The sequence below is a fragment of the Myroides sp. genome (assembly GCF_032073645.1).
Lineage (GTDB): Bacteria > Bacteroidota > Bacteroidia > Flavobacteriales > Flavobacteriaceae > Flavobacterium > Flavobacterium odoratimimum.
Map to the genome: position 1 here is coordinate 1 of NZ_DAMANB010000027.1, position 45,300 is coordinate 45,300.

At 34.5% G+C, this 45,300-nt stretch carries 47 protein-coding genes and 1 riboswitch; of the genes, 23 read left to right on the forward strand and 24 right to left on the reverse strand.

Annotated elements, in window-relative coordinates:
• Positions 1 to 11: 11 nt before the first annotated feature.
• From RT228_RS15935 to RT228_RS15970, 8 genes are all read right to left on the reverse strand, one after another.
• Positions 12 to 296, reverse strand: a complete 285-nt coding sequence (locus tag RT228_RS15935) for a hypothetical protein (RefSeq protein ID WP_313138767.1) — start codon at positions 294 to 296, stop codon at positions 12 to 14.
• Positions 297 to 370: 74 nt separating this feature from the next.
• Complete coding sequence (locus tag RT228_RS15940; RefSeq protein WP_016650062.1) at positions 371 to 1,177, reverse strand: DUF4465 domain-containing protein; 807 nt, start codon at positions 1,175 to 1,177, stop codon at positions 371 to 373.
• A gap of 53 nt (positions 1,178 to 1,230) precedes the next feature.
• Positions 1,231 to 2,328 carry a DUF4465 domain-containing protein gene (locus tag RT228_RS15945; RefSeq protein WP_313138768.1) on the reverse strand — a complete coding sequence of 366 codons (1,098 nt, stop codon included), beginning with the start codon at positions 2,326 to 2,328 and terminating at the stop codon, positions 1,231 to 1,233.
• A gap of 21 nt (positions 2,329 to 2,349) precedes the next feature.
• On the reverse strand, positions 2,350 to 3,315 hold the full coding sequence (locus tag RT228_RS15950) for a hypothetical protein (protein WP_016650064.1): 966 nt from the start codon (positions 3,313 to 3,315) through the stop codon (positions 2,350 to 2,352).
• A 14-nt stretch (positions 3,316 to 3,329) separates the two neighbouring features.
• Positions 3,330 to 4,466 carry a YncE family protein gene (locus RT228_RS15955; protein WP_313138769.1) on the reverse strand — a complete coding sequence of 379 codons (1,137 nt, stop codon included), beginning with the start codon at positions 4,464 to 4,466 and terminating at the stop codon, positions 3,330 to 3,332.
• A complete protein-coding gene (locus RT228_RS15960; RefSeq protein WP_313138770.1) occupies positions 4,463 to 6,532 on the reverse strand; it encodes a TonB-dependent receptor plug domain-containing protein in 2,070 nt (689 codons plus the stop codon). The genes RT228_RS15955 and RT228_RS15960 overlap by 4 nt, the downstream gene beginning before the upstream one ends.
• Positions 6,533 to 6,644: 112 nt before the next feature.
• Positions 6,645 to 6,826: riboswitch (cobalamin riboswitch) on the reverse strand.
• 57 nt (positions 6,827 to 6,883) lie between these two features.
• The gene (locus RT228_RS15965; RefSeq protein ID WP_006257584.1) at positions 6,884 to 7,324 is read right to left on the reverse strand and encodes a MepB family protein; all 441 of its coding nucleotides are present in this window, start codon (positions 7,322 to 7,324) and stop codon (positions 6,884 to 6,886) included.
• Between the two features lie 76 nt (positions 7,325 to 7,400).
• Positions 7,401 to 8,222, reverse strand: a complete 822-nt coding sequence (locus tag RT228_RS15970) for a hypothetical protein (protein ID WP_006257583.1) — start codon at positions 8,220 to 8,222, stop codon at positions 7,401 to 7,403.
• Positions 8,223 to 8,474: 252 nt separating this feature from the next.
• Here RT228_RS15970 and RT228_RS15975 point away from each other — a divergent pair, with 252 nt between their 5' ends.
• The 9 genes from RT228_RS15975 to RT228_RS16015 all read left to right on the forward strand — a co-directional run bounded on the left by RT228_RS15975 (position 8,475) and on the right by RT228_RS16015 (position 14,870).
• Positions 8,475 to 9,683, forward strand: coding sequence for an outer membrane beta-barrel protein (locus RT228_RS15975; protein ID WP_071307152.1), 1,209 nt, complete (start codon positions 8,475 to 8,477; stop codon positions 9,681 to 9,683).
• A 408-nt stretch (positions 9,684 to 10,091) separates the two neighbouring features.
• Entirely contained in the window at positions 10,092 to 10,517 is a 426-nt protein-coding gene (locus RT228_RS15980; RefSeq protein WP_071307153.1) for a hypothetical protein, read from the forward strand.
• Positions 10,514 to 10,882, forward strand: coding sequence for a BlaI/MecI/CopY family transcriptional regulator (locus RT228_RS15985; RefSeq protein ID WP_006257580.1), 369 nt, complete (start codon positions 10,514 to 10,516; stop codon positions 10,880 to 10,882). The genes RT228_RS15980 and RT228_RS15985 overlap by 4 nt, the downstream gene beginning before the upstream one ends.
• Before the next feature lie 2 nt (positions 10,883 to 10,884).
• On the forward strand, positions 10,885 to 12,087 hold the full coding sequence (locus RT228_RS15990; RefSeq protein ID WP_313138771.1) for a M56 family metallopeptidase: 1,203 nt from the start codon (positions 10,885 to 10,887) through the stop codon (positions 12,085 to 12,087).
• Positions 12,084 to 12,884 carry a hypothetical protein gene (locus tag RT228_RS15995; RefSeq protein ID WP_313138772.1) on the forward strand — a complete coding sequence of 267 codons (801 nt, stop codon included), beginning with the start codon at positions 12,084 to 12,086 and terminating at the stop codon, positions 12,882 to 12,884. Before RT228_RS15990 ends, RT228_RS15995 begins: the two co-directional genes overlap by 4 nt.
• Before the next feature lie 86 nt (positions 12,885 to 12,970).
• Positions 12,971 to 13,453: a hypothetical protein gene (locus tag RT228_RS16000; protein WP_313138773.1), complete on the forward strand. Its 483-nt coding sequence runs from the start codon at positions 12,971 to 12,973 to the stop codon at positions 13,451 to 13,453.
• A gap of 150 nt (positions 13,454 to 13,603) precedes the next feature.
• Entirely contained in the window at positions 13,604 to 13,861 is a 258-nt protein-coding gene (locus RT228_RS16005) for a hypothetical protein (RefSeq protein WP_313138774.1), read from the forward strand.
• Positions 13,862 to 14,008: 147 nt separating this feature from the next.
• Complete coding sequence (locus RT228_RS16010) at positions 14,009 to 14,323, forward strand: energy transducer TonB (protein ID WP_006266202.1); 315 nt, start codon at positions 14,009 to 14,011, stop codon at positions 14,321 to 14,323.
• 70 nt (positions 14,324 to 14,393) lie between these two features.
• Positions 14,394 to 14,870 carry a hypothetical protein gene (locus tag RT228_RS16015; RefSeq protein ID WP_006266203.1) on the forward strand — a complete coding sequence of 159 codons (477 nt, stop codon included), beginning with the start codon at positions 14,394 to 14,396 and terminating at the stop codon, positions 14,868 to 14,870.
• 154 nt (positions 14,871 to 15,024) lie between these two features.
• Here the strand turns inward: RT228_RS16015 and RT228_RS16020 are convergent, their stop codons facing one another.
• Genes RT228_RS16020 through ruvC form a run of 6 tightly spaced genes read right to left on the reverse strand, consistent with a single transcriptional unit; the run spans position 15,025 to position 18,797 of the window.
• The gene (locus RT228_RS16020; RefSeq protein ID WP_313138775.1) at positions 15,025 to 15,555 is read right to left on the reverse strand and encodes a GNAT family N-acetyltransferase; all 531 of its coding nucleotides are present in this window, start codon (positions 15,553 to 15,555) and stop codon (positions 15,025 to 15,027) included.
• Between the two features lie 36 nt (positions 15,556 to 15,591).
• Entirely contained in the window at positions 15,592 to 15,954 is a 363-nt protein-coding gene (locus RT228_RS16025; RefSeq protein ID WP_006266205.1) for an MmcQ/YjbR family DNA-binding protein, read from the reverse strand.
• Positions 15,955 to 15,956: 2 nt separating this feature from the next.
• The gene (locus tag RT228_RS16030; RefSeq protein ID WP_006266206.1) at positions 15,957 to 16,328 is read right to left on the reverse strand and encodes an MmcQ/YjbR family DNA-binding protein; all 372 of its coding nucleotides are present in this window, start codon (positions 16,326 to 16,328) and stop codon (positions 15,957 to 15,959) included.
• A 3-nt stretch (positions 16,329 to 16,331) separates the two neighbouring features.
• Positions 16,332 to 17,102: a cyclase family protein gene (locus tag RT228_RS16035; protein WP_313138776.1), complete on the reverse strand. Its 771-nt coding sequence runs from the start codon at positions 17,100 to 17,102 to the stop codon at positions 16,332 to 16,334.
• A 4-nt stretch (positions 17,103 to 17,106) separates the two neighbouring features.
• On the reverse strand, positions 17,107 to 18,240 hold the full coding sequence (gene hemW / locus RT228_RS16040) for a radical SAM family heme chaperone HemW (protein WP_313138777.1): 1,134 nt from the start codon (positions 18,238 to 18,240) through the stop codon (positions 17,107 to 17,109).
• A complete protein-coding gene (gene ruvC / locus RT228_RS16045) occupies positions 18,240 to 18,797 on the reverse strand; it encodes a crossover junction endodeoxyribonuclease RuvC (RefSeq protein WP_313138778.1) in 558 nt (185 codons plus the stop codon). The genes hemW and ruvC overlap by 1 nt, the downstream gene beginning before the upstream one ends.
• Positions 18,798 to 18,967: 170 nt before the next feature.
• Here ruvC and RT228_RS16050 point away from each other — a divergent pair, with 170 nt between their 5' ends.
• Positions 18,968 to 19,906, forward strand: a complete 939-nt coding sequence (locus RT228_RS16050) for a hypothetical protein (protein WP_313138779.1) — start codon at positions 18,968 to 18,970, stop codon at positions 19,904 to 19,906.
• A gap of 28 nt (positions 19,907 to 19,934) precedes the next feature.
• On the opposite strand, the gene RT228_RS16055 is transcribed toward RT228_RS16050, so the two are convergent.
• On the reverse strand, positions 19,935 to 20,414 hold the full coding sequence (locus RT228_RS16055) for a hypothetical protein (RefSeq protein ID WP_006257567.1): 480 nt from the start codon (positions 20,412 to 20,414) through the stop codon (positions 19,935 to 19,937).
• Between the two features lie 47 nt (positions 20,415 to 20,461).
• Between RT228_RS16055 and RT228_RS16060 the strand changes: the two genes are divergently transcribed.
• Positions 20,462 to 20,962, forward strand: a complete 501-nt coding sequence (locus RT228_RS16060) for a DUF456 domain-containing protein (protein ID WP_253114876.1) — start codon at positions 20,462 to 20,464, stop codon at positions 20,960 to 20,962.
• A 159-nt stretch (positions 20,963 to 21,121) separates the two neighbouring features.
• On the opposite strand, the gene RT228_RS16065 is transcribed toward RT228_RS16060, so the two are convergent.
• Positions 21,122 to 21,448 carry a hypothetical protein gene (locus RT228_RS16065; protein WP_313138780.1) on the reverse strand — a complete coding sequence of 109 codons (327 nt, stop codon included), beginning with the start codon at positions 21,446 to 21,448 and terminating at the stop codon, positions 21,122 to 21,124.
• Between the two features lie 67 nt (positions 21,449 to 21,515).
• Positions 21,516 to 22,388 carry a DMT family transporter gene (locus tag RT228_RS16070; RefSeq protein ID WP_313138781.1) on the reverse strand — a complete coding sequence of 291 codons (873 nt, stop codon included), beginning with the start codon at positions 22,386 to 22,388 and terminating at the stop codon, positions 21,516 to 21,518.
• A 194-nt stretch (positions 22,389 to 22,582) separates the two neighbouring features.
• Between RT228_RS16070 and RT228_RS16075 the strand changes: the two genes are divergently transcribed.
• Positions 22,583 to 23,851: a DUF1399 domain-containing protein gene (locus RT228_RS16075; protein WP_313138782.1), complete on the forward strand. Its 1,269-nt coding sequence runs from the start codon at positions 22,583 to 22,585 to the stop codon at positions 23,849 to 23,851.
• Positions 23,852 to 24,661: 810 nt separating this feature from the next.
• Here RT228_RS16075 and RT228_RS16080 read toward each other — a convergent pair.
• From RT228_RS16080 to RT228_RS16090, 3 genes are all read right to left on the reverse strand, one after another.
• Positions 24,662 to 25,291 (reverse strand): hypothetical protein, encoded by a 630-nt coding sequence (locus RT228_RS16080; RefSeq protein WP_313138783.1) that lies wholly within the window; start codon positions 25,289 to 25,291, stop codon positions 24,662 to 24,664.
• Positions 25,292 to 25,332: 41 nt separating this feature from the next.
• The gene (locus RT228_RS16085) at positions 25,333 to 25,824 is read right to left on the reverse strand and encodes a hypothetical protein (protein WP_313138785.1); all 492 of its coding nucleotides are present in this window, start codon (positions 25,822 to 25,824) and stop codon (positions 25,333 to 25,335) included.
• Between the two features lie 948 nt (positions 25,825 to 26,772).
• Entirely contained in the window at positions 26,773 to 27,159 is a 387-nt protein-coding gene (locus tag RT228_RS16090; protein WP_313138786.1) for a hypothetical protein, read from the reverse strand.
• A 196-nt stretch (positions 27,160 to 27,355) separates the two neighbouring features.
• Here RT228_RS16090 and RT228_RS16095 point away from each other — a divergent pair, with 196 nt between their 5' ends.
• The 3 genes from RT228_RS16095 to RT228_RS16105 all read left to right on the forward strand — a co-directional run bounded on the left by RT228_RS16095 (position 27,356) and on the right by RT228_RS16105 (position 33,546).
• Positions 27,356 to 27,793, forward strand: coding sequence for a hypothetical protein (locus RT228_RS16095; RefSeq protein ID WP_313138788.1), 438 nt, complete (start codon positions 27,356 to 27,358; stop codon positions 27,791 to 27,793).
• 668 nt (positions 27,794 to 28,461) lie between these two features.
• Positions 28,462 to 31,200, forward strand: a complete 2,739-nt coding sequence (locus RT228_RS16100; protein ID WP_313138790.1) for a P-loop NTPase fold protein — start codon at positions 28,462 to 28,464, stop codon at positions 31,198 to 31,200.
• A 12-nt stretch (positions 31,201 to 31,212) separates the two neighbouring features.
• A complete protein-coding gene (locus RT228_RS16105) occupies positions 31,213 to 33,546 on the forward strand; it encodes a hypothetical protein (RefSeq protein ID WP_313138792.1) in 2,334 nt (777 codons plus the stop codon).
• 204 nt (positions 33,547 to 33,750) lie between these two features.
• Here the strand turns inward: RT228_RS16105 and RT228_RS16110 are convergent, their stop codons facing one another.
• The gene (locus RT228_RS16110) at positions 33,751 to 35,325 is read right to left on the reverse strand and encodes a hypothetical protein (protein ID WP_313138794.1); all 1,575 of its coding nucleotides are present in this window, start codon (positions 35,323 to 35,325) and stop codon (positions 33,751 to 33,753) included.
• Positions 35,326 to 35,770: 445 nt separating this feature from the next.
• Here RT228_RS16110 and RT228_RS16115 point away from each other — a divergent pair, with 445 nt between their 5' ends.
• The 3 genes from RT228_RS16115 to RT228_RS16125 all read left to right on the forward strand — a co-directional run bounded on the left by RT228_RS16115 (position 35,771) and on the right by RT228_RS16125 (position 38,482).
• The gene (locus RT228_RS16115; protein ID WP_286399832.1) at positions 35,771 to 36,850 is read left to right on the forward strand and encodes a hypothetical protein; all 1,080 of its coding nucleotides are present in this window, start codon (positions 35,771 to 35,773) and stop codon (positions 36,848 to 36,850) included.
• A gap of 312 nt (positions 36,851 to 37,162) precedes the next feature.
• Complete coding sequence (locus RT228_RS16120) at positions 37,163 to 37,789, forward strand: DUF6266 family protein (protein WP_006257549.1); 627 nt, start codon at positions 37,163 to 37,165, stop codon at positions 37,787 to 37,789.
• Positions 37,790 to 38,014: 225 nt separating this feature from the next.
• Positions 38,015 to 38,482, forward strand: coding sequence for a hypothetical protein (locus RT228_RS16125; protein WP_006262686.1), 468 nt, complete (start codon positions 38,015 to 38,017; stop codon positions 38,480 to 38,482).
• Positions 38,483 to 38,531: 49 nt separating this feature from the next.
• Here the strand turns inward: RT228_RS16125 and RT228_RS16130 are convergent, their stop codons facing one another.
• Entirely contained in the window at positions 38,532 to 39,113 is a 582-nt protein-coding gene (locus RT228_RS16130; protein ID WP_006257547.1) for a tRNA-(ms[2]io[6]A)-hydroxylase, read from the reverse strand.
• A 238-nt stretch (positions 39,114 to 39,351) separates the two neighbouring features.
• Between RT228_RS16130 and RT228_RS16135 the strand changes: the two genes are divergently transcribed.
• Genes RT228_RS16135 through RT228_RS16150 form a run of 4 tightly spaced genes read left to right on the forward strand, consistent with a single transcriptional unit; the run spans position 39,352 to position 42,084 of the window.
• Positions 39,352 to 39,558, forward strand: a complete 207-nt coding sequence (locus tag RT228_RS16135; protein ID WP_006257546.1) for a type II toxin-antitoxin system Y4mF family antitoxin — start codon at positions 39,352 to 39,354, stop codon at positions 39,556 to 39,558.
• The gene (locus RT228_RS16140; RefSeq protein WP_025125596.1) at positions 39,555 to 39,890 is read left to right on the forward strand and encodes a HipA N-terminal domain-containing protein; all 336 of its coding nucleotides are present in this window, start codon (positions 39,555 to 39,557) and stop codon (positions 39,888 to 39,890) included. Before RT228_RS16135 ends, RT228_RS16140 begins: the two co-directional genes overlap by 4 nt.
• A complete protein-coding gene (locus RT228_RS16145; protein WP_313138801.1) occupies positions 39,883 to 40,830 on the forward strand; it encodes a HipA domain-containing protein in 948 nt (315 codons plus the stop codon). Before RT228_RS16140 ends, RT228_RS16145 begins: the two co-directional genes overlap by 8 nt.
• Positions 40,831 to 40,833: 3 nt before the next feature.
• Positions 40,834 to 42,084, forward strand: a complete 1,251-nt coding sequence (locus tag RT228_RS16150) for a glycosyltransferase family 4 protein (RefSeq protein WP_313138803.1) — start codon at positions 40,834 to 40,836, stop codon at positions 42,082 to 42,084.
• Between the two features lie 44 nt (positions 42,085 to 42,128).
• Here RT228_RS16150 and RT228_RS16155 read toward each other — a convergent pair whose 3' ends face one another.
• Positions 42,129 to 42,434, reverse strand: a complete 306-nt coding sequence (locus RT228_RS16155; protein ID WP_006257542.1) for a cupin domain-containing protein — start codon at positions 42,432 to 42,434, stop codon at positions 42,129 to 42,131.
• A 126-nt stretch (positions 42,435 to 42,560) separates the two neighbouring features.
• Here RT228_RS16155 and RT228_RS16160 point away from each other — a divergent pair, with 126 nt between their 5' ends.
• Complete coding sequence (locus RT228_RS16160; protein WP_313138806.1) at positions 42,561 to 43,484, forward strand: AraC family transcriptional regulator; 924 nt, start codon at positions 42,561 to 42,563, stop codon at positions 43,482 to 43,484.
• A 266-nt stretch (positions 43,485 to 43,750) separates the two neighbouring features.
• Here the strand turns inward: RT228_RS16160 and RT228_RS16165 are convergent, their stop codons facing one another.
• On the reverse strand, positions 43,751 to 45,139 hold the full coding sequence (locus tag RT228_RS16165) for a dipeptidase (protein ID WP_071307172.1): 1,389 nt from the start codon (positions 45,137 to 45,139) through the stop codon (positions 43,751 to 43,753).
• Between the last annotated feature and the right edge of the window lie 161 nt (positions 45,140 to 45,300).

Consider the following 45,300-nt stretch of genomic DNA (forward strand, 5'->3'; position numbering starts at 1 on the left):
GCACAAAGATATTATTTTACACTTTCCTCCCCAACTTTTAACGTTGATCCTAAATTAGTAATCTCACAAGTCGTATCAGTAAGTCTGTGCATGGCGATACAGCCTGCTAGTGTACCATTCACTTTAGCTATATATAGTAATGCTTCATTAGAGACGTTATCTGTACTTGAGTTAGAACTTATGCTGATGGAGTTGTCTAATGGCCTTAAATCTGCTTGTATAGCTCTATTGTATTCTGTAAGTAATTGTTCTATATCTGTAGTCATAGTTAGTGACTGTATTATCTGGATGTTCATTATTAGGTGTGTTAATCTAAAGGATAGAACAAGGTATAAAAAAGGACTATTGTACATAGTCCTTTTAATGATGTTTAATTGGTTTTATAAACTGTAAGATTTTTAGCTGTAAAGTATGCAGGTGTGTTAACTCCCCATTCTCCTTTATCAGATGAATCTATATAAAACACCAGGTATTTTATATTAGTTAGTTTTTCTAAATTTACTTTTTGCCAGTCCATATTTACTTTGTCAACTTCTTTTCTATAATCAATCAGGAAGTGTTCTATTGGTTCTGTAGCAATAGCTTTATTACTATCTAGTCCATAAACAAGTACTTTAAAGAAATCTCCTTTTACAAACTTCTTTGCAAAAGCATCTCCTCTTTGAGTTGAGTGATATGTGTATGGGCTTAATGCTAATTCTATTGATTCTGCAGAGTAGCTCTCTTTAAGAGTAACTACTGTTAATGCTTTATCAGTATCTATAATATCCCCTTTCTTTAGGTCTGATGGAACTCCTGAAGTGTTAGCAACTAAGAATGGTGTAGTGTTATCAGCCATTGTACCATACATGTAAGTAGGAAAGTTGTCATTATGATCCTCTTTATCTGTACTGTTGGATACAGTAAAGCCATTCCAATATTTAACACCACTAAAATCATTTACTTTATGACTGAATGTATAAGGAGAAACAACTAGAGGTGTGTTTTCAAATGTTTCTCTCCATATTTTGCCATCTTTTGTATCTAGCGTTAAAGGAACTGAAGAAAGATTTAATGATTCTCTTTCTCTTAATGGTATGCTATTATCATCACTAGAACAACTAGTAAATGTAGTAGCAGTAAGAAGTGTAAGCCCTAATATAAAAGAGGTGCTTAACCTTAAGAAATGTTTTTTCATAGTTTTTTATTTAAAGATTTAAAGAACTATTCTAGTAGTTGTTCTTTAGTTAATTATTTGTCTATTTTATCGACTGTTAGGTTGTCCATAGTAAAATATAATGCCGTATTAGCTCCCCACTGTCCTACATCAGTAGTTTCTAAGAAAAATACTAAGTACTTAACTTCTCCTAATGAAGATAGGTCTACTTTATTCCAATTTTTATTTATTTCATTTATACCTTCTCTAAAATCAACGAAATAATGAGTCACAGGTTTAGCAGTAGTAAGTTTTTTATCTTTACTAACTCCATAAATATGAATAGCGAAGTAGTCTCCTTTTTTAAATTTATTAGCATAATCATCCCCTTCTAAAATTCCATAGTATGGCCAAGGACTTATTGCGAAGTTAGCACTTATAGCTCTGTATGAATTGTTGTTATCTTCGATAGTTATCACAGATGAGAATCTATCAATAGCAAATGGTTTATTTGGATCTAGAAGAGTTGGGTGGGGTTTGTGATCAGCAAAAGATACCAAAAAAGGAGAGCATTTACCTGCGCTTCCTCCTTGAGGCATTGTTCCCCACTGATTATCTAACCAACCATCACCTTTGTATTGATTGCTATTATCTGTACTATTAGACACAGTGAACCCCATCCATGTGTTATAGTCAGTATATGCAATATGTTTAAAATTGAAAATATCACTTTTTAGTTCAGCATCTTCTGTATAAGTGTCTTTCCAGATTTTACCTCCTGTAGTAGCTTGACCATCAGCTAGATTGAAAGTAGAAAGGTCAAGTGTAACATAGTTATAATTATAACTTTTAGCTACATCAACTTTATAGGTATAATAACGATGAGAATTTCCTTGTTCTACTATTAAAACTAGATCTCTAGTTCCAGGTGTATTGTATGTGTACTTTAATACCTGTTCATTGGATAGAATAGTTCCTGAAGCGTTGTCTTTCCATCTGTAGACAGCATTAGCAATGTTCAGTTGTGGATCTATGGTAACTTCATCGAAAGTTACAGATTCAACTGTTCCATTAAACGTAGGTATTACATAAGGAGCATTATCATCATTAGAACAGCTCGTAAATGTAGATGCTGTTAGTAAAGTTAGTCCTAAAAATAGTATAGAACTTAACTTAGTAAAGTGTTTTTTCATAATTTGTAATGGTTAATTATTTTATCTAGTAGGAACGTTTAGTTTGGCTTTATGTAAGTCAATTACTCCTGCTACTTCTGTAGAAGTTTCGCCTAACCAACCAGCCTCTTGATCCATAGCAGTGTATACTTTAATGAAATCTACTCCAGGAAGCTTTACTTTGTTACCTTTTTTATCAACAGCCCAATTAATATCGATGGCTGCATCTATATGGCTATTAACTTGGTTGTCTACGTAACCATATTCATATTCTGGTAAAACCCAGTAAGTACCTTTTCCACTAGTGTCAGAAGCATTATTTGGTAGTCTAGATCCTTTGAGTGTAATCTTTTTATCGGTTATCCAAAGAGGATAGTAACTTTGGTCATGGAATTGGTTTTTAGGTTTATAACCTTTTTGACCTTGATTAGTTTCAAAGTAAATGTATTTGTCAAAATCTCCTTTTTTAGCATCTAACTCAGGAGAAGGTTTGTGAAATGTTATTTCATAATGTGGAATAGTGTTAGGGTTCTTATATTCACTACCAGCTATTTCATACCATTCATCTTCATCAGGTTTACCATTTTTATTTTTATCAAAAGCAACCATGATAATACCTGGCTCTGAACTGTTCTTAAAAGCATTACCTAATACAACAAAGTCTCTTCTGCCATCCTTATTAGGTATGGTATGGTCAAACCCCATTACAATATATCCTCCAAAACCTCCAAGTGATACCATAGATAGTTTGTCGCCAGAAATAGCTTTCAATGCTTTCTGATTCATTATTTCTTGAGTATCACCTACTTCATATTTAGGTAAGTCATTTACAAATTGACCTGGAGCAGGAAGAAAGTCTAATACCTTAGTTACGTCACTATAGTTATATGATATAGAGTCAACAAATTCTTCTTCTTGAGTGTTATCATCACTCGAACAGCTATAAAAAGTAATAGCTGATAAGCATAGAGTAGCTATTAGGCTTAGTTTTAATCTTTTTGTTTTCATATTTAGTTATTGGTTTATTTTTTAATGAATGCTATATGTGCTGGTATATTACCACCAGTTGTCTTCCATTTAAGTTTTCCTTCAGGAGAGAAACAGTAAACAAATCCTGTACCTATATAGTCTTGTGCGTCTGTCATGAAGATTTCTTTGGTTTCAGGATTGACAGCTATTCCATAAGGTATCTGTATTTGTTTTTCTGTGCCATCGGTGATGATGTTATCAGTAATAACTTTTTTTGTCAATGTATTAAGAATACCATACGACACATTATTACCTCCTGTGTTATGTTTATAAGAAGTAGTGTAGTAGTATAGCTTGTCATCATCCATAGTCATATTAGATACAGGGATGTCAAGCTTCTGCTTCACTTGATCAGTGTTAGAGTCTATTACATATAAGTTAGGCTCTATACTGTAATAATCACCTCGTGAAGAAACATAGATGTCTCCAGCTTTATCAATTTGCATACGATGTAAGTTGATGGCTACATCTATCTTTTTGGTTTCTGTAAATGAAGGAATGTCTATCACTGATACTGTAGTATCATAATTAGGAACACGGTATCCTCCAGAGTTAGCCACATATAGTTTATTTCCTTTAATGACCATTTCTTCAGGTTGATAACCTACCGTTACTCGTCTAGTTACTTCTAAGGATAAGGTATCTATCTCCGCTACAAAACCACGTTCTGCATTTGGATTAATCTCTACTTTTCCTGCATAAGAGCTAACGTACGCCTTACCATCTTTAAAAGCTAAATAACGACAGTTAGGTACATGTATTTGCTTAATATGTTTGCCTGTTTCTACATCAAATACTTCTATGAAGTTTGATACGTTAATAGTAGCATAAGCTTTAGTACCATATATCTTGATATCATTACCTACATCACCTAGTTCTTTAGTAATGTTTGGATTTCTTTCTGAGAAGATATCTCTAGTATACGTTCCGTTGTGATATTCAAATAAGTCTATAGACGCTCTGTTCATTCCCATATTACCTTCATTAAGCAGGTAAAAACCACTGAATTTATTAGTGGAAACAGGAATAGATACTTGTGAACTATCGGATAAGAATATCATCTCATCTTTGCGACAACTTACTAATGTTAGTAATGCTAAAGCAAGGAATATTATTTTATTTAATTTCATAGGTCAAAACTTAAAGTGAAACGGAAGTTACGTCCAGGCATTGGGAAGTTACTCACAACTTCATAATATTGATTAGCAATATTGTTTGCCTCTATGCTTGCTTTAAAGTGGTATTGTCGCCATTTAAAGCTTTTAAGTAAGGAGATATCATGCGTATACCAAGGCTGTATTTCATTTCGCTTGATATTGTTTTTGTTTCCATTATAGCGTTCTCCTACATAAATAAAGCTATAGTTAAGCCCCCAATCTTTATAATCTAGACTAACAATAGATGACCCTGAATGCCAAGGAGCATAAGGTATCTGATCTCCGTAATAAGAAGGCGTCCCATATAGTGTCTTGCTTTTGTCTTTGGCAACCGTATATTCATAAGTTAGATTTACTCCTAACTTTAAGTCCTCCATGATTTTTAGGGTAGTACCTAAGTTAGTTTCTATTCCGTAGTTCTCTACTTTACCTAGATTAGTCATCATCCATCTCATCATACTAGAAGTAGGAGTAGCGATAATCTTATCTGTAATATTAGCATAATAAGATTCAACAGACAGATGTACTTCTTCAAAAAGAGACTGTTGAAACTGTTTGTTATAAGTAAAACCTAAGTTAACCTGTCTAGATGCTTCAGGCTTTAAGTTAGCTGTACCTAATTGGGTATAATAAAGGTCATTAAATGTAGGTAGTCTATAAATATACTTATAGAATGAATGAATGACTAAATTCTCATTGTCCCAAGGTTTATAACTTAAGAACACAGAAGGTGCCCAAAACTGACGATCAGGTGCCTCAAAGTTATAACGTACTCTCTCTTTTGTAAACGTTCCTAGTATATTAGCTTGAGCTTTTACTTTACCTAGATTTACAGAAGTAGCAAGTGAAGTCAAGAATGTATAGCGCTCTGGATAAGAGAACGGAGTTCCTTGACCTTTACGTGTTGCGTTTAACTTATTGTATTGTAAATCTGTAGATAAGGACACGTCCCATATATCAGTAAGCTTGTATAGATGTGCTGCGGATAGATAATACTCTTGTTGGAAGTAGGTATTGTCAAACTGTGGATTATAAGTTACTTCTTCTCCTTCGAAGCCTACCGTCTTACGCGATAAGTAATGCATTTCATCATAAGCATATTTCCCTTTGAGTTGGAATTGATATCTGTCAGAAACAAATCTAGTCCATTCTCCTTGTGCCATGAAGTTTTTGTCTTGTTGACGTTCATTGATATTCTCTGTTTCAAGAGTAACATCACTTTTCTTAATAACAGCACCAGGTAATCCTCTGTCTGACTGATAGTAATATAGATTAGCTTGCCAAGTATCTTTATCTGTTTTTCCAAACCACGTATTCTCTATTCGATAGGCTTCTATATCACTATTCTGTCTATGACCAATAGTATCATAAGCTACAGAACCATCTATATTATGGCGTTTTTGTCTGAATTTATAATCACCATTAGAATAGATATATTCAGCACTGATAGAGGTGCTAATATTGTTATTTACTTTGATGTCTGTACGCACAGAAGGATTGACTAATTGGATAGAACCCGCCTTGTATTTAGCTGATATATTTACGTCTTTTCCTTCTTGGAAGATAGGTTTTTTAGTTTGTAGATATACAGTAGAAGCAGACGCAAACTCTTTAGCAGATTGGAAGATGGCACTGCGCTGACCATTATATAGTTTTACAGTCTCAATATTATCTAAAGAGAACTTACCTAAGTCTACGATTCCATTCTGCGCATTGCCTACTTGTACCCCGTTATAAAATACTCCTACGTGATGAGTACCCATATTACGAACGTCTACAGTCTTTAGCCCTCCCATACCACCATAATCTTTGATCTTCACTCCTGCGAAGTATCGTAGAGCATCAGCTACGCTATAACTATTAAGGCGTTGAAGTTTAGCTCCGTCTAGTGTCTGTACAGGTATAAGATCTCGAAAGACTTCTTTTTGTATCACGATCTCATTTAGAGCAGTGATACTGTCTTTAGGTGTCTGCGCATATATAGCAGTATTCGCCATACATAACACAGTGGTTAGTACTAGTAATTTTGTTTTTGTCATATTAGTTTTTGGCTAGTTGATTTTGACATTTGGAGTAGATATAAATGCGTCAAAATCATTGTTGCCAATGACTATATCATAGAACGCCTTATGTTTCATCCCCCGAAAACATCAAAACTTATTTTAGAATGGCAGGTATTCTGACTTACTCATAACGAATATCCTTCCCATCTATGCGACAGTGGATAACTAGATTCGTTATTATTTATGAGCTTACAGCAGCGGGTCTGTTTAGGATTTTCACCTAATTCCCTTTTTCATATCACAGTGATAACCAGTCTGATTACAAATATATAAAAAAAGCTTAATGGAAAGTATTTATTCTGTTAATGGTATTTTATTATAGAATCTTTAAAAATTATTCCAAAAAGGCAAGTGAGATTGATAAGTCTTTAAAGCTTGCTTATTCATTTCAGCCTCTAGATTAGGATAGACACGCATTCCTCTTTTGCCTTCTTTTTGTTCGGTAGAGATGATATTAAGTTTAGCTAATTCTTCTTTGGGGTATAGAAAGTACCCTTGTTGAGTAGATATAATAAAATAGTCAAAATCATCTTTAATATGATAAGGAATAGTCTTCCCTTCATAATCACGTTGCCAAATGGCTACGAAATAACCTACCTTTTTAGGTGTTACTTTAGCTTCTCTATATATAAATTTCTTATCATTTAGAGTAAAAGTACAAGCGTTATAATCATTTTTCTCTATACCCCACTGTATATCTGAGATACTAGTAGATATACAGTTTCCTAATATTTTATTTAGTTGTTCTATATAGTAATGAGGTAGCATTTAATGATATTTATCTATCGTTTTATTATGTTTATAAATGATTGGCATTAGAAAATTTAAACTCTTTTATTTCATATTATTTTTCTACTGTAAGTGCTTTATAGTTAAAAAACTCTTCAGTTATATATTCATTGTGATTTATTTTCTTAGTATATGTTGGATAATTATCTTTATTATATTGATATTCCTTGGTCTCTATGGGATAGAAAACACCTTTATATGTCTTTATATTGTTAGAAGGGGTATAGTTATATCTAATAGGAGAAAATGCAGTACGATATTCTAATACTGATAAGTTTAAAGGCATATCCTTAAAGGGATTATATGCTTCATCATATGTAAATTCTTCTCTTGGTAGAGTAGAACCCTCTAATTTGACACTGGTTACATTGCCTTTTGTATCATATAAGTATTCTATATTACTTTTATTTTCTGAAGCTATAGGATATACATAGTAAATTTGATTATTACTGTTCGTTTTGTATTCATAGTTAGAGTTGCTATACTTATTCGAAAGTACTTTAGTTAAGATTCCTTTGTCATTGTATACTAAAGCATCATCTTCTTTGATTTTTCCTAATGAATCTTTTTCTATTAAATGAAGAAGCTTGTTAGAGGTATTATAAGTATAGTTTGTTTCTGACTTATTTAGATAGAATAACTTTTCATATCCTTTCTTCTTAAAATAATCTACAGTATAATGTTTTATTACATTACCATTTTTATTGTATTCAAAAGTTATTTCGGAGATTAAAATATTGTTGTTTTCTGTTGTAATTTTTTTGTAAGATTCTAATACAGTGATTGTTTTGTTGTTTTCAGTTGTATTGTCTGAGGAGCAACTACTTATGCTTATTGCAACTAATAAATAAGTGAAAAAAGTAATATTTCTAATCATAATTTGTAAGTGTTTAGTAAGTCTTAAAGATATACTTTTGTTTGATTACACTTATAGTTAATATGATATCCTCTCGACTTTTTTAATTTATGAATAGAAACAATGAGTAAACTTACTAATCTTATGGAAATTACTACTGTTATTATTTGACAATATAAATAAGTTTGTGTTTTTGTTTGAAAATGTTAATAAGTAATTATTTTCTTTTGATTACTTTTAGATTTGTTTAACAATCTATTAAGTGTGTGAATTATGCGTAAACTATTTGTTTTTCTGTTTTTAGCTACTTCTTTAGTAGGGTTTGCTCAGATTAATTTTGAGCCAGGTTATTATGTTGATAATAATGGTAATCGGGTAGAGGGATTGATCAAAAATATTGATTGGATGAATAATCCTACTAGTTTTCTATATAAAGCAGATGAGAATGCTAGAAGTGAGAACATTCTTTTAGCGGATGCTAAAGAGTTCTCTATTCTCAATAAGAGTAAATATGAAAGACATAAAGTTAACGTTGATATTTCAAGTGATAAACTTCAAAATATGACTAGTGATTCTTTACCAATCTACAAGGAAGAAATGGTCTTCTTAAAATTATTAGTAGATGGTAAGGCAAAATTGTATACATACTATAATAATCAGAGTAAATTCTTTTATCAAAAAGAGGATAAAGAGATTATTCCATTAGTATATAAGAAGTATATTAAGGAAAATAGTAAGGTGAGTAAAGAAAATGGAAATATTGCTACTAATGATAGTTATAAACGTCAGTTATGGATGGACGTTAGTTGTAATACTGACTTAAAGAAGAGAATTAAATATTTAGAGTATAAAATTAAACCATTAACGAAGTACTTTCAGGAATATAATAATTGTGAAGGAGATGAAAGACAATTGTTTGAGAAAAAGAAAGACGGCAATAATCTTCATTTAAGTCTGCGTCCACAGGTATCTATTTCTACTTTTGATTTTGATAATAGTGTTAGTAATGAAAGTCATAATTTAGGAAGTAAAGTTGGTTTTGGAGTCGGTGTAGAATTAGAGTATACGCTTCCATTTAATAATAAAAAATGGAGCTTAATAGTAGAACCTACCTTTAAGAATGTGAATTTTAAGGAAAAGGGTGAAGTAGAGATTAAAATGAATTATAATTCTTTTGAACTACCTTTTGGAGTTAGATATTATTTCTTTATTAATGATAAGTCAAGAATATTTATTAATGCTTCTTATCAGTTTAATTTTGCTTCTAGTACAAGTATTAAGTTTAGTAAGGCTAACACAGAAGCATATAAAAGCCTGGATGTTAAATCTGCTAATAATGCAGTATTCGGTATTGGTTATAAGTATGATAGATTTAGTGTAGAGTATAGAGTTAGTACAAAAAGAGATGTATTGAAAGATTATTCATACTGGGATTCATCTTATGGCAATATGTCATTTATTTTGGGATATTCTTTTTTTTAAAAAATGTTGATATACAATGAAATGAACCATCTTATGATGGTTCATTTTTTATTTATACCTCTAGTTCGATTAAAAAGACTTTGTGTATTAGAACTTAATCGTGTTCTTTTAGCGTGATACCATTAGCATCTATCTAATAGATATGTACGCTCAGCTTGCACTTTCTTGGGGATTCCTAGGAGATTCCTAGGGGTTTTCTTGCCCAGAAGGTACTTTTGTCGAAGAAAGGTGCAAGGAACCCTCAAGCAATCCCCTAGCAAATCAAATGAAAACGATCATTAGTTTAGAAATAAACACTAATAAGAAATAGATCTTTTATGTACTTATTTTTAAAATAATGATGTGAATATTTGTTTTTCTAAGCAAGTGTTCTATATTTGTAGAACAACATCTACAAATATCAGTGTTATGAAGTATAGTGTATTCATTCTTAGTCTTGTAATAATTGTATCTTTCAGTTCTTGTAAGATTAATCAGAAGGTTGAAGGAGAGAAGGTAGGACGTTGGGTGTTTAAAAGTACAGTCGAGGGAAAGCAGGAAGTACAACGTGGAAAATACGACAATGAGGGTTTTCAGAAAGGAACCTGGAGGTATAAGCGAGATGGAAAGCTGTATAAAAAAGAAGTGATACGAGATTCTATAGCTCACACTACTTTTTATCACCCTAATCATAAGGTAGAAGCAATCGGTAAAACGGTATTGGTCAAAACTAATAAAGGTTTGCATTATTACTATACAGGATCTTGGTTTATCTATGATATAAAAGGGAGATTAATACAAGTAAAGCATTATAAAAAAGGAATATTAGAACATATTACAACAGTACGAGAATGATAAAACTACCACAAACAGAAGAACAACTAATGGAATATATTTGGGATATGGAGAAGGCATTTACAAAGGATATTATGGAAAAGTATCCAGAGCCTAAACCTGCTCAAACAACAGTGGCAACGTTATTAAAAAGATTAGTTGACAAAGGGTTTATTGATTATAAACTTTATGGTAACTCTAGAGAGTACTACCCTTTAATAGCGAAGGACGATTACTTTGAAAAACATCTTAACGTCATGGTAGAGAACTTCTTTGATAACTCTGCTTTGCGTTTTGCTTCTTTTTTTACTAGAAAAAGTAAGATGAGTAAACATGAATTAGAAGAATTAAAAAAAATAGTAGATGAACAGTTAAAAACGAAATAGCTATGTTATTATACCTATCCAAAATCACACTTATTCTCATTGCTTCAATAGTGATATATAAGCTGGTATTAGAGAATAGTAAAGCACATCACTTTAAGAGATATTACCTACTAGGGACATTGCTTATAGGACTGTTCTTACCATTTATTACTGTTTCTACAGATGTGGAGATGGTATCATGGAATCAAACTTTAGAAGAGTTAAACGACGTCATTATGGAAACTCCTAAACAGGAGGTGAAGGTTAATTCTACTATAGATTGGTCTTATGGAATAGGGGTGTTATATCTGATAGGTATATTATTCTCACTATCTAAGTTAGTAGTCGAAACTATCAAAATTAGAAGGTTAAAACAAGAAGGAACAAGTATAGAGTTCAATGATGTAGCTATAGTTTTATCTAGTCAAATCACAAATGCCTTCTCGTTTGGAAATACGGTGTACTTTCCTATAACAGAAGAAGTGTCAGAAGACAATAAAATATTGCAACATGAGATAGTACACGTACAGCAGCGACATAGCTTAGATATTCTATTAATAGAGATGTTAAAAGTGTTCTTTTGGTTTCACCCAATATTCTATTATTATAAGACGTGTATTGCCTTAAATCATGAGTTTTTAGCTGATGACTCGAGCGTTTCTTCTCAAGAAGAAGCAGGAGCATATTTACAGTTATTATTAGCTCAGACTTATAAACAGCATGAGTTACAAGTAACGAGCTCTTTCAACTTTAACTTGACAAAGAAGCGATTCATCATGATTACAAAAAACAATAGTCCATGGAGAAATAGAGTAGGGATCAGTTTGTCTTGTATTCTTTTTTTACTAGTGGGTACACTTGCTATTCAAGCCAAGTCAACTAATCAGAAAGTGACGTCAGATACAAGTAGTAGACCATTCCAAGCGACAGATACGCGAGCTCAATATCCAGGAGGAATGAATAAGTTTATTAATGACTTTCTTCTAAATTTTACAGATCCATATCCCTATTCAGAAGAGAGTGAAGCTAAAGTAGTAATACAGTTTACAGTAGAAACGGATGGGACGTTAGAGAATATAGTGGTTTTAAGAGATCCGCTAGGAGTAGGAGAAGAGATCGTAAAGACCTTAAGGACGATGCCAAAATGGCTTCCTGCACAGCAGAATGGAGAAGTAGTAAGTACAGTGTTTACTTTGCCAATAACTTTTAAAAGAGCTACACCATGAGACCAATAACAACAGTATTATCATCACTTAGGCTATATGTTACTTGCGTAGTGACTTTATTAGGAGGTGTACTAACAAGTATGGGACAAGAGATATTAGAGGATTACAGTAACTTTCTTGCACTTGAGAAAGTTGAGCTTTCGTCAGGCGAGATACGTCTTCATAAAACTATAAAAGAAGTAGACTCTACTGTGAAGGGAGCAGAGTATATTAATAAGCATCGTTTGTTTTGGAACTACCTTGTAGTGAATTTTTCAGAGCCTTTAGAGAAGAATACATTTGCTTCAAATAAAGAGATTACTTTGTCACAAGATAGCGTTCTATCTATGATGGTGTCGGATACTATTTTTAGTCCGTTAGTAAAGAAGTATAACGCTCAAGTAATTAAAAAGAATAGTAAAAAAGATACGATCTCTATGGATGAAGTACTTAATGTTGCAGTTAAGTTCTTTAGTATAGAGAATATTACCCCAAAGGGAGAGTACACGGCGAGGGTATGTGTAGGATTAAATAGTATTAAAAATACTGAAGCTATACGTATGCCCTTTGTAGAAGCTTTCGCCTTTTATGCAGTAAGGAAGAATCTTAGAAATGAAAAGTATGATGTATATAATTACTTTATAGATTCAATAAAGGGTATTTATAAGTTAAACCTTGGTATTGATAAAGAAGAAAGATTGCTTCGTGCTCAGGGTGCTCTTTTTATACAGATGCTTCAGAGTGATAAACTAAAAGAGTTATTAGAAGATGAATATAATCTGAATAAGGAGGTACTACCTTTTGTACTCTCTTCGTAATTATAATAAATTCATATAGAACCTGTCGTTAAAAGACAGGTTTTTTTATAGTAGCACTTGAATAATTTGTATTTTTAAAACAAAAAATGAGAACTAATTATTTTAAGTGCCTCTTCACTATTTTTATCGTTACCTTAGTTATGGACTCGTTTGCACAAGATAGAGTTGTTATCCATGAGCATACCCCTAAGTCTGCTTTGATATGTGCTAGGTCCAATACAGATACTGTTGAATTCACGCATAACAAACAGTTTAAACCTGCTGCTTCTCGTGTGAGTGCTGATCAGTTATCTATAAACTTTTCTAAGCACTTCTATCAAGCTTTTCCTGATAAGAAGGTGAGTAATAATATTAGCCTTGTTTTTGAATTAACCATTGAGAAAGACGGCTCTATTAATGGAGTCAGTGTATTGCGCAGTAACTTTACATCAGAAGAGAACGATAAGTTAAAAGAGATCATTTATACGATAACAGCAGATACGTGGATTCCAGCTTTTTATAAAGGAGAGAAGATTACTTCACAGTATACGTTACCAATTATATTATTAGCAGATGTTAATGAAATTTAGTGTCAATGTGATGTAGGGGCTTTTTTGTTATAGTTATAAGAGATATCTTAGTTAACTGTTAATAAAAAGCACAATATAATATTCAATGCAGCGACAACTAAAGTAATACTAACACTTGTATCTACTACCTTACTTTGGTTAGGAGGAGGGATGCATAAAGTGGTAGCAAATAGCCTATCGAATGAAGTATCTTCTCTGACAGATAAGAAGCACGCTAAGTATCCAGGTCATTTTATGAATGATTTCGTAAAAGCCTTTTATAAGAATAACCAAGAGATAGCGACAGAAGAGACAGAGCTTAGTTTCACTATTAATTTTACAGTAACAGAGTCAGGACAGGTAGATAATATTACTGTGCCTGGTATTACAGACTCATCTATATCAGAGGAGGTTGTACGTACAGTGTAGTCTCTAAAGAAGTGGAAGCCTGCTACAGAGGATAAAACAGCAATAGCATCACGATATTCGGTACCTTTTTATATTAATTTATCGGATGTTAAATCTGGTAATAGTAAGCCAGTATATTATGCAAAGAAAGAGGATAGCTTATATCAGATGGCGACTTATCCAGGTGGTATAGACGCTTTTTGGAAAGAGTATAATAAGAAAAGAGGGCCCAATGGAGAAGCTAATTTTGTTGGGGATAGACTGAAATACACAATTACGGTGACTATCGAGAAGGATGGCACAATGACAAGTCCTCAAGTTAAAGGAGTTGATAATGATAGACATCAACAGAACGTGTCAGAGGAGTTTATGAATATAGTAGGAAAGATGACCAAATGGTTCCCAGCTATGTATGATGGCAAACCGATTCGTAGTAAAATGAACTTTACATTTACCAATAATGTATCCATATTAGAAGTATAACGAAATCAAAGAAGAGGGCATATCGCTCTCTTTTTTTGTTTATCTTGAACTTGCTAAAAAAGAAAACAGAATGATACATAGAATCTTAAGACTAGTGTTTGTTTTTACCTTGTTTGTATTAGGTACTCAGTATAGTGTAGCTCAGAGAAAAAATAAAAAGTCAAAGAATAAACACACAACAGAAGTTGTTACAACACCTCAAGATACGATAGCTACGTATCAAGGAGATTTTAAAGAAGACTTCTTAAGGGCATTCTTTAAGGAGAGTGGTAAGATTGTATTTAATGGAGCAGAATTTAAGTTTGTTCTTAGTTTGTTATTGACTGATACAGGAGAGGTGAATGAAGTCATCGTTCTTGGTGTAGATAATAGCAATGTCAAGGAAAGAATGAAGACGATTGCGATGAGTGTAGGAACTTGGAATCCTGAGGTAAAAGAAGGAAAGCATGTCAAATCTCAAGTAACAATCCCTTTCGTTATTAAGCAGAGTGACTTTATTATGACTCCTGCAGATTTAAATAAGTTATTAGAGAAAAATAAAGAGTAAACGATCTGTTGGTATAGAACTATATCTCTGAAGAATGTAAACCTATTGATTTTTTATTGGTGTAATAATATCTCTGTAGTAAGTCCTTTATTTTTATACGAATTTATGGACTTACTACAGAGTCATTTAATAGAAGATTACCTTGCTGAGATTTCTATAAGTTGATCTCATATAAGACATGCTCTACTAGAGGATGGTCTTTAGGAACTACTGGGTGATTAAAGTTCTTTACATAAGACATTCCTATTTTCTCCATTACATTATACGAACGCTTATTCTGTGTCGTAGTGAATGAATAGATCTTATCTAACCCTAAAGTTTCTTTACCAAAGGCTAGACACGCTTTAGCAGCCTCTGTAGCATAACCTTTACCCCAGAACTGTGGTAGCATACGCCATCCTATCTCTACTCCTGGAGCGAAGTCCACATCAAAGGTAATATCTAATAACCCGACAAACCCAATAAAGCTTCCACTGCTCTTTTCCTCTACAGCGAAGAATGCATATCCTTGAGTATCTATTTTACTCTTCATATTGTTATATGCCTGTGTAGATTCCTCAGCTGTTTTCTTGTCTAAGAAGAATTCCATTACTTGATCATTCTGATTCATAGCTATAAAGTCAGCTAGATCACTTTCTTTGTATTGACGAATCAGTAGTCTATCTGTTTCTATAAATACCTTCATTGTTTTATTTATTTTATTGTTTGTAGAAGAGTAATACTATAGGTTAATCTCTTCACGTACCTTTTTAGTTAAGCTGTTGAATACTAAATCATACGAATGATCTATTAATTCTTTTAATAGAGGCCACTGTACAGAACCTCCTAAGTGTACACTGTTCCAGTGTTTTTTGCTCATGTGGTACCCAGGTGTGATTTCACTATAATCAGCACGTAATTCTTCTGCACGTTCAGGATCACACTTCAGATTGATAAAACAGTTCCCTTGTTCCCATTTCGTTAGGTTTAGGAGTAAGTATATTTTACCTCCCACCTTGAATGTCAGGGTTTCTTCATCAAAAGGGAAGTCCTCTACTGTCCCTTTTTTGTTTAGGCAGTAGTCATAGAGTATATGTACATCCATAGTTATAGTGGTGTTTTACCGAGTTGTATAAGTTCTTTGCGAGATAGAGTATCGTAGACTAAATCATAAGAGTGGTCTATCCATTCTTTGATTTGATCAGGTGTAAATCTACCTCTGAGATATACCGTATTCCAGTGTTTCTTGTTCATGGTATATCCATAAGTAATATCTTCATATTCCTCCCTTAATTCAGTTGCAAGTTGAGGTTCACATTTGAGGATAATATTACGATCACCCTGTTCCCAAAAGTGCATGGCAATCATAGCAAATATCTTTCCACCAACTTGGAATGTCATTAAGTTTTCGTCAAATGGAAAACCACTTGTAGCGTAAGGTCTAGAAGAACAATAGTCGTATAATTCATCTAGTTCCATAGTTTATATGATTTTATATAATACAGGTTTACTAGGACTAGCATCATTGACAAAAGAAGCTAGTTGTATATTCAGAAAATAGAACCCATCCTTTACCTCATCATCCACATATATCATTTCTGAAATGGTAGCTTCTAGTCTTGCATCATCGTTCAGATGGCGAGTATCTGTTACATTCCAGAACGCCTTATGAGCGAGTAGTTGCCCGCCATCTTCTTCTCTGTCTACACTTGGCAGATCTATAAGTAGATGATCTATACCTTGTTCTCTTAAGAAGGTAGCAGCCTCAGCACATAAGTAAGGAGGATTGGTATGAGAGTATTTTCTATGTTTTTTGTTTAGCTCATTAGGCGTAGTACGTATGATAATCGCTTTTTGATGATTAGCAGTCCATGCCTTTTTTACCTGTGCTAATGTGATTACACAGTCTCCATCTTGTTGTACTTCTGGAGAGATAGTCACAAGTTGAGCAAAGAAGAAATATTCTTTTAAGCTCTCATTGACATTGTAGAAGTCATACGTGATATGTCCTAGACACTCTGTATGAGTCCCATGCCCATGAGGGTTGAAGGCGATATTATTAAAGTTAGTCGAAGACTTTCCTTCGCTTACTTTTCCTACCCAGTCTTCTACGACTACAGGAGATATCTCAGGCTTATCTAGATACCATGCGATAGGGTTATCGTCAGTATTGATAAGCGGGATAGAGATATCTATCGGCTTAGAGAAGTCGATTTGATAGTCTGTATCTGAATAGGTTATCGTTGCTTTCATTGTTTTATTTCAAATCTAAATAAAATAAATCAGATGCAATACCATCACTTAAGAATTTTCCCTTATTTGTGATTGTAAGGATATCACTTTCTTTATGCATGAGTTCCTCTTCTAAGAAAGGAGTGCTAAGTTTGACTAGATAATCGTGATAAGTCTTACCGAACTCTCTTTCTACACGAGTTAGGTCTACTCCCCATATTGTTCTCAGTCCTGTCATGATATACTCATTATATCGATCCGTCAGGTTGAGCTCTTCTATTTCTCTAGGTAGTTTATCTTCTGAAATATCTTTGATATAAAGGCTGTTATTCGCTATATTCCAACTTCTGTGTACTCCGTCAAAGCTATGTGCTGAAGGACCAATACCCAAGTATTTTTTACCTAACCAATACGCTGAGTTATTCTTAGAATAATACCCCGGTTTAGCGAAGTTAGACAGTTCATAGTGGATATACCCATTCGATTTTAGAGTCTCTATTAACAGCATAAAATGTTGATGAGCCACTTCTTCTTCAGGACTAGGGATAACCCCTTTTTTGATTAGCTTATTTAAGGCTGTACGCTCCTCTACAGTTAGCGCATAGCACGATATATGAGGAATACCAAGGTCTAATATACGCTGTACATTAGATAGCCATCGTTCATTGCTCATATTCGGAATACCGTATATTAGGTCTATTGAGATATTGTCAAAGAGACTTGTAGCTATCTCTAGACATTCGATAGCCTCTGTAGAGTTATGAGCTCTATTCATCATCTTCAGATCATCTTCATAGAATGACTGAATACCAATACTTAATCGGTTCACTTTAGATGCCGCTAATTTGTATAAGGTAGCTTTATCTAGATCATCAGGATTCGCCTCTAATGTGATTTCAGGATTCTCATTAACCTCAAATAAATTATAGATTGTCTGTATTAGGTCATTAATCTCATCTACCTCCAAAATACTAGGCGTACCACCACCGAAATATATTGTCTCAATGATTTCCCCATCTAGTTCATTTTGGCGCAGTGCTATCTCATGTTTTAGACCTGCTAGCATTTGCTCTTTCTTCTTTAATGAAGTAGAGAAGTGAAAGTCACAGTAGTGACACGCTTGTTTACAGAACGGAATATGTATATAGATACCTGCCATTATTTCTTTACTCTATTTTGGTTTTGTTTTACGAATGCATCCCAGCCACTATAACTTTTAGTAGCCAATGTTCGCCCACTATTAAAGAAGTGACAGACAGCCGCTGCTAGTCCATCCGTACTATCTAGATTCTTAGGTAGTTCTTTAAGCCCAGGTAATAGTTGTTGTAGCATCTTTGCTACCTGTTCCTTACTAGCATTACCACTACCTGTGATCGCCATCTTTATTTTTTTAGGTTCATACTCCGTCACAGGGATATCGCGAGACAGTGCTGCAGCCATTGCTACTCCTTGAGCACGTCCTAGCTTTAGCATAGACTGAGGGTTCTTACCTAAGAACGGAGCTTCGATAGCAATCTCATCAGGATGAAAGGTTTCAATTAATTCAATAGTTCTATCAAATATCAATCTTAGACGAGTATATCTATCCTCGTACTTAGCTAATAGCAATTCATTCAGCTGAAGGAATTCCATCTTTTTATTCACCACCTTGATCACGCCGAATCCCATGATCGTTGTTCCTGGGTCTATACCTAATATGATTCTATCTACTGTCAATCTATTCTTGTTTTTAATATCTATGCAAAGATGATACGAAATCCACACTACTCCAAAAAACTGTTCAGTTTTGCTATAAACCTTAGCAACATAGCTTTTGTATAGGAGCTGTAGTCACTTTTTTGCACTAGATACACTATCACACTAAAAATATCGTTTACTTTGTAGCAATGAAGATACTATCTGACAAAACTAAGCAATATCTCGTACTTCTAATTAAAATATTAGTAGTAAGCGCTGCTTTTTATTACATCTATAATCAGCTGTCAAATGATGAGACATTGGACTTCCATATTTTAGGAGAAGTGGTGAGTGAGCCTAAGAATTACCTCGCTATTGCTGCGTTGATGTTCTTGACATTCTCTAACCGTTTTGTAGAGATTCTGAAGTGGCAAAACCTTTCTTCATTAATTAAACCAGTTTCAGTAGGACAAGCTGCTAAGCAAGTATTGAGTGCTTTGACACTTGGAATATTTACCCCAAATGGAATAGGAGAGTACGCTGGTAAGGCACTTTATTTTGAGAAGAAAGATGCCCCTCGTGTTATATTCTTGAATATGGTGTGTAACGGGGTGCAGGTGATCTACGCTATTGTTTTTGGATTGATCGGATTGACTATTCTGAATCAGTTCCATGAGATTATCCCCAATACGTATCTGTACATTGTATACGCTGTGATAGCAGTTGTATTTACGTTGTTATTCTCTATCAGAAACTTCGCTATAAAAGGCTATTCTATACAGACTATTCTCAATTTATTAAATGAGATACCAAAGAAGAAACACCGTAAGAATCTGTTCTTAGCCCTACTTCGCTATGCATCGTTTACCCATCAGTATGTGATTTTGTATTATCTATTTGGTGTAGATATACCTTATTTTGAGCTCTTATGTGCAGTATCCGCTATTTATCTGATGGCATCTTCTCTGCCTAACTTTCAGTTTCTAGAGTTTGCCGTTAAAGGGAGTATTGCCATGTTTATCTTCACTGCTTTAGATGTCAATCAGTGGGTTGTCGCTTTAGTTGCTACCTTGATATGGCTACTGAATATCGTGTTGCCGATCAGTATCGGAAGTTACTTTGTATTGACATTTAAAGTAAAAAAATAGATAACAACAGCAGAGATATAGTAAAATATTACTGTTTACTTAAGACAACAGGTACCACGAATTGACTCTTCACAGGAACACCTCTTTTTAGAGCAGGATGTACTGTAGTGAAATCTTGACTTTGTTTGTGTAAGATATCATCTATTGTTTTAGTCAATCCTTTTAGGCTATCAGGGATCTCGTATAGCTGAAAGTCTATTTTAGAATTCGCTTGTACAGTCACCAGTATTTTGAGAGTATCCAGTTGATCGAAGTTACCTTGAATAGTATCCGCATTTAATCTTAACTGTAGATTTTGGGTAACATATGAAAAGAAACAATCCTTTTTAGCTTGATTATCTGTCAGAGAATCACATGATTCTACGGACGGATAAGTATCTACCTTACTCCAGTCTATCTTCTCTAATTCCTCCTTTAATAAAGCCTCTTCGTCTAGCTGATAATTCGCTTTATTCTGACAACCTAGTAATACTATCGATAAGAAAATTGAAAAGAGTAATTTTTTCATAGCTTGGATTATTGTATCTTTAATTCTCAAAAATACAAAAAATACAGATGGAATATGTACTATTATTGATTAGCATCTTATTATTAGCAGGAGGACTTATCGGAAGTATTCTACCTGCGCTCCCAGGATTACCTTTGAGTTGGGTAGGCATTCTATGTCTATATTTGACTAAGGGAGTAGAGATGGATCATCCTATTCTGTGGGTTAGCTTTGTGGTGATGATAGCGATTTCCATTTTAGATTATATCATTCCCGCACAAGGCACCAAGAAATTTGGAGGGAGTAAGTACGGCGTATGGGGAACCAATATCGGACTCGTAGTCGGCATATTTGCACCTATTCCATTAGGGTTTATTATAGGCCCTTTTATCGGAGCTTTAGTAGGAGAGTTGATTTATAATAGCAAAGAAAAAGGTAGAGCATTAAGAGCAGCTACAGGCTCACTGATTGGTTTTTTAGTTTCTACTTTTATGAAAGTAGTAGTCTCTATCATCTTTATAGGTTTAGGGATAAAGATTATTTGGAATAACGCCTCAGTGTGGTTCTAAGATAATCATCAATTATTTTTCCAAAAGCAATGTTATACTGACGAAGGAAGCATCCCATACTATAAGAATTCTTGTATGAGATCTTTCCTACCGTCAAGGTGACACGCTAAGCGTATATAGCAACACATTGCGTCTACTACTAAGTATTTGAACTTAGTACTACTGTTCTATTTTTACTTTGAATGTTTCTCTCCATGCACTTGATACCTGAGTCTTGATTTCAGAATTAGTGATGCGTACTTTTAGCTCATCATTAAAACGGACATTTACATCATTTGCGTATTCGTCGAAGTTATTGACACGTACATTCATACTACCATCTGCATTTAGAGGTACTAATCCATAGCTTGTATTAGCACTAGGAGTGAAGTTAGTAGGAGTATTCGCTTGTGCAGGAGTGATGATAGAAATATCTTTAAATACTATCACAACTAGGCATGCAGCTATTACTGTAAGTATAGCTTTAGTGTATAAATCAACTTTCATAATATTTTTTTTAATAGTTAACTAGTTGAAATATACAAAAATAAGCGTTCTGAATCTAGACTATCTTTTATTTTTTACTTCCTAACAACGGTTTTTCTATAAAAGTAATTCCGATACCTAATAAGATAATAGCACCTCCTAATATCATCTGTACAGTGATTTGCTCATCTAAGAATACCCAAGCAAGTATAGCCGCTAGCAACGCCTGGCTTAGCAAACTCAGCGATACACGAGTAGCTCGCATATGCTGAGTAGAGTAGCTGATTAATAACCAAGCTAACAATTGACAGATAATACCTTGTATCACTAGCGTCACCCATCCCTCTATAGACCATCCCGTAAAAGGCGAACCTGCTATTAGATTCACTATCGCTAAGAACACTGAAGAGACCACTAAGCTATATGTCATAAATGGGATAACTCCTACTGTAGAAAGCACCTTTTTACTCATCAAGATATAACAGGCATACAATATCCCTGACAATATCCCGAAGGCAAAAGGCAGGTCAAAAGAGAAATCCATAAATACCTCTACTCCGATAAGGACTACCATCCCTAGAATAGCAAATACTGTACCTATCCAGAAGTTAGACGTAGGCTTAGTACTTAAGAATAAATAACTACCTACACCCACCCATACAGGAGCGAGGTTAGTCAGTAATGTAGCCTGTGTCGCAGAAGACCCTTGTATCGCATAGTTCCATACAGCGATATCAGACCCGAAGAAGATTCCACATAGCACGATCAAGATCATTGTTTTAGCATCATATAGCTTGATCTGTTTCGTAAAGATAGCATAAGGCACTACGAATACTGCTGCTATAGCCATACGATAGAAGGCAGATACCAGACTCGGAGTCAAGTTTAACTTCACAATCACAGGGAATATAGAGATACATATTATTCCGATAAACAATGCTATACGTGGTTTATTAGCCATAATGGGTCTGTTTTTTACTAGTTGCAAAGTAACACTTTTCTTTTGCTAGTTTCTCTGTTTTTTAACAAAGGTCATTAGAATATGAGTTAGATTGTTGTGATTAGAGAAAGGGGTTTAACTTTTTCTTCTTACATTTAGTTCTGATAACACATATAGAAGCCCCCAACTCTATATTACTTAAACTCGAGAAGAGAATGAATAAAGAACTTTGGGCAAAGATAGAAGCGTTCCAACTAGATAAATGGACAGATGAGTATGGGTTCGTATTGCGCTTAGCGAAAGAGAACTTATGGACTAAGCATTTTACAGAATCAGCTATATTAGAATACAAGAAGTTTATGTATCTCGCTGCCACTTGTAATCAGATGGTCTCACCATCAGATATTGTCGATATCGTATGGCATCAGCACCTTATCTTCACACAGAGCTATAATCGCTTCTGTAAGCTGTTAGGAAAGGATATACAGCATATCCCTTCTACACATAACCGTACAGAGATAGACAAATTCAGAGAAGCAAAAGAACAGACCACCACCCTCTATACTAAAGCATTCGAAGAACAACCTAAAGAGATATGGGAGTATCGCACGATGTATGACAGCCTTCGATTAAAGAAATCTAAGCTAAGTGATAATGGACTATTAGGGATATCAGTAGTACTTGTTATAGCACTCTCTATTATTTTATTTTATCCCTTGCGTGCTATTTATCGAGAGATTAGTAGTGAAGTATTCTTACCATTCTGTATAATCATCTTTATTGGGTTATATATATTTATGGTTCGCCATTGTAAGACTAGGATTCAAGAGATTATTACAGATAGTAGTTACGAGTCATTTATCTTTAATCTACATCCGTATGAAGTGATGTATCTAAAGAATAGAGGAGTTAGTGAAGGTGTGATAGGAACATTTCACGAATTGATAGAACAGAAGAATTTAAAGCTAGATCCTAAAGGTAGGATTAGATTGATACAGAGTCGTATTGTGAAAAACCGTGAACAGGCCACTGTACTAAAAGGTATTGAAGAGACTGATATAAGAGATTATGAGGATCTTGTGAATATGCTGAAGACTAAACCCGTCTTTATGAATAACAAGATTGTTATAGATGCACTGTTTAGTTATATCCGTAACTCAAATAAGATTAATCAGTTGATTATTCAACTACTTGTTACATTAGGTGGAATGTCTTTTTTAGCATTTATGCGTATAGTTATTGGTATTAGTAGAGATAAGCCTGTGTTTCTTATTTCTATACTGACTATAGTGATGGTGGTAACTACCATCTCTACCATAAGTGCAGTATCATCTAGTTTAATCGAAAAAGGTGTTTTAGCCTATTATCAGTTAAGAATTATCCCTAAGAAAGCAAAAGGAAACAACTGGCAGTGGTCTTATGTAGAGGGAGGTATGGCAGCTCTAGGAGCAGCTCTAACTACCACAGTTATATTATCGAAGTAAGCATAATAATGTATTTGATTCTAGCAATAGTTGGGGTACAGACTCTAGTAGCTCTAGTAGTAGCTCTCATAACACCTGTAGTAGCGACTCTGGTAGTTCATGCGGTAGCTCATGTGGTAGTAGCTGTGGAGGTTGCGGAGGCGGAGGTGATTAGAGATAATCTATTCAACGACATCCCACATCCATTCAACCTCATCGTAGGGCTGTATTACATACAGCCGACAATATATAGCCACACAGCATACCACGTCTATTCGACACCATCGTAGGGCTGTATTACATACAGCCGACAACGTTTAGCCACACAACGTATCACAGATTATAAACATAAACACCTCATACTGAATTAATTATTTTATAATGTTAAATAAATAATTATTTTTTGTTTAAAATGTTAAAATATATTTGAATATATGTATATATTAGCATTTTGAAAATTATTATTGCTGTGAAAAAGAATCTTTCATTGTCTGAAAGATAGAGGTACTATTAGTTTAGACTCGTTTGATTATCGTAAGTTTGTTATCTAATGTTCATATAGTAAGTGTAAGTGATAAGATTAATTATTTGAACATTTGAAAAGCCAAAAGGGTATATCCTTTTAGCTTTTTTGTTTCTTAATAAATGCAACTTAAGCCTACTATCTCCCTAACTCCACAAATGAATTGGACTATCGTCATGATGACAATCTGTATGGATAAAGAAAGATGGTATCAACACATTTAGACATAATGTATTGTTTTTACCTACCCATGGGGTGTTCCCTGTTTATCGGTTCCCCGTTCCCCGATATCCGTTCCCCAATTCCCATCACTTTATCACGATAACATTGAATAGCTGTTGTAGCATCTTGCGAAAGTGCTGTCCATATCTATCCTCTATCTCAGTAGGAGAGAGTGAGGTAGTGATATGTATGCGAGGGTACGTCTGATCAAAGCGTTGCTCATAGTGACTCTCGATGATATTCGTAACTACTTCACAAGCGTACCCGTAGTGTTTTGCTACTTGTTCTTTGCCTAGGTTATCTAGACAGAATGGTTTTGCATTGATGTTTTCGTATCGCGTAGTCGTCTCGAATCCTCTCTGCATAAAATCATGCGAGAGTGAGCGACACGTCTTGATATCATACTGTTTCTTTCTCGAGAAAAAAGGTTTGACCAGCTGCATCACAGCAGTCTTTCCACTACTAGGAGCCCCCATGATGAGCAAACCTTTATCTAGCGATAAATCTAATTTCTCTAGTGTAGCGTGATCTTCTATGGCATAGATAAGCACTTTGTACAGTGCATCTTTGTGAAACGGATTAATGATAAACTCTTCTCCATATAATTTTTTTCCTCTTTCGAGGATATAAGATAAGCAGGTATTAAAATCATACTGCTTCGTTCTCTCAACCAAATCGTATGTGTCTTCTAAACTAGTTTTATAGCGCTTCATCATATTTTGAAATTGTTGAATTATTTATATTTATATGTTTTTGTTTATTGTTTATTGTTTATTGTTTTATATATGTGTCCCACTACTAGTCCACGACTTGTCCCACTTTCGGGACAAGTGCTGACCTCCTCTAGTGTCCCACTTTCGGGACAAGTAGTGGACTGGTGCACTGTACCATTTTTTGGACTAGACGTATCAGACTTAGCCTTCTTTATTTTCTTGTGTCGCTCTACGATATCCAGAGTATAGATGATCTTCATCACAGAGTTGCTATAGCTAGACGTAGACGGTGTATAGACTATCCATCCCCAGTCCACCATCTCTTGGAGACACTTACTGTACGTAGTCTTGCTCCCGATTTTGCTCAGGCTCATCAGTTCAGGACGATTGATAATAAATGTTTCTGTAAAATGGTTGAGGTTCCACTGTTGGAATAAGGCGATGTATAAGCTAACATGGGGTGGTTTTACAGCAGGATTATCCTTTAGTAGTTCGAACCAAAAGTTGAGATGCTTGATGTAATTGATGTTTTTCATATTGTCTTTTTTAAGTTGATAAATAGCTTTAGAATAGTATCAAATTTAAAAAAGAGAATCCATTTAAAAATATACTTTATAAACAAAGTTTCGATTACAAGGGGTTTTGGTTTTAGGTAGTTTATAAATGGTTACAATACCTTATTTAATCAGTTATAAGGCTTGTTTTACTAGAAGAAATAAAAGGATAAATACCGTTCAAAAACGGATTAATGTAACTATTCAAATATTGTCAAAAGCGAGAGAAGTGCATTTGTATTCGAAACATTGTTCTTGTTTCGTTACGTGGTTCAATAAATGGACTAGAGCTGGACTTATCTGCTCTTTTTGACCGCTTATGCTATCTTGTGCCCTAATTATAAACCCATCAAAAAAGTAAAATGTTATGAGAAGAAAACCAACGAGATTTTGTATTTACCCAAAAGATGTTATGCTTATCACGGGTAAGAGTTATTCGACGTCCCTAAGACTGCTGCGAAAGATCAAGACAGTCTACCGCAAACCTAAGGAAGCTTATGTCAGCTACACGGAGTTCTGTGAGTATACGAATCTAGATGAACAAGAGGTGCTAGAGGCGATCAGTAGGTACTAAGAGACGGCTATAGCGATGTAGAAGAGAGCCTATATCGCTATTTTTTTGTGTGATGAGGTGTAGATGGTTCAGATCAACTATTGATGAAGTAAGGAGATGGTTCGGATAGAGATTTACTATAGTTCGGTAAAACACCTTCTAATCCAAGTAATCACTGCTACTCTCCGAATAGTTTCCGAACGAGATAAAAATGAAGTCTTGCTGTGATTTGATTATCAGTGTGTTGTTTTAGTTTCAGTCAGGCATACTGAGGCAAAAAGGGATTTTAGAGTCATTATCTCCATATCGGTTCATTAATAGGCATAGCGCATCGCTCCACCTAGAGATAGGGGAAATGAGAATTAGGAAGGATTAGGCTATCCCAATGCAGGTATCATAGGAGTAGATGAGGTACATGTACACGCAGTGGACTTCTTCTTTCTAAAAAAGTAGTTGGTTCTCGTAAATCCATCAACAACGTTACTATTGATATGAATCAACTCATATTCTTTACTGTCTAGATAGTTCATCACATCTATAACTGAATTAAAAATCATAGGTGTACCATCGTCATTCTTGAGTTGCTTATTATTCGCCTTTTGTCCATAGTCTATGTTGGCATAGTGTTTACTTGATAGAGGAGTTCCAGATACGGTTACCTCTAGATAAGTAGCCGTGATCTCCGATAGAGGTGTGTCACTGACCTTCTGGCCATAAGATATCGTACAGAATAGTGCGGCGATAAGTAGGATAAACTTATTCATAGTTGTGTTTGATTATGTATGTAAAGCTAAAGATAGGCTATATTAGGGATAGAAGTGTGTGTTAGTCTTAATTAATTTAAGAGTACATACTGAGAATGTTGAACTACGATATAATAAATAGGGGATATCACAGTTAATTAGGTATTGCTAAAAAGAAATAAAAACACAGTGCTAAATCGCACGTAACAAATTGTTTATGAAAAAGAAAATACTACTAGTGTCTACTGTGCTTACACTACTGACTATTGCTGATATCACCGCTCAAGTGAAGAAGGATAACACTCCTCCTAATCGCGATCAGACTACCAAGAGCTATAGTAAGGAGGCTACTCCTGTGCGCTCTCGCATCAGTATCGAGCAGCTATCTCGTAATCTGACCAAAGTCTTTAAGGAGAAATTTCCTACTAATACTGTGGATTATGACCGCTCAGTTATCTTTGACTTTATGATAGAGCCTGACGGTACTGCATCTTATATCGAGGTAGTGCGCAGTGACTTCGACAAGGAAATGGAAGTCCACCTTATCCAATTAATCGATAAAGTAACCATGAATGCCTGGGAACCTGCCTCTCTAAAAGGTAAGAAAATCCCGATGCAATACACCGTGAAGCTATACGTGATGAAGGGAAATTAGTTTTAATGAGGAATAATGTACGTCTTGTATATCAAAGTAGAGACGGATTATCATCCGTGTCATATAATGTATGTCCACCTGTCATAGACGGATATTGTTTATTGATGCGTCTTGTATATCAAAGTAGAGACGAATAATCATCCGTGTCACATAATGTATGTCCACCTGCCATAGACAGATATTGTTTATTGATACGTCTTGTATATCAAAGTATAGACGGATTATTATCCGTGTCACATAATGTATGTCCACATGTGATAGACAGATATTGTTTATTGATGCGTCTTGTATATCAAAGTAGAGACGGATTATCATCCGTGTCACATAATGTATGCCTACATGTGATAGACAGATATTGTTTATTCCTCATTGATATGCCTTGCAATATTTTGTGTCTACCGCAATGCGTTGACATCTTTCTTTATCCATGTAGTATGTCATCTTGACGATAGGAAAGGTCTCACTTGTATTGCATAATGAACACAGTCTATAGAATAGTATGTTTGTTATAGACTTTACTTTATAGTTATTTGAATATTAGTAATTAATATATTTTTGACTCTCAGCTATGTACCTTCCCTAAATAAAAGAGGGGTTTTACGGAATACCGTAAAACATGTAGATATTTTGTTCTTATTTTTAAATATTCGAAATAAACTATATTAAATATGGAAAACAAAACAATAACTATTGACTTAAGTAATAGTTCTAATGCAAAAAGCTTTGAGAAAGAAAATGTAATCCATAGTAAAGCTTGGGAGAATGTAATGAAATTTATTTCTAAGATTCAAGAAGAGTATAAAGAGAATGATGATGAAGGATTGACCTATAAGCATAATACAATAACGATATTAGGAACTAGGGGTAGTGGTAAAACATCCTTTTTATTATCAATACAAAAAGAGCTTAAAAAGAATAAGGCTTTGTTGCCTTTGAATATAGTTGATCCTACTTTAGTAGAGGAGAAAGGACATGTGTTTTTAAATGTTATATCTAGTATCTGTGATGAAGTCAAAGAGGTGTTTGACAAGAATGATTGCACCTTAGATAAAGACCTTAAGCAGGAAAGAAAAGATTGGAAAGAATCTCTAGGTAAGTTAGCTAAAGGTCTTCCTTCTATAGATGGTATAGGAAGTTCTAGTATGGGGGATTGGTCAGATGCAGAGCATGTGATGAATAAGGAGTTATCATCAATTGGGGCAGCACGTAAGTTGGCAAAGAATTTCTCTGATTTTATTAAACTGTCTTTAAAAATATCGGAGAAAGAACATTTTGTGCTGTTCTTCGATGATATTGATGTAGATTCAACGAAAGGATATGCAGTATTAGAGACTATTCGTAAATATTTTGTTACTGATCAGCTGATTACTATACTTAGTGGTGATTTAAAGCTTTATAATACATTGATTCGCGATAAGAAGTGGAGTAATTTTAGTGACAAATTAATTACTTATGAATGCTCAACAAGTTATAGAACAGAAGAAGAATCTAGGGTGAATATGCAGAAATATACTGATTTAGTTACAGATTTGACTTCTCAGTATTTGGTTAAAATTATGCAACCAAAGTATCGTATCCATCTTAAGACGTTGTATGATTATTATAAAACGGAGTCTGAAATATTTATAAAGCAAGTTGGTGAAGATGAGTTGTTGTCTCTAAAAACTTTTTTAGAGATGGTATTTAAACAGTTTGGAATTAACAGTCCTTTACAGCGAGCTACATTTATAGAGTTCTTATTGAGTCAACCCTTGCGTACAGTTGTTCATTTTTTAGCACCTTTTGAACATGGTAATGCGGATAGAAGTGATAATGCTAATTTAGTGGGGGTATTTTTATCAGATTTATATGAAAAACATGTAGATGTAAATATTCTACAGGATTCCTCTGTTTATTTTATTCCAACTATTTTAGATGTACTAGTAAGAGAAGGTAAACTGAAGGATTCGTATCAGTTAATACCGACTACATTAGATAATAGTTTTAATGCTGTGTTGTTTAGTAGTAGTTTGTTGTTTTCTGATCATATTGATAGAGGGAATAGATATCTAATCTTTGAGTACTTTTATAAGATTGCTTATTTGAGAAACTTTGTACAGGGAGAGAAGGAGTATGTAATATTGAATAACATCATTAAGAATTCAAAGTTGCTTTCTGATAGTGTATTTAGAGATAGTTCTAATCAGTTGCAATGTAGCCTCTATGGGGAATTTATCAATAAAAAAGATGTTAATGATTTAGGAGTTATTCCGTTATACGGATTGGCGAAGAGAAGAAAAAAAGGAAAGGAAGAATCTGAATATAGAATAGATTATGTATTAAGTGATCAAAGTATTCTTAAACAGACATTAGGATATATCCCTTGTTTTATCGGGCAATTCTCTTATAAGCAACCTTCTAAAGTTTTCTACTCTATAGTTTCGCTATTTTCTACTATTGGAGAACTAATGAAACGTTATGAAATAGGGGTATTAAACGAAACAAATTTTATTACTACAATGATTGAGTTGAGTCAAGTTAGATACTATAGTGTTGATGAATCTAATATGAATAATGACTTATTTGATGCTGAATATAATAATACTCATGATTTAGAAGATTATATAGGGTATAGTGAATTAGAATTTGAATGGGATAATGAATTAGATTTGTTTTATAAATGCATGAAAGATTGGTTTGAGAAGAAACAGCTTGAAGGAGTCCCTTCATATATTTTAGGTAAAATATTTACGCGTTTTTATAATTCATTAAAAGGGATAAGACATGAAGGTAATAGTTTAGGAGAAATTTTTGAATTGCAAATAGTAGCGTTCTTTAATGCAGTAATTATTGAAGATGTTAGAGAGAATGGACTAGATTCAGTAAGCTTGAATATTAATAATGTCTCTGCTAGTACTGATTTATTTGAATTTAATATTAAGAAGATTATTGGCTGGGGAAAGAATAATCCGAATGAATATGAAGAGAAATTAGCTTTATCTAAATGGTTCTTATCTTGTCCATTATTATTAGCTTATGTAGATGAAGAATTACTCGAATTGATTAGTAAGTTTTTAGGATTGGATAATGAATCCTTTTTACATGAAGTTGATAAATATGCTGTTCTAGCTGCTTTAAAGGAAGTATTGCCTGATGGAGGTAAGGGATATCTTAACGTAAATTATGATGACAGTGGAGTGGATTTTGAAAAGGTATATCAATTAATTAAGCCTCATATACAGAGAGATAATTTTATTAGAAGGTATGAGAGAGTTAGTTATCGTGTTCCTACTGTAGAGAAGTTTTTTGAAGAGTTTAGTATAGTAAACGAGCTTAGCATGTTAGTAGGTGTACTTAGCATTTCTGAAGAGAAAGAGTTGATTAAGTATTGTGTTGATAGATTTAAGGAGGATAGAAACAATGCTTAATAAGGATCAAGTATGATAAAGTATTTATTTAATAATACGGAAGCTTTTGATGATCTATGTGAGGGTAAATTTGTGGAAATAGAACAGATTAAGCGGTCTGTATTATTAGAGTTACGTAAAAATAATGTACGTAAGCCTGATCATTTGTATAGGCTACAGATGGAAGATAGAAAAGCTTATTTTGAATCTTATTGTACTTTACTTTCGGATGGTTTAGGTGATCTAAGTAATGAGTTATTAGAGCTACGTGATAATCGTCTTTATGTGAATAAAGAAATGTTCTTTAAGTGGGAGGAGACGATTACATTTATCCCTCCAGGTATTCTAATAGCTTCTAAGTTGAGCAGATTATTTATTATAGATAGAGAGAAGTTATGGAAAGAGTATATTTTGCCTAATACAAAATATACGATGTTGCTTTCTCCACATTTGATACAGTTGGAAAAAAAAGTGAAGGAATGGGGAGGATTAGATGAGTTACATATTCACCTTAATGGCAGTTTAGAAGCAGATAAGGTATGGCAGGATTTTATACAGTATCCTTTTGAAATAAGCAAAAACTTAGAAAAGGTAAATGGAAAAGAAAAACCTCTTGAACAATTTAGTCAGGAGGGGCTTTTCTTTACCCCTAAGAAAGTATTTGAATACTTAACTCTTGCTAAAGCACTAAGAAATGAACTATACGAATATCTAATGGCAATTAAAGGAGTAGGGAAGTATACAAAGTCATGTGATAGTTTGTGGTCTGATGTATTTATAAATCAAGATAAGATGTGTACGAAGGTAGGTCATCCCTATCAAGGTATTTTTGACGGTAGTAGTGATATTAAGGAAGAGAACTATGCTTCTTTAGAATGTCTAATGTTGACGGAGTTATTTATCGAATTAAGGAATGGGAATGAGTGTGTCGCTAAATTATTATATTCTTATTTATTAGTTTATAGTTTAAGTAATAGATTATTAGTGCATCAGCTACACCAGAATGGCTTTGAACAGTTTCAGAAGATTACATTAAATGAATTAAGAGAATTTAGTGAAAGTAGTTTTAATAGACGTTTTTACCAGTTTGCGGGTAATGATCTTAATTATTTAAAATTTATTGAAGGTAGGGTGTCTCCTAAAGATACTGATAATGCATGGTACCAATCTGTAAGTAAAATAAATAAAGGTTGGAGTGGTTTTGAGAAACAATCTGCAGTACAATCAGATTTATGCCTAATAGCTCACTTTATAAAAGAAAAGGAAAAGGAAAAAGACAGGGATGATTATGTTAGATATTATGGTTTAAGAAAGAAATTATTTAAAAAAGGGCATGCACTTAGAAGTGCGATGATTAACGATACAAAATTTAAAGAACAAATGGTAGGGGTGGATGCAGCATCAAGTGAGTTTGATACCCCTCCCGAAGTTTTTGGTCCAGTATTCAGAATGATGCGTAATTCGGGTATTAAACACTTTACCTATCATGCAGGAGAAGATTTTTATCACATAGTTACAGGTATTAGGGCTGTTTATGAAGCTATTTTGTTTTGTGAATTGACTCATGGAGATCGTATAGGACATGCTGTTGCGTTGGGGTTAGATGCTGTTTATTGGGGAGGTATTGTAGGAGATAAGATACTAATGCGTAGCGGAGATTATCTTGATGACCTTGTTTTTTTGTCGTATGTGATTAAAAAGTATGAAATTGAGTCTCTGTATTCTAAACTAAATTTAATTAAAAACAAAGCAGAGTCACTGTATTTTGAGATTTATGGCAATTATTTACCTATAGAAATAATTATAGAAGGATGGAAGGTTAGAGGTTATTGTCCTATACATTTTGGTTTTCATGGGGAATCTATAGAATCATATATTATACCTTTAGATGATGAGAGAGAGTTAGTTGATAATCTTAAAAAAACAATTTCTAAAGAGGTAAGAACTATCTATGAGGACTATCATAATAAGGAATATGATGCAAAGTATAATAAAAAACTAGAGGTTCAAATAGATGAGTTTCTATCGTTAGGTGGAGTAAGCACAGTGCAGAAAGCTGTTCTTAGGATGATGAATAGAAATGAGATTGTTATTGAAACACTACCTATGAGTAATGTTCGTATAGGTTTCCATCAAAACTTCGGAACCTATCATTTGTGGAATTGGGTTAAGTGGAAAAAAGAAGGAGAGGGAGTACCTCCAATAGTCATTGGAAGTGATGATACAGGCATTTTTGCAACTAACATTTATAACGAATACGCTAATGTGTACTTAATGTTTATTCAACATTGTAAGCTGTCACATACAGAAGCAATAATGTTATTAGAGGAGTTTAAACGTAATGGTGATGTTTACAAATTTAATTAATTTAAGTATTTGTAGAACCTCATTTTGAGATAGTAGAAATGATGTTTTTGATTATAAGAAAACAAAAGAGGTAGAACTAGTTTTAGGAGAAAGTTTAAATATAGATTATTGGGTTGATAGTTCTTTAAATGTTAGTATTAATAGAAGATTCTATCTAAATTTTAAACATAATAAAAAAAACGAGACCACTGGTCTCGTTTTTTATTATCGGTGTCCTAGGATGCTTTTAAGATAGGTGTTACCTTTCTCTTTAGCTTCGCGTAGTTTTATTTCTTCCTCAGTGAGGATGACCTCTTCTTTTATCCATACGCGTTCGATGTACTTCTGTAGATAGACGAAGTAGTTAATCGCTTTTAGCATACGTCTGCGCGTAGATACTTCTAAGAAAAATACATCTGCCTCTGGGCTGATCTCACGTTGGTAATACAGCTGTATGTACGGCTTGCCTTTTGGGTCAGGGTCTTGCTCTAGCTCGTAGTGGAAGTACTCGTATTGGTTCTCTCCATTTTTGCCTTTGCCGAGGTAGTTCTGTATCGTGATACGTGGAGCATGACCTGCAGCTCTGTCCTCTAGTCTGAATCTCCACTGCTGTCCACAGTAGTATATCGTAGAGTCTTCCTTCTCATAGTATCGCTGACCTAGTCGCTGTACGACAGGGCGCTTCATGATATCGTTAAAGTTGGCTACGGTGATGATCTTCTGTTTCTTATTATAGATACCGATCATATCACTGTATTCTACTAATAGTTTCTCCCATTCGATGGTCAGCGATTCGGCTATGCTGGTATTCACCATCGGTTGCCAAGTCTGATCTAGCTCCGTAGGGTATCTATAGAAGGTCTGTAAGGCGTAGTCTTTAGAGAATGGCAGTAGAGATTTTTTTTTCTCTATGGTAACTAGCATAGCATATAGGTCTTGGTACTGGAAGTACACAGATGTAGTATACGAGTTCCCATTCGTAAATGAGATACGCTTATACATATCTTCTTCTGCATAGTCTATGACGATCTCTTCTCCAGTAGGGATATGATCTTGATTAAAGATGCTACCACCTGCTAGCTTCATTAGGTTGTCTAGGTTCACCTCCTTATTCGCAAACGCAAATGGGTACTTCTCATCTGCATAGGCAGGATTAGGCGTTTCTAGTAGAATGGATTGGTTCTGAGCGAATGATTGTAAAATAGCATCAGTACGCAACCAATTCGCCCAAGAATATATGGTATCATCTAGTTCCTCTCGTGTATATAAGAATTCTGGTTTGATCAAATGGAATAGGACTGTAGGCTCTGCTACGTCTCGTTCTAAGTCATGGTTTAGCAAGAAGTCTATCTCTATGCGATCTTTCATACTGAAGCGATAGTCGTCTACACCATAGTCTGTATTGATAAACAGTCTAGCGCGTATGGTACCTCCTACGATAAGTTCTCCATGATTATAATCACCCCAGAATACCTCTGCTACTCTTAGATTTCTTTTGACATAGATACCTTGTCCTCCTACTGCTATATTATTAGTAGTAAGGCTACCTAGTACGACTAGTCCTGTAGAAATCTCTGTATTAGCATTGAAAATTTGGGGTACAGTAAGATTGCCATTTATAAGAATAAACGGGATAAGGTCATCAGTATAATGTTGGGCAGAGATGGTATCTAGGTTTAGCGGGTCTTCCCACTGCTGGTGCCCTTCGTAATATAAGATCGGCAAGTCTAGATTCTCATGCTTATACCAACAGTCCTCTGGTAATAAGTGCTTTATCTCTGCTAGAGGGATAAACTTCATAATCGGTGAATTAGTAATGTTTTATTATAACAAAAGTAAGTAATTATTGGCTCTATCGTTAGATGAAGATAGGAATTATCTTCATCATTTTCTAATGAAAGTAATGATAATAAGTACAATGATTGAAAATAGGGTTTAAAGAGTTTTTTTAGTTGTTAATTAGTTGATTAATAGTTGGTAAAATATTTTTTTAAAGAAGAATTTGACTACTTGTCGGTTAGAAGTAGTGTGTGAAATATTTGAATAGTATAATTAATTGTTCTGATATATGTGATGAGTGTTATTATTTGTTCTCTGTTAGAGGCTTTCTTTTCGTTAAAATTCTATCAATTAGAGAGGTTTGTTTAAAAATTATGCAATTGATATGTGTCATATTTGATTTGTTTTAGTTAATAAAAAGTGAATTTTGTTAATTTGTAATTAAGATTATTTATTTAAAAAAGTTATGAAGAGAATTTTATTTTTATTTCTAGGTCTATCATTATTAGCCTCGTGTAGTAGCGATGATAATGCTGTGGTAGATGATGAAAAATTGGGTGAGTTAGTCGTAAAAATTGAACAGAAGAATTACTATGTAGGTGATAAGGTATCTATAAAGGTAGAAAGCCAAAAAGGGGAAGAAGTGAAAGGTGCTAGAATCTTCATCAATGAGACACAGGTGAATGCACTATATGAGTTTATGAAACCAGGTGATTTTAAAGTAGTAGCGAAGAAGGCAGGGTATACTTCTAGCAAGGCTGTAGATATTAAAGTGAAAGCTTATGTAAATATAAATCTATCGGTAAAGGAGAGCAAGTTAATCGTAGGAAACAAAATCGTATTCGACGTATTAAATGATTCTAAAGAGACTGTAGCTGCTAAAATATACCATGTAGAGAGTGGAACAGAGATAGAGGGAGCTGAATATACTCCGACAGAGGTAGGTGTGTACACTTTCGTAGCAAGAGGTGGCGAAGGCTATAAGGAGAGTAATAAGGTCACTGTAGAGGTGTTAGCTGACACGAGTTACTTCTGGATAGGGGGTAAAAATTATGAGATTCATGAGTTAACCTTTGACGTAAGCCAGTATAAGTATAAATCTGGGGTTAAAGACAGAGTGTATCTCTTAAATGGAAAAACGATGAATGCTGTAGAAATCAATGTTTGGAATATAAATGGAGAAGCTGCTAATAACATGAGTATTACAGTTTGGATTCCAAACCCGACGATTAAATTGAACAGTAAGAATCAAATTACTGATTTTGGTCAACGTGTTTCTTTAAGTGATTCAAGTGATTGGATCGTAAGAAGTGTGTTTTTGATGTTAGAAGGGGAAGATGCCCAATCATATGAAGTGAATGAAGATCGATTGACTGATATTACATTAAAAACGAAAGGATTAGTAATACCAAATAATGGGGTTGGTGCTGGAAAGAAAGGTGTTGAGAGTCAAGGGGTATTTGATTTTAAAGCCTTCGGTGATAAGGAGATGAAGTTATTATTTAATGGGTATTTTACTACAACAGAAGCTGTTAAGAAATTCTAAGAGAGTAACGTTATAGAAAGAAGAATTGTTTACATTTTTTTTAAAGGGAAGAAGAGCCTTACTGTTTTATACTAGTAAGGCTTTTCTGTATCTACTAGTTTAGATGTAGATCTGATGTAAGAAGTGGCGTATAGTGTCCCACTATATGCGACCATAAGTGACTAGAATAGGTCATGTGTGGTCAAAAAAGTCATGATTTAAAATAAAGTTTTTGATATGAAATAGATTTGTATCAGAAGATTAAGCGATAGAGTAGCTACTGAGTAATAATCTGATATCATAATTAATAACCATTTTAAAAAATTAGAAATCATGGCAGAAATTAAAAAAGGAATTTTAGGAGGAGTACAAGGAAAAGTAGGTACTGTAGTAGGGGTAAACTGGAGAGGTAAAAACATTATCCGAAGCTTGCCAAAAAAGAGTGGTAAACCTGCAACGGAAGGACAGTTAAAACAACGTGCAAAGTTTAAATTAGTAGCAGAGTTCTTATCTCCGTTGAATCAATTGACTGGGAAGTACTTCGGAGAGTATCAAGGGGCTAAGTCTAGAACCAACTTAGCGATGTCTTATCAGTTATTAGAAACGGTAATAGAGAAAGATGGTGACTTAGCAATAGACTACGCTAAGGTAGTGATCACTAAAGGGGTATTGCCTGTGCCTATCGTAAGTGATGTGAAGATAGAGAATGCTAAACTTACTGTGAATTGGAAGTCTGATGTAGGAATAGGATTGGCAAAGGAGAAAGATGATATGGTCTTCGTGGTGTATAATCAAGATGCTAACCAGTTCTACGTGATAGAGAATCAGGCTAATCGTAAGGCAGGGACTATCTCTGCTAATATCCCTGCTGAGTGGGCTAAGAATAACTCAGTGTGGTTGATCATAGTAGATGAAGCTAAGAAGTATAGCAGTACAAGTGCTTTCTTAAGTGTAGTGTAGACTGTGTAAGGATGAATAAAGAAGAGCCTGGGGATAACTCAGGCTTTCTTTATCTTTGCATATATACTGTGTTTTCATAAAAAGAAAATAGTTCTTTTTAGAACGTTAGTCAATATTAATTTTCTTTGTGTATTTCAAAATATTTAGTGCAAAAGGTAACATACTATTTTAGTCGTTATATTAGTGTATAATTGATTTGATGTTTTCTAAAAATATAGAATTCTTATGCTGAGTAAATTAAGTATTGTTTTAGGAGTTTGTCTTATGACTGTATCTGGCTGGGGACAACGCAGTAATTCTGATTATAAACCTATATTTAATGTTGGGTATAATCAAGGAACGCATAGCATGATTCAGTTAGGAGTGGAGTATGATGTATTGAGTTCTAATGAGAGATGGCTCTTCATAGGAGGTGGTGTATTGGCTACTCCTTATCACAAGGAATGGCATTGGTTGCCGTATGTGGATGTTACAAAGAGTAATGGACTATTGTTCTACGGGGCAAAAGCCTCTACCAAACATGTACAGCCACAAGTAGGGATATCATTATTGAATCTGATGGATATAGGACTGGGATACGGTATCCCCTTTAATGAGGATAGGATACCTGTAATAAAAGGCTTTAATCTGAATATCAAAATACGCCTTAGTGGGAATGATAGTGTATATCCAAAGTTGAAAATGGGGTTCTAGATATTGTAAAAGTAAAGAGCCTCAGTTTATTAGCTGAAGCTCTTTACTATTATCCGTGTATGTGTTCTTTGTTTCCATAAGATTGGATTAGTTCTCCTTCGAACTCAAGCCATTCTTTCCAACGCTTGTCTACATCTACTTTCTCTGTGTATTTCTTAGCGAACTTTAAGAATGTAGTATAGTGATTTGCTTCTGATACCATTAGTTCATGATAGAACTTCGCTAGCTCTTCATCTTTGATGTTTTGAGATAGTGTTCTAAAACGTTCACAACTTCTCGCTTCTATCATCGCAGCGAATAGTAGTTTATCAATGAAGCACTCATTACGGCTACCGTCTTTCTTAGAGAATTTATACAGTTGACCTACATAGTCATCTTTGCGTTCTCTGCCTAGTGTGTATCCACGTTCTTTAATGATGTTGTGTACCATCTGGAAGTGTTGCATCTCTTCGATAGCAATCTCTGTCATAGCAGTCACTAAATCTTCGTGCTCTGAGTTATACGTAATCAGTGTGATGGCGTTCGTAGCTGCTTTTTGTTCACACCAGCAGTGGTCCGTTAATATCTCTTCTAAGTTAGACTCAGCGATATCTGCCCATCGAGGGTCTGTTAATAGTTTTAATCCAAGCATAATTCCTTTTCGTTTTATGCAAAAATAGCAATTATTAGGTAGTAACATACTGTATTATTGGATTATCCTATCGTTATAAGAGAGTTGCTTTTGTCTGTATTATATGTTATTGCATATAAAATGATGTTTTAGAGATTGATTATATGTAATTGCATATAGTTTTGTATATTTGTGTATAATTATATGTTATTACATATAATATGAGTTAAGATTTTCATTGTATTTAATTCTGGAGTATATGAGCACATCATTAGGAGAGTTTGTTAAAGAACACCGCAAAAGGGTTGGTTTAACACAAGAGCAGTTAGCTGATAAGGCTGGAGTTGCATTGACTGTTATTAGAAAGATAGAGCAAGGGAAAGATAATTTAAGCTTAGCTAAGGTAAATGAAGTACTTATCATGTTTGGACATACTCTAGGGCCTATAAATACTAAGGAATTATGAGAAGGGCATTAGTTAAGTATGATTCTGTTAATGCAGGAGTATTAACGGAGACTGATCAGGGAGAATATGTATTCGAATATCTAGCAGAGTATATAGAGAAGTATGGGCAGCAGTTCATCACCTTTCAGATGCCTGTTCGTAAACAAGTTTATAGAAGTAATCGATTATTTCCTTTTTTTGATGGGTTAATACCTGAAGGATGGCTATTAAACATTGCTACTGAAAGCTGGAAAATACAGAGTAATGATCGTATGGGGCTTTTATTAGCATGTTGTCAAAATTGTATCGGTGCCGTAAGTGTACATCCTATAATAAATGAAGAAGATGAGTAGATGTTTATATTGTTATGAAGTACTTAGTGATGAAACTCAACAAGAATATCACGATACCTGTGCTAAACACTTTTTTGGAACTGTAGTAGCTCCTGTTTTGTCTTACGAGATGAGTGAAATAGCACAATTAGCTAAAAATGTTGTAGAGCGATCTGTGACCGTTCCTGGTGTACAACCAAAATTATCAATGGGTGTTGTAGAAAAAAACATAGGTGATGGACAGTCTGGTAGAATGACTATTTTGGATGCCTTAGAGGGACTCTACATATTAAAACCACAGAACGAAAACTATATACAGATGCCTGAGAATGAACATCTGTCTATGCGTTTGGCAGAGTTGTTTGATATCAACGTAGTGTCTTCTAGCTTAATTAGAATGGCATCAGGAGAGTTGTGTTATATAATAAAAAGAGTGGATAGAACTGCAAATAGCAAAAAACTGCACATGATTGATTTCTTGCAGATCCTAGAATTAGAAGATAAGTATCTTGGCACAATGGAGCAAGTGGGTAAGGAGATAGGAGAATTATCATCTTATACAGCATTAGATAAGATGCGTTTCTTTGAGTTGGCTGTTTTTAATTTTATTATAGGGAACAATGATATGCACTTAAAGAATTTTTCTATGTTATGTATAGATAATGTGTGGGGATTATCACCTGCGTATGATTTGTTAAATGTAAAAATAGTTCTACCTAAAGATAAGGATGACTTTGCCTTAAATTTAGGAGGCAAAAAGAAGAATCAAAATAGAGCATACTTTGAACGCTTCGCAGAAGTATTGAAGTTGAATAAAAAACAGGTAAACAATGTGTTTTCTAGAATAGAAGGATGGAATAAAAAAGCAGTGGAGCTTATCAATAAATCGTTCTTATCAGAGGATTTAAAGAAAGATTATCTTCTTACAATACATACACAGATAGAAAGACTTAAGCAATAGTTTATGAAACACAATTTATCCGGAAAGAAAATATTAGTTATAGGACCTGTATGGCCAGAGTCTAAATCCTCTGCAGCAGGGAAGCGTATGCTTCAGCTACTGCAATGTTTTAAAGATTGGGGAATGCAGATCTACTTCGGGAGTACAGCGAAGAAGTCTGAGGTGAGTGATGATTTGTCTTGTTATGGGGTGACTGAAGTAGAGCTGTGGTTAAATGATGTGCGTACAGATGAGGTATTAGCTGATCTGATGCCTGATGTAGTGATGTATGACCGCTTTATGATAGAGGAGCAGTTCGGATGGCGTGTGACAGAACAATGTCCTGATGCGATGACAATATTAGATACGGAAGACTTACACTTCCTTCGATTTGCTCGTCAGGAGATGCAGAAAAAAGGAGGTCAGGATATAGAAGAATATTTATATAGTGAACGTACTAAACGTGAGCTAGCTAGTATACTGAGATGTGATTTGACTTTGATTATATCAGAATATGAATATAAGTTATTGGTAGAGAAGTTCCATATATTACCAAATGCGTTGTTGTTTATCCCTTTTATGGAAGAAGAGGTTACGTCAGAGGATATTAGTAATTGGAAAGGATATGAGGAGAGAGAGGACTTTGTGTTTATAGGGAACTTTATTCACGAGCCGAATTGGCAGACTGTTTTGAAGCTAAAGACTGTAATATGGCCGCTGTTGCGCAAGAAGTTACCGCAGACAAGAATGCATATTTATGGAGCTTACCCTTCTCCTAAAGTGATGCAACTACACAATGAGCGCGAGAAGTTCTTAGTACACGGTAGAGCAGATGATGCCCTAGAGGTCATTAGTGATGCTAGAGTGATGTTAGCTCCTATACCATTTGGAGCTGGGATTAAAGGGAAGTTTATTGATGCTATGAGAGTGGGTACACCTTCTGTGTCTTCGTCTGTAGGTGGAGAGGCAATGCGTGGGGAATATAAATGGAACGGTTTTATCACAGATGATGTAGAAGAATTCGTAGATAGAGCAGTTGAGCTTTATACAACGGAATCTTTATGGAAAGAGAAGCAAGAATATGGTGTGAAGCTTATCAAGGCTAATTATGATAGTAAGTATTATGGAGACTTATTTTATAGTGCTGTCAATACCATGTTTAGCAATCTAAAAGAGACGCGTAGAGCCAACTTTATAAGTGAGGTACTAAGACATCACAGTGTACAGAGTAGTAAATTCTTTGGGATGTGGATACAAGAGAAAACGAGTAGATAGGGGGCCACGGATTATAAAAATCCGCGACAACAACTCACTATCTACTACATCCTATTAGGTTCAAAAAGCATCAGAGTAACTTCTTCTTTTCCTACAGGTTTATTTTCTACTCCCTTTGGGACAATAATGCATTCGTTAGGGTGAAGAGTAATTACTTTATCTCTAAAGTGAAGTTCTAGGATTCCATCTACTACCATAAATAGTTTGTCTTCATGGTCATGTGAATGCCATTCAAACTCTCCTTGTAGTTTTATTAAATTGATGGTGTGATCATTGATATTTCCTAAGTTCTTTAACTGCCAAAAGTCTTTTAGAGAATCTGATTCTTGGGCTAAGTTTATTTTATTCATTTGAGTCTATTTTAGAAGTATTATCTTTGTTATTTAGAATTAGTAAAAACAACTAAGCAAAGCTAAAGAGGTATACATCTGGTTTTTGCAGTATGATGTTCGTTTTTTGCAATAATTAGATCGTGTATGAGAGTAGGATTAGGATTTGATGACTGTAGAAGTGGAGAAGGATATGTACAGCTGCATAGACAATTGTGTACAGAAGACTTGGATCTACACTTCTATCAGAGTACTCAACAGACTGCGAGTAAGACGTATGTGTATAAGGAACAGCCATATATACAACTCCATTATGAGCTAGATAAGGGATATACGGAGTACAAGGCACGCTATCAGCAGAAGTCATCTATCTATACAGAAGTAGGAAAGTGTACCTTGTTTTATCTGCCTGTATTAGATGGTTATCTATATGATCCTGTATGTGATAGTGCTATAAGCTGTGAGATCGAAATAGAAGAAAGTTGGTTAACCCGTAACTTGAAAGAGGAGTCTAAGGAGAGCTATCAATTCTTAAAAAAGATGTCTCTCAGTGAAATCGCCGTATTAGGAGACGATAGTTTCACAATTACTCCTGAGATGAAACAGCTCATTTATGAAATCAATATGTGTCCTTATACGGGTATGGTAAAAGATTTGTTTATCGAGGGTAAAGTAATGTTACTTCTGGCATTACAGTTAAATCAGGTGCAATCTGATGTAGACCAAAAACACGTTCAGCGCATACATGCTCAAGATATAAGTAGATTATATGATCTAAAGACGCTTTTAGAGCAAGAAAGTCATCTAAAACATACTATAGAAGAATTAGCCATGCGCATAGGAATGAACCGTACGAAACTACAAGCAGGATTTAAGCAGTGCTTTGGGATGACTATTCACGAGTATGTATTAGAGATTAGAATGAATGAGGCATATCGTTTATTAACATCCTTCTCTAAGGGGACCTATAGTATAGAAGAGGTAGCTAGATTAGTTGGCTATAAGAACTATGCACACTTCTCTACGATGTTTAAAAAGAAGTTCGGTGTGTCGCCTAGTACTTTTATATAACCTACTTTGAAGTACGACAAAATAATATAAACTAATGGAGTACAGAAGACGCTGTCAGGGTACTTGTTATGGTATTTTTTATGCCCTTATCGCATAGTTATCGGATAGTGATTACATAGTGGTCGCATATTTTTGGTCGTTTTTAATGCAATCAGTATGCGATTATGATTCTATTTTATTGTTATCACTAGAATGAAGGGGAATAAAAAAGGCATAAAAAAAGCGAGTAATTTCTTACCCGCTCTAGTATTATAGTTAATGATGGATTATTTCATCATTTCAGTATAGTATTTGTAGAACAATGGAATAGTCTCAATACCTTTTAGGTAGTTGAATACTCCGAAGTGTTCGTTAGGAGAGTGAATCGCATCAGTGTCTAATCCGAATCCCATCATTACTGATTTAGAACCTAATTCTTCTTCGAATAATGCTACGATAGGAATACTTCCTCCTGAACGTACCGGAATAGGTGTTACTCCGAATGTATCTGTATATGCTTTAGAAGCAGCTTGGTATCCAATAGAGTCGATAGGAGTCACATATCCTTGTCCTCCGTGATGAGGTTTTACTTCTACGCGTACTCCTGCAGGAGCGATGCTTTCGAAGTGTTTTTTGAATAGTTCCGTGATTTCTTCCCAGTCTTGGTTTGGTACAAGACGCATAGAGATTTTAGCAAAAGCTTTACTAGCGATAACTGTTTTAGCACCTTCGCCTGTATAACCTCCCCAAATACCATTTACGTCTAATGTAGGACGGATAGAGTTACGCTCATTAGTCGTATAACCTGCTTCTCCGTATACATCGTCAATATCAAGTTTTTGTTTGTAGTCTTCTAAAGAGAATGGACGTTTAGCCATTTCGTCTCTTTCTTCACGAGATAACTCTTCTACTTTATCATAGAATCCTGGTACTGTGATATGGTTGTTCTCATCGTGAAGAGAAGCAATCATCTTCGTCAATACGTTAATAGGGTTCGCTACAGCTCCTCCGTATAATCCTGAGTGTAAGTCTCTGTTAGGTCCAGTTACTTCTACTTCTACATAGCTCAATCCTCTTAATCCTGTTGTGATAGAAGGTTGCTCATTAGAGATCATTCCTGTATCAGAGATTAAGATAACGTCATTTTTAAGTTTCTCTTGGTTTCTTTTTACGAACCATCCTAAACTTACAGAACCAACTTCTTCTTCTCCTTCGATCATGAACTTCACGTTACATGGTAATGCATCGTTAGCAATCATGTATTCGAACGCTTTTACATGCATATACATTTGCCCTTTATCGTCACAAGCTCCACGAGCGAAGATTGCTCCTTCTGGGTGTAGATCTGTTGTTTTGATTACAGGTTCGAATGGAGGAGAAGTCCATAACTCAATAGGATCAGCAGGTTGCACATCATAGTGTCCATAAACTAATACTGTAGGAAGAGCTGGATCGATGATTTTCTCACCATAAACGATAGGATAACCAGGTGTTTCGCATAATTCTACTATATCACATCCTGCTTTTTCTAAACTTTCTTTTACTGCTTCAGCAGTGTTGATTACATCTTGAGAATAAGCGCTATCAGCACTGATAGACGGCTTTTTTAATAGTTCAATTAGCTCATCTAAAAGACGTTGCTTGTTTTCTTGAACAAATTGTTTTGAATCTTTCATAATATAAAAGGATACATTGATTTTGTTACTCACAAAGCTAAGAATAAAAAAATACAATTTTTTTCTTGCAGATAAAAAAACCTGTTGTATATTTGCAACGTCTTAAAGGAACAGGATGTTCCACTAGATTTCGCGGGTATGGTGAAATTGGTAGACACGCC

What these genes read in the sequence shown, in the direction of transcription:
- hemW (WP_313138777.1), bottom strand. Translation starts at nt 18,240, where the DNA reads ATGGCAGGTATCTATATACATATTCCGTTCTGTAAACAAGCGTGTCAC.
- RT228_RS15960 (WP_313138770.1), bottom strand. Translation starts at nt 6,532, where the DNA reads ATGACAAAAACAAAATTACTAGTACTAACCACTGTGTTATGTATGGCG.
- RT228_RS15945 (WP_313138768.1), bottom strand. Translation starts at nt 2,328, where the DNA reads ATGAAAAAACACTTTACTAAGTTAAGTTCTATACTATTTTTAGGACTA.
- RT228_RS16110 (WP_313138794.1), bottom strand. Translation starts at nt 35,325, where the DNA reads ATGAAGTTTATCCCTCTAGCAGAGATAAAGCACTTATTACCAGAGGAC.
- RT228_RS16125 (WP_006262686.1), top strand. Translation starts at nt 38,015, where the DNA reads ATGCTGAGTAAATTAAGTATTGTTTTAGGAGTTTGTCTTATGACTGTA.
- RT228_RS16055 (WP_006257567.1), bottom strand. Translation starts at nt 20,414, where the DNA reads ATGAAAAAATTACTCTTTTCAATTTTCTTATCGATAGTATTACTAGGT.
- RT228_RS16090 (WP_313138786.1), bottom strand. Translation starts at nt 27,159, where the DNA reads ATGAATAAGTTTATCCTACTTATCGCCGCACTATTCTGTACGATATCT.
- RT228_RS16035 (WP_313138776.1), bottom strand. Translation starts at nt 17,102, where the DNA reads ATGAAAGCAACGATAACCTATTCAGATACAGACTATCAAATCGACTTC.
- RT228_RS16140 (WP_025125596.1), top strand. Translation starts at nt 39,555, where the DNA reads ATGAGAAGGGCATTAGTTAAGTATGATTCTGTTAATGCAGGAGTATTA.
- RT228_RS16105 (WP_313138792.1), top strand. Translation starts at nt 31,213, where the DNA reads ATGATAAAGTATTTATTTAATAATACGGAAGCTTTTGATGATCTATGT.
- RT228_RS16095 (WP_313138788.1), top strand. Translation starts at nt 27,356, where the DNA reads ATGAAAAAGAAAATACTACTAGTGTCTACTGTGCTTACACTACTGACT.
- RT228_RS16025 (WP_006266205.1), bottom strand. Translation starts at nt 15,954, where the DNA reads ATGGATGTACATATACTCTATGACTACTGCCTAAACAAAAAAGGGACA.
- RT228_RS16020 (WP_313138775.1), bottom strand. Translation starts at nt 15,555, where the DNA reads ATGAAGGTATTTATAGAAACAGATAGACTACTGATTCGTCAATACAAA.
- RT228_RS15950 (WP_016650064.1), bottom strand. Translation starts at nt 3,315, where the DNA reads ATGAAAACAAAAAGATTAAAACTAAGCCTAATAGCTACTCTATGCTTA.
- RT228_RS15980 (WP_071307153.1), top strand. Translation starts at nt 10,092, where the DNA reads ATGAAGTATAGTGTATTCATTCTTAGTCTTGTAATAATTGTATCTTTC.
- RT228_RS15965 (WP_006257584.1), bottom strand. Translation starts at nt 7,324, where the DNA reads ATGCTACCTCATTACTATATAGAACAACTAAATAAAATATTAGGAAAC.
- RT228_RS16100 (WP_313138790.1), top strand. Translation starts at nt 28,462, where the DNA reads ATGGAAAACAAAACAATAACTATTGACTTAAGTAATAGTTCTAATGCA.
- RT228_RS16000 (WP_313138773.1), top strand. Translation starts at nt 12,971, where the DNA reads ATGAGAACTAATTATTTTAAGTGCCTCTTCACTATTTTTATCGTTACC.
- RT228_RS16010 (WP_006266202.1), top strand. Translation starts at nt 14,009, where the DNA reads ATGGCGACTTATCCAGGTGGTATAGACGCTTTTTGGAAAGAGTATAAT.
- RT228_RS15995 (WP_313138772.1), top strand. Translation starts at nt 12,084, where the DNA reads ATGAGACCAATAACAACAGTATTATCATCACTTAGGCTATATGTTACT.
- RT228_RS16005 (WP_313138774.1), top strand. Translation starts at nt 13,604, where the DNA reads ATGCATAAAGTGGTAGCAAATAGCCTATCGAATGAAGTATCTTCTCTG.
- RT228_RS16115 (WP_286399832.1), top strand. Translation starts at nt 35,771, where the DNA reads ATGAAGAGAATTTTATTTTTATTTCTAGGTCTATCATTATTAGCCTCG.
- RT228_RS16120 (WP_006257549.1), top strand. Translation starts at nt 37,163, where the DNA reads ATGGCAGAAATTAAAAAAGGAATTTTAGGAGGAGTACAAGGAAAAGTA.
- RT228_RS16160 (WP_313138806.1), top strand. Translation starts at nt 42,561, where the DNA reads ATGAGAGTAGGATTAGGATTTGATGACTGTAGAAGTGGAGAAGGATAT.
- RT228_RS15990 (WP_313138771.1), top strand. Translation starts at nt 10,885, where the DNA reads ATGTTATTATACCTATCCAAAATCACACTTATTCTCATTGCTTCAATA.
- RT228_RS16065 (WP_313138780.1), bottom strand. Translation starts at nt 21,448, where the DNA reads ATGAAAGTTGATTTATACACTAAAGCTATACTTACAGTAATAGCTGCA.
- RT228_RS16085 (WP_313138785.1), bottom strand. Translation starts at nt 25,824, where the DNA reads ATGAAAAACATCAATTACATCAAGCATCTCAACTTTTGGTTCGAACTA.
- RT228_RS16130 (WP_006257547.1), bottom strand. Translation starts at nt 39,113, where the DNA reads ATGCTTGGATTAAAACTATTAACAGACCCTCGATGGGCAGATATCGCT.
- RT228_RS16050 (WP_313138779.1), top strand. Translation starts at nt 18,968, where the DNA reads ATGAAGATACTATCTGACAAAACTAAGCAATATCTCGTACTTCTAATT.
- RT228_RS16015 (WP_006266203.1), top strand. Translation starts at nt 14,394, where the DNA reads ATGATACATAGAATCTTAAGACTAGTGTTTGTTTTTACCTTGTTTGTA.
- RT228_RS15955 (WP_313138769.1), bottom strand. Translation starts at nt 4,466, where the DNA reads ATGAAATTAAATAAAATAATATTCCTTGCTTTAGCATTACTAACATTA.
- RT228_RS16135 (WP_006257546.1), top strand. Translation starts at nt 39,352, where the DNA reads ATGAGCACATCATTAGGAGAGTTTGTTAAAGAACACCGCAAAAGGGTT.
- RT228_RS15985 (WP_006257580.1), top strand. Translation starts at nt 10,514, where the DNA reads ATGATAAAACTACCACAAACAGAAGAACAACTAATGGAATATATTTGG.
- RT228_RS16080 (WP_313138783.1), bottom strand. Translation starts at nt 25,291, where the DNA reads ATGATGAAGCGCTATAAAACTAGTTTAGAAGACACATACGATTTGGTT.
- RT228_RS16165 (WP_071307172.1), bottom strand. Translation starts at nt 45,139, where the DNA reads ATGAAAGATTCAAAACAATTTGTTCAAGAAAACAAGCAACGTCTTTTA.
- RT228_RS15940 (WP_016650062.1), bottom strand. Translation starts at nt 1,177, where the DNA reads ATGAAAAAACATTTCTTAAGGTTAAGCACCTCTTTTATATTAGGGCTT.
- RT228_RS16155 (WP_006257542.1), bottom strand. Translation starts at nt 42,434, where the DNA reads ATGAATAAAATAAACTTAGCCCAAGAATCAGATTCTCTAAAAGACTTT.
- RT228_RS15975 (WP_071307152.1), top strand. Translation starts at nt 8,475, where the DNA reads ATGCGTAAACTATTTGTTTTTCTGTTTTTAGCTACTTCTTTAGTAGGG.
- RT228_RS16145 (WP_313138801.1), top strand. Translation starts at nt 39,883, where the DNA reads ATGAGTAGATGTTTATATTGTTATGAAGTACTTAGTGATGAAACTCAA.
- RT228_RS16150 (WP_313138803.1), top strand. Translation starts at nt 40,834, where the DNA reads ATGAAACACAATTTATCCGGAAAGAAAATATTAGTTATAGGACCTGTA.
- RT228_RS16070 (WP_313138781.1), bottom strand. Translation starts at nt 22,388, where the DNA reads ATGGCTAATAAACCACGTATAGCATTGTTTATCGGAATAATATGTATC.
- RT228_RS15935 (WP_313138767.1), bottom strand. Translation starts at nt 296, where the DNA reads ATGAACATCCAGATAATACAGTCACTAACTATGACTACAGATATAGAA.
- RT228_RS15970 (WP_006257583.1), bottom strand. Translation starts at nt 8,222, where the DNA reads ATGATTAGAAATATTACTTTTTTCACTTATTTATTAGTTGCAATAAGC.
- RT228_RS16075 (WP_313138782.1), top strand. Translation starts at nt 22,583, where the DNA reads ATGAATAAAGAACTTTGGGCAAAGATAGAAGCGTTCCAACTAGATAAA.
- RT228_RS16030 (WP_006266206.1), bottom strand. Translation starts at nt 16,328, where the DNA reads ATGGAACTAGATGAATTATACGACTATTGTTCTTCTAGACCTTACGCT.
- RT228_RS16060 (WP_253114876.1), top strand. Translation starts at nt 20,462, where the DNA reads ATGGAATATGTACTATTATTGATTAGCATCTTATTATTAGCAGGAGGA.